Here is a 57,671-nt window from a genome sequence, read left to right as displayed (position 1 = left end):
TGAGAGATTAAAAGCGAGCGATATCACCTTAAATTACTTACAACAAAATCGAGATAGAATGCGAGCGCATTACGATAGAGTGGTAAGCAAAGCAGCACCAGATCTTTTTGCGTTAAGTTTGCAATTAACGAAAGAGCAAGAACGCGAGTTTTTGAGTAATGTACAAGAACATTATCAAGAGCGAAACGCAAAATATGCCGATAAGACAGAAGACGAAGTGCGTGAAATTATTCTGGATAACACTGAAGAGTGGATGGAAGAATGGCTAGGGAATCTATCAGGAAATCAGCGTCAATTAGCTCAAAGATTTTCTCAGCAAGTTATTTTAAACAGCCCTTTATGGAGAGATTATCGAGCCACGGTATATCAAGAGCTCGAATACTTGTTCGACAACAAATCTAATGTTGTGACTTATCAAGATATATTTATGCGACTCTTGTTCGAGCCAGAGAGTTATTATAGTGAGCAGCTTTCTCTGAATATTGATTCTAACTTTGCATTGGTTGATCAACTGACATTAGATGTTTCTCGTTCGATGACCGATAAGCAATGGCGTCATTTTCGTGAAAAGGTTAAAGAGTGGCGAGTACTGGCTGAGGAACTTTTAGATTAAATTCATACTTCAATGAGCGAAAGCAAAGCGCAAAAGCCTTTCTTATCAAAAAATGATTCAAAGCAAATTCTTATTGAGCTAAGAGCGTAACATAGCGTGAGGTTTGATGAGGCAACGTCAGCTTATCAATGCGTGATAATGCCTCATCGTACAAAACAATGAGAATAAATATGAAACATTTAGTTGAAAGATTTCTTCGATACGTCACGTTTGATACCCAATCCAATCCACATGTGACGCTTTGCCCAAGTTCACCTGGTCAGCTTGTGTTTGCTGAGTTACTTAAAAAAGAGATGATCGAGCTTGGTTTAAGTGACGTGACTTTGGATAAAAATGGCTACTTGATGGCTAAACTGCCAGCCAATGTTGATTGTGAGGTTCCTCCTATCGGCTTCATTGCCCATATGGATACCGCGCCGGATGCATTTGGCAAAAACGTAAAGCCGCAATTCATCGAAGATTACCAGGGTGGCGATATTGCATTAGGGTTGGGGGATGAAGTGTTATCTCCCGTGCAATACCCAGATTTACATCACCTACATGGCCACAATCTTATTACTACCGATGGCACTACATTACTTGGCGCGGATAACAAAGCCGGTATCGCAGAGATTCTTTCCGCGGTAGCTCTGCTACTGGAAAACCCAGACATTCCACACGGCGACATTTGTATCGGCTTTACTCCGGATGAAGAAATCGGTCGTGGTGCAGATTTGTTTGATGTTAAAAAATTTGGCGCGAAATGGGCATACACTATAGATGGTGGCCCGCAAGGTGAATTGGAATACGAAAACTTTAATGCAGCAAACGCTGATGTAATTTTTCATGGTGTTAGCGTTCATCCAGGTACTGCAAAAGGCAAAATGGTCAATGCGATGAACTTGGCTGCGAAATTTCAAGTTCAAATGCCCCAAGATCAAACTCCGGAAACAACCGAAGGTTACGAAGGGTTCTTCCATCTAAAATCGGCAGAAATGGGCGTTGCACGAAGCGAGCTAGGTTACATTATTAGAGACTTTGACCGTCAAAGACTTGAGGATCGAAAAGCCTTTATGCAGAAACTCGTCGATGAAATGAACACGGGTTTACGCCATGGTTCTGTAGAGCTAAAAATAAAAGACAGCTATTACAATATGAGAGAAATGGTTGAGCCTTACCCTCATATCATTGAGCTGGCAAAGCAAGCGATGGAAGCGTGTGATGTGGAACCGATTATAAAACCTATTCGTGGTGGTACAGATGGTGCTCGTTTATCTTTTATGGGTTTGCCGTGCCCGAATATCTTCACCGGTGGTTTTAACTTCCACGGAATTCATGAGTTTATTTCTGTTGAAATGATGGAAAAATCAGTACTCGTTATTGTCAAAATTGCTGAGCTCACAGCGAAAAAACACAGTTAAAAGACTACGTCGAGACCTCTTGCAGATTTAATAACAAAATAGCCCAGATCTTCCTGGGCTATTTAAATATTAAGATGGAATACTAGCGCACGTCTTTGTCTTCAATTTCAATGTCTTCTAGTGGTAACCAGTCGACTTTCACACCCGCTTGATCGAACATATCTTGACTGACTTGGATTTTATCTCCCCAGCGAGATAAAAAGTCTTCAGACTGCTCAGGGCAGTGTACGTGTGAGATCCCTGTTTGAATGATCTTTGCCGCGCAGTTAGGGCAAGGAAAATGCGTTACCCAAATATCGCATCCGTCTAAGTCACGTTTTGAGAACAAAATTGCGTTCTCTTCCGCGTGCAGTGTTTTAAGGTATTTCAACTCGCGCTCATCGGTGTCGACACTGTCAGAAACACCATGCGGATAGCCATTAAATCCAACAGATACAATGCGATTCTGTTTAGTAATAACGGCACCGACTTGTGTTGATGGGTCCTTACTCCAAGACGCCACTAGTTCTGCCATCTGGTAAAAGCGTTTCGCCCATTTAGAAATCATAGTCATCCTCTCTGTCGAAGGCGTTGAATTAATTGAATGATAACCCATTTATATTAAAAAAATAGTCAAAATCGGGGTCTTGAGTATGAAGGCGTCACTTTTTACCTTTTTAGCCACAAAACGTTCTTATCTTGAGCACTGAATCTCACTTTACGCCCGAATACAATACTCCCGTTAGTGTTTCCAAGCACACGCTAAAATTCGCGATCTCCTAAGGCGTATATTAAATAGTTATGATTGAGTTGTATGTATATTGCTCATTGAATACCACTGTTAACTAAATTACTTTATTTTCCTTTTGTTTCTCATGTTTACATTTAGAAACACCTTGGGCGCTTTTCAGTGAAGTTTTCAGTGGCAGCAAGGAGTAAGGTTGATAGGAATTCAACAATATCCTGTTCTATAAAGACGGTAAATACATGCAAAAGAAACCACTTGTCGCACTAATGGCGGCTACAGCAATCCTCGCTGGATGCGGGGAAGCTAATAATGCCCAAACGAAAGGTCAAGCGCCTCTCGTAGTGACTCAGGATGTCACGGTTATCGACTACCAACCGAGCAAGTCTTATATCGGTCGCATTGAAGCAGTAGAAGATACCAATATTACCGCGCAGATTTCTGGCTACTTAAAAGCTCGTCACTTTGAAGAGGGGCAAATGGTAGAAAAAGGGCAGCTCCTTTACTCTATCGAGCCATCTTCTTTTGAAGCCCAAGTCGCGAGTGCTAAAGCCGCACTTGCACAAGCTAAAGCGGCGCTAAAAAAAGCCGAATTAGATCATACTCGAGGTAAAAACTTGTTGCCTCGCGGTAGTATCTCTCAATCTGAGTTTGATGCTTTAACTGCGGCACTTCTTGGTGCGAGAGCAGAGCTAGAAGCGGCAAATGCTCAACTTAAACTTGCTGAAGTTAACCTTTCCTATACTCAAATCCGAGCACCTTTTAGCGGACGTATTAGTGATACCAAAGTTAGTACGGGTGATCTGGTTTCTCCGTCATCTGGCGTGCTGACAACTCTGGTGAGTTTAGATCCAGTTCATACCTCATTTAGTGTGAGTGAGCGTGAGCGTTTAGCTATGGGTATGGATCAAGTAAAAGGTGATGGCTCGGCTGAATCAAACCGCGTTGAAGTTCAGCTTGAACTGGAAAATGGACAGTTTTTTGAGCATCTTGGTAAGCTTGATTTCTTAGGTAATCGTATTGACACCAAAACGGGTACGATTGCTATGCGCGCGCTAGTGCCAAACCCAGAGCAGAAGTTACTTCCGGGTCAACACATCAAAGTGAACTTGAGAGATAAGAACACGAAAGACGTTATTGTTATCCCACGACGTGCCGTACAGACTGACTTAGAAGGTGACTTTGTGATGGTGATGGCTGAGGGAAGTGTGGCAGAGCGTCGTAACGTCGAACTTGGCCCTCAGGTTGAACAAGGCATTATCATTCGAGAAGGGCTCGATCAGGAAGATACGGTTATTACACAAGGCCTACAACGTGTGCGTAATGGTGTAGAAGTGCGCCTTCAAGCACCTGCTGAAGATAAGCAGTAGGGGGCACTATGTTAAGTCGTTTCTTTATTCAGAGACCTAAATTCGCGCTGGTTATTTCGATCATATTAACGCTAGCCGGCGCGATCTCACTGGCGATTTTGCCAGTGGCTGAGTATCCACAGATAAGCCCGCCATCAGTAAGCGTTTCGGCTTACTACACTGGCGCGAGTGCGGAAGTTGTCGAGCAGGCCATTGCGGACCCCATAGAGACCTCAGTCAACGGCGTTGAGGATATGATATACATGTCTTCAAAGAGCGCGAACGATGGCTCTTACAGCCTAAACGTCACGTTCGATGTTGGCACCGATCCAGATATGGCGCAAGTTAACGTGCAAAACCGCGTGTCACAGATTGAGTCAAAACTGCCTCAAGAAGTTCGCATGGTTGGTGTGACGGTGAAAAAGCGTTCACCTGACCTGCTGATGGTACTTAACTTCTATTCACCTGATGGCAAATACGATGATCAGTTCTTGATTAACTACATTAACTTGAATGTAAAAGATCAGTTGGCTCGTGCGAAAGGTATCAGTGAAGTTAACGTGATTGGTGGTGGCGAATACGCAATGCGTGTTTGGTTAGATCCTGAAAAAATGGCCAACCTTAAGCTAACCACGTCAGACGTATACGCCGCTTTGGCTGAACAGAACGTTCAAGTTGCGGCAGGGCGTGTAGGTGCAGCACCATACAACAACCCGCAAGAAGTTCAGTTTAACCTTGTGACCAAAGGTCGCTTGGAAAGCGTGAGTGAGTTTGAGAACGTAGTCCTTCGAGCTAATCCCAATGGCTCTACGGTTTATCTGAAAGATGTTGCTCGCGTTGAACTAGGCAAAAAGTTCTACGATGGTAACGGTAAGTTCCGTGGCCAGGACGCGTCAATCGTTGCGTTGTCTCTTCAATCGGATGCGAATGCGTTAGAAAGTGGTCAGGCCGTCATGGAGCTCCTTGAGGGCTTGAGCAAAAACTTCCCAGAGGGAATGGAATACGAGACCAGCTACGATACAACCGTGTTCGTATCTGAATCGATCAAAGGGGTAGTAAAAACACTGATTGAAGCGATTCTATTGGTGATTGCTGTAACTTACTTGTTCTTGGGTAGTGCGCGTGCAACGTTGATTCCTGTTGTCGCGATCCCCGTTTCTCTGATTGGTACGTTTGCCATCATGCAGGCAACGGGCTTCACCATTAATACGGTTACTTTGTTTGGCTTGATCCTTGCGATTGGTATCGTGGTGGATGATGCGATTCTGGTTATCGAAAACGTCGATACTACCATGGCGAAAGACCCAACTATTTCACCGCGTAAAGCGACGTTGCTAGCGATGAAAGAAGTAACGGGCCCAATCATCACGTCGACCTTGGTCCTACTTGCGGTATTCATACCTGTTGCCATGCTGCCAGGTATCACCGGTATCATGTATCGCCAGTTCGCTTTGACCATCTGTATTTCGGTTGTGATTTCATCCATCAATGCATTGACGCTGTCTCCAGCACTTTGTTCCCTGGTATTGAAGCAGGGTGGGGGCAATACCGCTAACTGGTTCCAGGCTTTCAACCGAGGCTTAGAGCGCATTACTACGCGTTATGGCCAGATCGCTGGTTTCTTGGTGAAGAAGTCTTTACTGCTCGTGACGTTCTTTATAGTTGCTATCGCAGCGGTCACTTTCTTTGCGAAAACCACCTCTACAGCGTTTGTTCCTCAAGAAGATAAAGGCATTTTGCTGGTTAACGTACAGCTACCAGATTCAGCCTCTTTATCACGTACTGAAGAAGTCACCAATGATTTAATGAAAATGATCGGTGAAGAACCTGGTGTGGATGGTGTGACGGTTGCGAACGGTTACTCGTTTATGACAGGCGCAGCAGCATCAAACGGTGCTTCTGTATTTATCAAATTGCATGACTGGGATACTCGTAACTCGCTGCAAGGAGAGCACTCTGCTAATGCTATCGCGGCACGTATTAACGGGCGAGCGGCGACAGAGTTACCTCAAGCGGTTGTTTTTGCGATGGGACCACCGGCGGTTCCAGGTATGGGCGCTGCGTCTGGTTTTGAGTTTGTGCTTGAAGACACGCTAGGGCGAAGTCGTACCGACTTGTCGATGGTCATGGGAGAAATGATCCAAGCGGCTAACCAAGCGCCTGAAATTGCCTACACGTTTAGCACGTTCCGCGCGAATGTTCCGCACTACTACGTTGATATCGATCGTGAGAAAGCGCAGCAATTAGGTATTTCGCTGTCGTCTATTTTCCAAACCTTGCAAGGCAACTTAGGTTCGCTTTATGTGAATGACTTCACCATGTTTGGTAAGAACTTCCGCGTAACCATGCAAGCTGATAGCCAGCACCGTAGCAGCATGGAAGATCTAGAGCGTTTCCATGTTCGTTCTTCGAACGGTGATATGGTCCCGTTAAGTACGCTAGTGAGCTACGAGCAAGTGTTTGAGCCTGATGTGGCGTGGCGTTACAACATGTACCGCAGTGCTATCATTCAAGGCCAACCAGCTCCGGGTTACTCTAGTGGTGATGCGATTGCAGCAATGGAACGCGTTGCTGCTGAAGTTCTTCCGCAAGGGTACACGTATGAATGGACAGGTATGGCTTATCAGGAAGTGCTCGCGGGTAACCAAGCCATTTATGCGTTTGCGCTGGCTTTGATCTTCATTTACTTGTTTATGGTGGCTCAGTATGAGAGTTGGAGTATTCCACTGGCTATTATTTTGGTGGTCCCAGTAGCAACGTTAGGTTCCTTCCTTGCGTTGAATCTAACTGGCACGCCGCTTAACTTGTATGCCCAAATTGGTCTTGTCTTGCTCATAGCCTTGGCGGCGAAAAACGCAATTTTGATTGTGGAGTTCGCCAAGCAAGAGCGAGAAGAAAAAGATGCTGATATCGATAGTGCAGCGGTTAAAGGAGGCACTTTACGTTTCCGCGCTGTGAATATGACATCTTGGTCATTTATTTTGGGTATCTTCCCGCTTATCTTTGCCGCTGGCGCGGGGCACGTGAGTCAAAACTCACTCGGCGTGTCGCTGATTGGTGGTCTATTGTGTGTGCTTCTAGCAGGTACATTCTTGATCCCAGGCTTCTACGCTCTGGTGCAAAGACAGCGTGAGAAAGTTCATGGTGGCAACACCAAGCTGGTTCCTCTTGATGATGAATAATCACATCCGAAGTGCGCAGTAAGCACGAAGTGACAATTGAAAAAAGCCCGAAGCAATGATTGCCTCGGGCTTTCTATTTTGAAAAAGGGTTATTTTAGCGCAGTTTTGAATTGTGCAACGGCTTCATCCATATCATGAGCTTGAGCAGAGACAGAGTTCACTTCATGCAAGCATTCCTGAGCGGATTGCATGTTATTCTCAGATATTGCGTTTAGCTCGGTGATTGAACCGCTAACTTGGTTCATAACGATACCTTGTTCTTCAATTGCTGAAGCTATGCGCTCCGAATTACCTTGAATTGAATGCATGTCAGTGATGATCTGCTGTAGGCTAGAATCCAGTTTTTCAGAAGCATTAAGTGTTTGTTGCCCTTGAGCGTTACATTGATCAATATCAGCAACAACTGTAGACATTTGAGTTTGAATATCTGCAACGACCCGCGTGATTTCCTCTGTGGATTGATGAGTTCGGCTAGCTAGGGCGCGTACTTCATCGGCAACAACTGCAAACCCGCGGCCTTGTTCGCCTGCTCGCGCGGCTTCAATTGCTGCGTTGAGAGCTAGTAGGTTGGTTTGCTCTGCAATTTCTTGGATGATGTTCACGGCACCACCAATTTTATCTACATGCTGATTCAGCGAGCCAATCGACTGCTGGCTGTTTGATAAAATCGTGGTTAGTTGACCGATGTTGGTTACCGTCGCCTCAACAACTCCTCGACCTTGTTCGGCATTATTCGCTGCCTGATGTACGCCTTCTACCGCAACTGATGTGCTTTCAGAGATTTCACCTATTGTGGCAACCATTTGCTGAACTGCCGTCGCCATTGATGCAGTGTGGTCAGTTTGAGTGTGGAATTGCTCCATAACGCCTTCTAACTCACGATGCATATTATCGGTACTTGCAGTGAGTTGCGCCGATTTTTCTTGGGTACTGCTAATTAGATGCTCAAGCTTATCCAATAGGTCATTGAGGTGATGACTGATATCAAATAGCTCGTCTTGACCTTTCAAATCAGATCGAAGTCCCATGTTGTTCGTTTCGCTGATACTTCGAATGGTGCCAAGTAAGCTATTCACTCGCGTATTGATTGAACGTGAAATTTGCCAAATCAATGCGAAAATAACGACTAAGATCAGAGCTGTAATGACCTGCTTGATGGTCGACATTTGTTCATCACGTTGTGCGGCAGCAGAGCTAAGGGCTGTGGAAAAGGTTTCAAATTGCTCTTCTACGGCATGAGATAATGCGCGAGTTTCACCGAGTAGGCCTTTGTCATAAGCAACCCCAACAACTTGCTTTTGGGCCGCCAATTGCTTACCTGTTTTGATAAGCTCCGGAGCATATTGCCCCTCAAGCAAGTCACTATTGAATAGTCCTGCTTTTACCGCAGAGTCAAAACGGACTAATGCCAATAACTGCTGGTGGTCTGAACGTTGTTTTGCTTCTAATAGTGCTTGTTCGTAACCAGCGAGAAGCCCACTCTTTGAATCAAGCCCGTATCGTTGGTAAGCGCTGACCAGATTCTGAAAGCCCCTTTGGTATGCGAGCAAGTCTTGCTTAAATTGTTGACTGGAAGGTAATTCATTACTCTTGAGTATGTTCGCAAGCTCTTTTTCTGTGTCTATAAACTTGTCAACATTGGCGTCAAACTTATTTAGATATTTGTCATTACTACGTAGTAGGAAATCTTTTTCATTTCTGCGTAAGTTTAGTAAGCGTATTTCTAGATCACCAACGAGTTTGATGGCGTGATTAAGGTCATTGCTCTTATTTTCAAAATGGGATGACGTACCCAAAAGGGCCACGATGCCTAAAATGGCGATAACTCCGAGGAAGTAGAGTTTTTGCCTAATAGTCATATTGTTGTTTCCTGAATAAGTAACTAAAAAGAGAAATCCAATGAGATTTCCAAGGGCTAGCAAACGTTGTTCAACTAACATGTCGAGAAAACGACATTCACTAATACAGCACTTTTTTACGTTGCTGTTTTTTCGCTCCGTGCTTGTTTTTTGTATCAAGTCGTCGGCGTTGAGAAGCGCGGGTTGGTTTCGTTTTAATACGCTTCTTCTCCTGTAAAGCGGCAGCTTTTATTAATGCTTGAAGCCGATTTAGGGCGTCTTCCTTATTTTGTTCTTGTGTCCGAAATTGTTGCGCTTTGATGATGATCACGCCATCTTTACTTATACGACTATCAGAAAGTGCAAGTAATCGCTCTTTGTAAAAGTCAGGTAAGCTTGAATGCCGGATATCAAAGCGCAGGTGTATAGCGGACGCTACCTTGTTAACGTTCTGGCCACCATTTCCTTGAGCTCTAATTGGGGATAATTGAATTTCCCACTCTTGAATTGTGACGGAGTTCGAAATTTTGAGCATGATAAGTAAATGCCGGTAAGGACGATTGAAAGAGCTGATAAATTAACATTACAGATGCACAAATAGAAGAAAAGACATGAGCACGATTGATTTTAGACCCTATGAGGGATTCATATTTGATATGGATGGTACTCTAATCGATACCATGCCAGCCCACTTGGCAGCTTGGCAAGCAACTGCTGAGCGTTTTGATTTTCCGTTTTGCCAGGAATGGTTTCACAGTTTGGGAGGGATGCCGAGCTTTAAAATTGTTGAGGAACTAAATCGTGTGCATGAGCTTTCGTTAGATCCTAAAACTGTCGCGACATTTAAAATGGAAACATTCGCTGCTATGGAGCTTCATGGTGACGTTATTCCTTGCACGAACATCGTGTTAGAGGAATATTTAGGCCATAAGAAAATTGCAGTCGGGACTGGCAGTCAACGAGAAAGTGCCATGCGCTTATTAAGTCATGCAGGTTTATTAGACAAGTTGGATGTTGTAGTAACCGCGAGTGATGTAGAGAACCATAAACCCTTTCCAGATACCTTTTTGGTGGCCGCGGAACAACTCGACTTGGAGGCGTCACAGTGTCTTGTGTTCGAGGATACTGAGTTGGGGAAGCGAGCGGCGCATGCAGCTGGTATGGATTGCGTTATGGTGCAAGATAATGAGTTGATCTTTTTCCCAAAACCATAGTGGCAATATCCCTTAATATGAGATCAAAATGGGGTGCAAATGCACCCCATTAATTTTTACCACATCATCGATCATGAATCATAGATGCTTATTCTGGTTGAACTAGCTCTTGGTATTCAAATGAAGGTACCACAACTTCTACGCGACGGTTTTTCTCACGACCTTCGCGAGTGCTGTTGTCAGCAACTGGGTTTTCTTCACCCATACCTTTAACTGTCAAACGATCTGAACCAATGCCAGCTGCGGTTAGGTAATCAGCAACAGATTGAGCACGACGCTCAGACAGTTTTTGGTTGTATGCCGCAGGGCCTGAGCTATCCGTGTAACCAGTAATCTCTACTTGAGCTTGAGGATATTCGTTCAAGAATGAAACAAAGTTGTCCAGACGTTCAGAAACGGACTCTGTTAACTTAGCACTATCGAATTCAAACGTACCTGTACCGTACTCTTCTTTGTGCACCTTGCTCATCATCACTGGTTCTGGATCTGGCTCGATCACTTCTTCCGTTACAACTGCTGCAACAACTGGAGCTGCTGCGAATTTGTAGTTAACACCGATACCAAAGAAGTTAGCATCCATGTCGTCCCACACGTCGTCAGACATGTCTTGGTAACGTTGGTATTCAGCGCGAACACTCCAGTTTCTATCGATCGAGTATTCAGCACCCAAAGAACCTGTTGGGACAAAGTCTGTTTCGTCATCAGACATCATGTAAGCACCACCGATCTTAGCAAACAGATTCCAAGAGTCGTTTAAGTGCCAGTTGAATTTAGGTGCAAGTGTTAAAGCCGTTAGATTGCCGTCAATCGTATTAATCGTATTAGCCCCTGACATCGAGTTAGCTTTGTAGTCGCCTAAGAAGTCTACGCCGTACTCTAGCCCGATGATATCGGTAAAGTCATAACCGATATGTAGTCCTGCACCGAACGCTTCATCATCACAAGGGCTATTTAGATAGCAAGCGTCGTCAAGTGTAGTCATGCCCACTTTGCCCCCGATGTACATTTCAGCTTGAGCAGAGTTTAAAAGCGCGCTACTACCAGCTACCACTGCTGCTACTGCAATTGCTACTTTGTTCATAATGTTTCCTTGTATTGATTGCATATTAACTTCTACTTCGTTTTATCAAAAAATTAGAAAAAACCAGCGTTTATAAGAAATTAGTTTAATATTCTAATCATTTCATATCAAGCAACAATATATTTGAACTTGATCAACATTTACTACCCAAAAATACCTCACAAACTTCTGATATTTCTTACATTGTAGTAAAGATTTTTTGGTGCATAAGAAAATTGATGATTATTTTGAACTTTTTTTCGTAAACTTTAATTTACATTGTGCGCGGTGGTTAACAGGTGGTTTTTATTTGCATTTATTTGCAAAAACTGATTGCAAGTCTACGCCTAAGCCGATAAGTTACTTAAACGCTAGACAGAAAATGACCACAGCCCTTGATGCTGCTCGCTTTGTGAACAATATTGCAATGAGTTCAGTTGGTAAAAATGGGGTCGGAAATAAAACCAGGAAGTAGAAGTAATGTTTCAAACTGATGATGTAAGAATAAATAGAGTAAAAGAGTTATTGCCACCTGTTGCAGTATTAGAGAAGTTCCCAGCGACTGAAACCGCTTCTTCGACCACTTTTGATTGCCGTAACGCCATTCACAATATTCTTGAAGGAAAAGACGATCGATTACTCGTGATCGTTGGCCCGTGTTCTATTCACGATCCGGCTGCCGCGGTTGAGTACGGCAAAAAGCTAAAAGTACTACGTGATGAACTGGGCGAGCAGCTTGAGGTTGTTATGCGAGTTTATTTTGAAAAGCCGCGTACGACCGTTGGTTGGAAAGGCCTTATCAATGACCCTTACTTAAATGACACCTATAAGCTAAATGATGGTCTACGTATCGGACGTAAACTTCTTCTTGATCTAACCGATATGGGCTTGCCAACGGCAAGTGAATTCTTAGATATGATCACACCTCAGTACGTGGCGGATTTGATCAGTTGGGGCGCTATCGGTGCTCGTACGACAGAATCTCAGGTTCACCGCGAGCTAGCTTCTGGTCTTTCTTGTCCTGTAGGTTTCAAAAACGGTACAGACGGGAATATTAAAATAGCGAGCGACGCGATTCGTTCTGCAAGCGCTTCCCATCACTTCCTTTCAGTAACAAAATACGGTCATTCCGCGATCGTAGAAACCGCTGGTAATCCAGACTGCCATATTATTCTACGTGGCGGTAAAGAACCAAACTACAGTGCAGCACATGTAGCTCAAATTAAAGATGAGCTGGACACCGCAGGTCTGCCGAAAAAAGTGATGATTGATTTTAGCCATGCTAACAGCTCGAAGCAGTTCAAGCGTCAAATGCTGGTGTCTGATGATGTATCCGAACAAATCTCTGCTGGCGAAGAAGCCATTTTTGGTGTGATGATCGAGTCTCATTTAGTTGAAGGTCGCCAAGACTTAGTGGATGGCAAAGCAGCCACTTATGGTCAGTCGATTACTGATGCATGTATTGGTTGGGAAGATACGGAAACGGTACTTCGTCAGCTTTCTGATGCAGTAAAAGCGCGCCGCAACAAGTAAGCTCAACAGAAAAACTTTTTAAAAGCGAAAAGTGAATAGTGAAGAGCCAGAGGTACTATGCCTCTGGCTCTTTTTGTTGAGAATTACTCTCATATCTTTCTATTGTTTCTGCTTTCCTATATGTTATCTGTATACGCTGTAACCAAAAGGAATTTGGAATTGAATCGTAATGTATGGCTTCTATCCCTCTGCCAAGCCTTATTAATGACAGGGAATATTTTACTCATATCTGTTATTGCCCTTATTGGCAAAACACTTGCGCCGTCATCAAGTTTTATCACATTACCAGTTGCACTGCAGTTTTTGGGACTGATGGCCGCGACAATTCCTGCGTCGCTAATTATGGGCAAGTTAGGGCGTCGCCTTGGTTTTAGCCTTGGTAATGTCATTGGCATTTTGGGTGCTAGTCTAGCGACGTATGCATTAAGTCAACAAAACTTCTATCTGTTCTGCATGTCTACGTTTTTGCTTGGTGTTGGTATAGGTTTCGGTACTCTATACAGGTTTGCTGCCATTGAAGTGTGTGAAGAGTCGGCAAGGCATAGGGCGATTTCGATATCTATGGCGGGTGGGGTGTTAGCGGCGATCCTTGGGCCTAATCTGGCCGTGTACTCGCAGCAGTGGTCAGATGATGGCTTATACATTAGTGCATTTGCTGTGCTTGTCGTGCTTTATATAACCGCGTTGGTTGTGCTACAAACCATTCGTTTTCCACCTGCACACACGCAGGCGCTACACGCTAAGGCGGATAAGCTGAGACTGATTATTCGTCGACCTAATTTCATGCTGGCAGTTATCGCGGCAATGGTTGCGTACGCGGTGATGAACATTTTAATGACAGCAACTCCTTTAGCGATGATTGGTTGTGGCTTTGATTTTGATAAAGCGGCGGGAGTGATCGAATGGCACGTGTTGGGTATGTTTGCACTTGCGTTTGTCACGGGCCGTCTGATAGAGCGGTTTGGCGCTAAGAATATGATTTTGGCGGGTGGGTTGCTATTTGTTGCTTGTATTGGAATTAATATACATGGAGTGTCTATATGGCATTTTAGTCTTGCTTTAATCCTGTTAGGAATAGGGTGGAACTTTATGTTTATCGCAGCAACCGGGCTGTTTAGTCAAAGCTATGAAGCGAAAAACAGAAGCAAGGCTCAAGCGTTTAATGAATTCTTCGTGTTCAGTTGTGTCACCATCACCGCATTACTATCTGGTTGGCTTGAGTCTACCGTAGGTTGGCAGAATCTTAATCTGTATGTTCTTCCATTTGTGTTACTCGTTATCGCGATGTTTGCGTTAAAAACGAATAAAAAGCCAGAATCACAAACCGCTTAATTAAGTCTTAATATATAACCCGGCCTATCGTGTCGGGTTTGTTTATTAGCTCAAATCAACAATCTCCTCTTTATGTTTTTATCGATAATGTGAATTCCCACAATAAAAATGTCGATTTGATAAGACTTTTTATCTAACTTTTTGTAATAAAAATAAAAATCCTGTATATATCTTGCCGAAAATCAATAAAAACTAAAGAAGTTTCGTCTATGTCAGCCAATATTTCTCATAAAGCTCAAGAAACTCTCGTGAGGGAGTCTGAGGAACTCGTCTCAACAACGAACTTACAAGGTGTTATTACATATTGTAATGAAGCCTTTTGCCGCGTTGCTGAATACACTCACGAAGAACTTGTCGGTCAGAACCATAATATAGTTCGTCATAAAGATATGCCTAAAGCCGCTTTCGGTGATATGTGGGCACGCCTTAAACAAGGTAAAGCCTGGCGTGGAATGGTTAAGAATGCCACTAAGTCTGGCGGTTACTATTGGGTTGATGCTTATGTCACCCCTATCTACGAAGACAACCATGTTGTTGGGTATCAATCAGTGCGCGTGAAACCAAAGCGAGAGTGGGTTGATATTGCGACAAAAGCCTACAAAAGCATGCGTGCTGCAGAGAAGTCTGGCCGAACTTGGTCGTTGAAAATCAATGAAACCATTCGCTATGCGATTCTACTTGGTGCACTAACCGCACCTGCAACCGCATATGCGTTGTCTGTTGAAGGGCCGTTGGCTTGGCTTGCAAGTGCGTTACCTGCAAGTGTTCTGGCTCTGTTATTCCGCCAAGAGTTAATTGATACACCTCAGCAACTTAAAAAGTTACAAAAGCAATATGACAGCGTAAGTCGCTTGATCTATTCCGGTAACACGGCATTTTCGATTGCCGATTTCCATATCAAAATGCTATCCGCAAGAATTCGAACCGTGTTAGGAAGAATGACTGACTCCGCATTGCCTTTGCAGCATTGCGCCGAAGAGCTCAGTCAAACAACGGCAGAAGTCTCGGCTGCATTAAATCAGCAAAATACCGATATTCATCGTGTGCGAGATGCTACCCAAGAGGTGGAGTCGTCGGCAAATTCGGTTTCTTCGAGTACCAATGATGCCCATATGTTGATTGATGATACATTGAAGTCATGCTTGATGGCGAAGGAGACCATTGATCAAACGCACACCAATCTAGCGCAATTAAGCCTTCAAGCTGAAAAAGCGACGGAAACGACGTATCAACTGAGTGATCAGGCGCAGAAGGTGAACCATTTGATGGAAGAGATTGGTGGGATCGCAGAGCAAACCAATTTACTGGCACTTAACGCGGCGATTGAAGCAGCAAGGGCAGGGGAGCAAGGTCGTGGTTTTGCTGTTGTAGCTGATGAGGTCCGCGCGCTTTCTGGGCGTACATCCAATGCAACTGAACAAATCCAAGCCTCTATCTCCACTATGTTGGCAACGATTCAAAGTTGGCAGAAAGATATTCTGGCAAACAAAGAGCAAACCGATGCCTGTTCTCAAGTAGCAGAACAAAGTGCGTTGCGTTTGTCTGAAGTTGAACAGATGATGCAAACCATGAGTGGGCTGATGGTTGATGTAGCAGAAGCGGCGAATAACCAGTTAAAGCTATCTAGTGATGTAAACCAGCACATTCATTCTATCGCTTCGACCGCAGAACAAAACTTGGCAGCAACACATTCAGTTGAACAAAACAGCCGACAGTTGAAAGACCAAGTACAAGATTTCTATCAGCTCGCACTTCGATTTGAAGACAAATAGTCCTAACGAAAGTTGTGATGTTTATGTCCTGGCTGCGTTTATACGAATAGGAGCCAGATAAAAGAAAGCCCCGCCATTGCTGGTGGGGCTTTTCAGTTTTCACATTCGCAATAGAGAAAACTGACTATCTTTTTACTGCAATTACGCGAGTAGCTCTTTTGCTGTGTTCACTACGTTTTCAGTCGTGAAACCAAACATTTTGAATAGTTCGCCAGCTGGTGCAGATTCACCGAATGAAGTCATACCGATGATGCGACCGTCGAAGCCTACGTACTTGTACCAGAAGTCAGCAATACCTGCTTCAATTGCGATACGTGCTGTTACGTCTGATGGCAGTACAGCTTCACGGTAAGCGGCGTCTTGTTTGTCAAATGCATCTGTTGATGGCATTGAAACAACGCGTACTTTCTTACCTTCAGCAGTTAGCTGTGCTGCTGCTTCTACTGCTAGTTCAACTTCAGAACCTGTTGCGATAAGGATTAGCTCTGGCTTGCCTTCGCAATCTTTCAGAATGTAAGCACCTTTCGCGATGTCTGCTACTTGTTCTGCTGTGCGCTCTTGTTGCGCAAGGTTTTGACGAGAGAAGATAAGTGCTGTCGGTGCATCTTTACGTTCAATCGCTAGTTTCCAAGCTACAGCGGACTCAACTTGGTCACATGGACGCCATGTGCTCATGTTTGGTGTTAGGCGTAGCGATGCCATTTGCTCAACTGGTTGGTGAGTTGGACCATCTTCGCCAAGACCGATAGAGTCATGCGTGTACACTTGGATGTTCTGAATTTTCATCAGCGCAGCCATACGCATTGCGTTACGTGCGTACTCCATGAACATTAGGAATGTTGCGCCGTAAGGAACGAAACCACCGTGTAGCGCGATACCGTTCATGATCGCTGTCATACCGAATTCACGTACGCCGTAGTGGATGTAGTTACCAGAGAAGTCGCTTGCCTCTAGAGACTTAGAACCAGACCACATGGTTAGGTTAGAAGGTGCTAGGTCAGCAGAGCCACCCATGAACTCTGGTAGTAAAGCACCAAATGCTTCTAGAGCATTTTGAGACGCTTTACGTGATGCAATGTTTGCTGGGTTAGCTTGAAGATCAGCAATGATTTGGCTTGCTTTCTCTTCCCACTGTGCAGGAAGCTCACCGTTTACGCGGCGTTTAAATTCAGCTGCCAGCTCAGGGTACGCTGCTTCATAAGCTGCAAATTTCTCGTTCCACGCTGCTTCCTTAGCTGCGCCTGTTTCTTTCGCTGACCATTCTGCGTAGACTTCTTGCGGAATTTCAAAAGGACCGTGCTCCCAACCTAGTTCTTTGCGTGTTGCTGCGATTTCTTCTGCACCTAGTGGCGCACCGTGACAATCGTGTGAACCAGATTTGTTTGGTGAACCAAAACCGATGATAGTCTTAGTACAGATAAGTGTAGGACGTGGATCCGCTTTCGCCGCTTCAATTGCTGCGTTGATTGCGTCAGCATCGTGACCATCGACTGCAGGGATTACGTGCCAACCGTAAGCTTCGAAACGCTTAGGTGTGTCGTCAGAGAACCAACCTTCAACGTGACCGTCGATAGAGATGCCGTTGTCATCCCAGAACGCGATCAGCTTGCCTAGACCTAGAGTACCTGCAAGAGAACATGCCTCGTGCGAAATACCTTCCATCAGACAGCCGTCGCCCATGAACACGTAAGTGAAGTGGTCAACGATGTCGTGGCCTTCTTTGTTGAACTGTGCTGCTAGCGCTTTTTCAGCTAGAGCCATACCAACCGCGTTAGTGATGCCTTGACCTAGCGGACCCGTTGTGGTCTCGATTCCTGGCGCGTAACCGTACTCTGGGTGACCAGGAGTTTTAGAGTGAAGCTGACGGAAGTTTTTCAGATCGTCGATAGACAACTCGTAACCTGCAAGGTGCAGTAGAGAGTAAATCAGCATTGAGCCGTGGCCGTTAGACAGTACGAAACGGTCGCGGTCTGCCCACTCAGGGTTTGATGGGTTGTGGTTTAGATGAGAGCGCCAAAGAACTTCAGCGATGTCAGCCATACCCATAGGTGCACCTGGGTGACCAGAGTTAGCTTGTTGAACACCATCCATGCTTAGCGCACGGATTGCATTTGCTAGATGTTTACGATCCATAGTGATTACTTCTCGATATTTGATTTAAATAGAGGGAACTCGCCGAAACAAGTTCAAATAGAATTTTTTGAAAATAGTGCTGATGGTAAAAGCGAGTAGACGGGCTACTCGCTTTTGGTAAGCAATTAAAGCTTAGCTTCGATCATCGCTTCTAGTTTGCCTTGGTCAACGGCGAAGTTGCGGATACCTTCAGCCAGCTTCTCAACAGCCATTGGGTCTTGGTTATGTTCCCATAGGAACTCAGCGTGAGTCATTGGTGCTGGACGCTCAGCTGCGCCTTTAGAATCAACTAGTTTCTCAACTACTTCACCTTCAGCTGCTTCTAGTTCTGCAAGTAGAGCAGGAGCGATAGTTAGACGGTCACAACCAGCTAGTTCTAAGATCTCACCGATGTTACGGAAGCTTGCGCCCATAACTACAGTTTTGTAGCCGTATTCTTTGTAGTAGTTGTAGATCTTAGTTACAGATAGTACGCCTGGATCTTCTTGAGCTTCGAAGTCACGGCCTTCTTTCGCTTTGTACCAGTCCATGATACGACCAACGAATGGCGAGATTAGGAATACACCCGCTTCTGCACAAGCACGTGCTTGAGCGAACGAGAATAGAAGCGTTAGGTTACAGTTGATGCCTTCTTTTTCTAGGATCTCAGCTGCGCGAATGCCTTCCCAAGTTGAAGCCAGTTTGATAAGGATACGGTCGTTAGTGATGCCAGCATCGTTGTACATTTTCACTAGTTGACGAGCTTTCGCTACGCTGCCTTCCATATCGTAAGATAGACGAGCGTCTACTTCTGTAGAGATACGACCTGGGATAGTTTTTAGGATTTCTTTACCGATGTTTACTGCAAGCATGTCACAAGTATCTTGAACTTGTTGAGCTTTGTCGTTGCTCTGTGCTTTAGCGTATTCGATTGAAGCATCGATTAGAGGTGCGTACTCTGCGATTTGAGCGGCTTTAAGGATAAGAGAAGGGTTAGTTGTTGCGTCTTCTGGCTGATACTTTTTAATTGCATCAATTTCGCCAGTGTCTGCTACTACAGTCGTTAGTTTACGAAGTTGCTCTAACTTGTTGCTCATAATCGATCATCCTATTTAAATGGGCTTAAGCGTGATTTTTGTTATCACAGCTTGTGCATTTGCAAGCGAGTTAGCTAACCGTCTCATCGCATTTAATGAGACATCTGCTCAGCCAACTACGGAAAATTTCGTTACCGAACAAATGCTATGAACATTTGATCGATAGCTGAGTAAATGATGTGTCCATATTTATCCTATCTATGCTGAAAGTCAATCGCTGAAATGGACTTATAGTGAACTTCATCAACGTTTTTTTACTGTGTGTTTAGTGGTTAACCCAAATAAACGATTGCCCTTATTGTTCAAAGCTTGAGCGTTGTCCAAGAGGGTAAAAAATTGTAGTGAGAAAATGTTATTGCGATGAGCAAATGTAGCGTTTAAATTGATAAAGAACATATGCTAAGTCAATGAGCATATGTTCACTTATTGCATACAATATCGATCCTCTTAAAGGGCGAGAGAAACCATGAGCAGTTCTAATCAAGATATTTCCATTGAAAACACGGATTTGTTGACAGAGATTTCCGTCGCGTATTATCAAGACGGTGCGACTCAGGAAGAGATATCGAGAAAATTTGCCATATCACGCGCAAAGGTCGGGCGAATGCTCAAGCAGGCGCGTGATGAAGGCATTGTTGAAATTACCGTTAAATACCATCCGGTGTTCAGCGCCAAGATTGAACAACGTTTGATCGAGCGATTCGGCGTTAAGCGCGCGCTTGTTGCTCTTGATCAACCGAATGAAGAAGCGCAACGACTACAGGTATCGGGATTGGTGTCCAATTATCTCACTAGCACGCTCAAAAACGGCATGGTGGTGACGGTCGGACAAGGGCGCAACGTGTCGTCTGTCGCTCACCATATTGGTGTTATTACGCCGCGTGACTGTAAATTTGTGTGTGGCATTGGTGGTATTCACCCGCGTGGCGGTATGTATAACGCCGACCATATTTGTCGTCAGTTGGCGAAGAAATATGGGGGAACCTCTGAAACCCTTTATGCGCCGGCATACGCAGAAAATAGAGAACAGAAGTTGGCCTTCATGCAAAATGCAACCGTGAAACAAACGCTCGACCTAGCACGTAAAGCCGATGTTGCTTTGGTTGGTATTGGTGACATGAGCGAAAACAGTTACATGGTCGACTTAGGTTGGTTTACGCCTGATGAAGTGGTTCAGTCGAGACTTCAACAAGGTGTGGTAGGGGATTTTGCAGGTTATGACTTCTTTGATATTCACGGTAATGTAGCGAACACGGTAATGAGTGACCGAGTAATTGGACTTGGTATTGAAGAGTTTCGGCCGATCTCGGAAGTCATTGCGATCGCAGCTGAGAACAGCAAGCCACTCGCTCTACTCGGAGCATTAAGAACTGGAGCGATAGACGTGATCGCCACGAGCGTTAGTAACGCATTAACCGTGCTCAACTTAGATGAGCAAATGCACGGTAACGCGACATCTGAACGCTAACGGAAATAGTCGGCTTTTGATGTAGTCAGGCTATGAGGAGGGACAAATCACTCATAGCCAGTTTCTATTTCGAAATGACAAGTTTGGTTTAGAAGCTGCGTTTAGTTTATTGGAACACATCATCTTTAGATAAACGTAAGATACTTTGTTAAACAGACACTTGTCTTAACGCTCGATAGGTAGAGAGTGGTCAGCACCCCATTCGGTCCAAGAACCGTCGTACACCGACAGATTGTCTAGACCAATTTGATACGCCGCGAGTAATAAAATGCATGCGGTTACACCGGAACCGCAACTAAAAATAATCGAATTGTCACTATCTATCGTTAGTGCGCTAAATATCTGTTGCAACTCTGAGTTTGGTTTAATGTGACCGTTGGTCAAGAGTTCTTGAAACGGTAAGCAAACCGAATTTGGAATGTGCCCACTACGTAGACCTTCTCGTGGCTCAGGCACTTCACCAAGGAATCGTGCTTTGGCTCTGGCATCGATGATGTTGGCACTTTTATTGGTTGAATGAGCAAGAACATCTTGTGCACTCAAAAAGGCATTTTGGTTGAGCTTACCTGCAAAGTTACCTTCTTCGCTTGGTTGCGATAGGGTACTTTCAACAGGGAATCCGGCTTCAATCCAAGCGGGAAGGCCGCCGTTTAAGACTCGAACATTATCATGTCCCATAGCTTTGAACATCCACCAAGCTCTTGGCGCGGCTAAAGTGCCTGAGTTGTCATAAACCACAATCAAATCTTCGTTGTTCAAACCGAGTTGTTGCGCACTTTGGTTGAAGCCTTCTTCTGTTGGCATCATATGCGGCAGGGAAGAACCGGGTAAGCAAAAGTCATTGTCGTAATCGAAGCGTAAAGTATTTGGAATCCACTTATCTTGAATCTTTTTGCCTTCAGAAGGGATTTGAAACGCAATACTAGCGTCGAGGAGCTTGACGTTAGGTTGGCCGAGAAGGCTATTGAGTTCATCAGTACTAATCAGTGCTTGCATTGTCTTTAGTTTGCTAGGTGGATAATCTTACTGTTTTACAACAAAAAAATCGCATGTTCAAAAGAACGATGCGATTTTTAAGCTTGAGATTGAAGATTTATGATGAAAGGTCGCTTTCGCCATGCCTTCAATCTATCTAGTTACATGGTCCAAGTGTTGTCTCCAGAAGTAATCACTTTCTGAATTGGGTCACTGCCGTCATAGAACCAAATTTCAACAAGTAGGCTACCTTGGCTATCAGAAACATTAAAGTCGACGTTTGCTGTACCGTTGTTGAGTGGAACCGATGCGACTTTGCTTGGATATTTTGCATCGTAGTTACCTGAACTGTTCTCGACAAACTCTTTGTACACACTTAGGTGTGCACGTTGTGAAGAGAAACCACTGATGTCTACATTGAGCGTACCCTCCGTCACTGAGTTGTAGCTAAAGCCATCCGGTACTACTAGGTCCTGCATGGTTGCATTTTCTACAGTTACGGTAGTCTCTTCTACGGTTGTTTCTTCCTGTTGGGTTGTGTCTTCCTCTGCAACGGTGGTTTGGGTTGGTGAAGGTGGTGTACTGTTACCACCTTCGCCGCCACCGCCACAAGCCGTTAGTGCTAATCCCATGATGATTGTGATAAGTGCTTTCATAATGTTATCTCCCTATGGAATGTAGCATTTGTTAGGTGTTGGAGCGGTGTGCCAATCTGTGCTTCGTTCGCCACCAGACTCAGCCCAAGTTTGGAATTGAGGGTATGCATCGACCATGTCTACACGCTCTAGCGGCCAATCCCAATCTTCTACTATCAACAGTGCCCAAGGTAAGTTGTTTGCTGTTTTGAAGTACACACCTTGCGCAGGGGCACTTGCATCGACGCCGACACCGAAGAGGTTTTGGTCATCAAACTGTTCTGTTGGTGCTTGGTCTGCTAAGTGAACTTCCCATTTACGACCTGGTTGGAAGGTAATCCCGTCGCCATGGTAAGTCCCCGGCGTTGCGAAGATGAACGGGTCGTATGGCATGGCTTGAATGGCTGAACGGTCAGAGCCTTCGGTGAAGTACACATTCAAGGTAAAGGTGAGTGAAACGTTATCATCACAGCCAGACTCGGTACGGAAGTAGCTACAGCTGCTAGCCGCGTGTGTGCTTAAGTCTTCACTGATGATGAAAATTGCTTCATCAGAAATACTTTCCAAACCATTAGATGCTTGTTCTACACCATTGAAGGATAGCGTTGTTAATCCGTTTTCAATCGAGCTTCTCAATACACCCGGTAGTCGGATTGCGAAGCCATTTTTGTAACTTGCGCCGTAGGCCGCTAGGTCACCTGTAATCTGGATATTCTCAACATGACCAGCAAGACTGGTTTCAGTGATGCGGAATTTCACGACCACATCGTTCATGTCGTAGTCTGCGGTGTATGGCCAGTTATCTTCGTAAGCCACGGTGGCGTAATCTTCTGCACTCGGGAAATACTCCACTGAGTAACCATTACCAGTGATGGTAATTGGGTAATCTTCCACCTCACCAGACGTCGAACCACCATCGTAGTTTAATCCGGTTTGTTGGCTAAAGCGGAATCGGCTCCAGCTAGACCCTTCCGTTGCAGCGGTTGAAACTACAAACGGTAGGGGATTATTACCTGCAGACAGTAATTGGTCGGTAAAGACTTGCTCACCTTCATCATCAAAGTCACCATCGCGGTTCCAGTCAAACCATGCTGATAGGTAGCCAGAAGTAGAAGCTGTCACATTCACAATTGAGCTTAAGCCTGGATCAAGTGCGGATACAAAACCAACACCATCTTCATCGGCTGTGCCCACAGAGTTATCGTTTGCCTGTCCGTCGGCATCACCATCTGGAGCAACAGAGCCAAGCCAAGTTGCACCGTCCACTTCGTGGCGAGGACCGTTTGACGCAAGCGTGGTGTGGTAGCTGTCTGGAGCATCACCAAAATCAATTGGCTCGTCTTCGTTAATCACCGGAGCATTTGCACAACGTGCACCGTCATTTTGGCTTGAGCTTGGACCGTTGGATACAAACTCAACCGCAGGAACGATACCTGCTGCGATATTGGCTGCGTTACCTTCCGAAAGGTCAACGCGATAGATTTTGCCATCTTGGTTACGTGACACGTAGTAGTTGCCGTTTACATCGAAGTAGCCAGCACCAAATGTGCCTTTCTCACCTGTGTCACCTATCTCAGTTGCGCTACCATTTGATGGGTTGAACTGATATAGCACACCAGAGTTGTTGTCGATGCCGTAAAGGGAGCCATCACCTGGATGGAATGCAAAGTCGGTTAGGTTCACAGTCGCTGTTGAGCTGATTTTCACGATGCTCAATGTCGCATTTGGATCAGAATCGAGCGGAGAAAGGTCAATGGAGAAAAGTCCTTTGCCTTTGCGGTACAAGTAGTAGACGTGGTTGTAAACGTCACCTACGTAAAACGTGTGGTCGGTAGGAAGACCCGAAACATCAAGTGTCTCTGCTTGGAAGTCTTGACCAAGACGAACAATCTTTTTGTTTGTGGTGTCGTAGCCGTAGATATAACGGTCAGTGAAGTTAAAGCCTACACCGTTGATGCCCGAAGCCAAACCTGTGTCGTCCTCTAAAAGAGTCGTAGAGCCTGTAACCAAATTGACGCCATAGATTTGAACCGGGGTTGATTGGAACAGGTATGCTTGGCTTGGGCACGTATCAAATGGCGCCGCTTGTGCGTAAGCGCTCGCTATTAGAGACCCAAGTAGTAGTGATGTCCTTTTCATAATTCGCCCTCTCATTGGTTCGTGATATATGCAATGAAAGGAATGTGCCAACTTTTAAGTTGTTGAATTTTATTGATTTAATATTTGTAAGAAGAGGGGTTTTAAATCTGATTGTCAAAATGAGAAAAAAGCCCAACATCGAGTTGGGCTTTTTGGGAATGATTAGAGGTTTAGAACTAACTACAAACCGGACAGGTTGGCATTTTCATCAGATTCATTTCTCGCCAAGACATGCTGAGCGCGTCCAAAATCAGAATTTTGCCTTTCTTTGGTTGGCCGTAATCAGCAATCACTTTGATCGCTTCCATCGCTTGTACTGCGCCAACAATACCCACAACAGGCGCCATGACTCCGGCTTCGACACAACTTAACGCACCGCTGCCGAAGAGGGCACTTAAGCACTGGTAACATGGTTGTGCTGGATCATCGTAAGTAAACACACTCACTTGGCCCTCCATACGAATGGCCGCGCCTGAAATTAGCGGTGTTTTGGTCGCAAAACATAGGCGGTTAAGTTGATTGCGCGTATCGACGTTATCTGATGCATCGACAACAATTGTGTGCTTTTCGATCAAGCTTTTTAGCTCTGTATCATCAAGACGTTTTTCGATGGTATCTACGATAATGTACGGGTTAAGTTCGCGTAGTGCATCAGCAGCCGATTCGACCTTCTTACGACCAATATCCGCATCGTGGTGCAGAACTTGGCGCTGAAGATTAGACAACTCGACGATATCATCATCAATCAGCGTAACTTTACCGACACCAGCAGTGGCCAAATATTGGCTTGATGCACAGCCTAAACCGCCAGCACCAAGCATCAATACTGATGCTTGTTTGAGTGCTTCTTGTCCTTCAAAGTCAAACTGACGAAGAATGATTTGGCGGTTGTAACGCAGCATTTCCTGATCGGAAAGAATATCCACAACGACTTCCTAGTAAAGGGTTGAGTTGAATAGTTGAATCTGAACCGTTTCGCCCACTTCAACTCGGCCGCGTTCACGTTCCAATACAACAAAGCAGTTCGCTAGGCTCATTGAGCGGAACGCACCAGAGCTTTGGTTGCCCGTTGTTTCAACCACAAACTTGCCATCTTCCAATGTGTAGATACCACGTTGGTAATCGGTACGACCTGGCGCTTTCTTAAAGGCGGTTTTAGTTGCTGCTGGAATAGATTCGGGTGCTTTCCATTCTGTATGGCCTGCAAGTTTTGCCAGCATTGGTTGAACAAGCACATACATAGTCAGAACTGCAGAAACCGGGTTACCCGGCAGGCCACAGAACCAAGCAGTGCTTAGCTTACCAAACGCGAAAGGTTTACCCGGCTTGATTGCTAGCTTCCAGAAACCGATTTCACCAAGTTCTTCAAGAATGTCTTTGGTGTAATCCGCTTCGCCCACACTGACACCGCCTGAGGTCACGACCACATCTGCCAATGTTTGCGCTTGTTCAAAGGTTGCTTTTAGAGTCTCTGGGCAATCTGGAATGATGCCCAGATCAACGGCTTCACAACCGAAGTTCTCGATAAGCGGTTTAATACCGTAACGGTTGCTGTCGTAGATCTGACCTTCGTCTAGCGGTTCGCCCAGTGGTTTAAGCTCGTCACCAGTAGAGAAGAACGCAACTTTTGGCTTACGTACTACAGTCACATGGCTGACACCAAGAGACGCAATCATCGGAATATCGCGAGGTGTCAAACGTGCACCTTTTGCCAGTACGATATCGCCTTGTTTGATGTCGTCACCCGTTGGGCGGATGTTGTTTTGCGGCTTCACGTCAGTTTGGTTGAACTGAATGCCAGCATCCGTCACTTCTGTGTTTTCTTGCATGATAACGGCATTACAACCCTGTGGGATTTTTGCGCCAGTCATGATGCGAACACAGGTACCTTGAGGCCATTCACCTTCAAAAGGTTGTCCTGCAAATGATTTACCTGCCAGAGGCAATACAGAAGATGACTCAAGATCTTGAATGCGAATAGCGTAGCCATCCATTGCTGAGTTGTCGAATGGCGGTACGTGGATAGGAGACAAGATATCTTCTGCCAGTACAAAACCGAGTGCTTCAGCAAGTGGAAGAGAAAGCGTTGTTTGGATAGGTTTGATTCGCGATAACATTTTGTCCATCGCTTCTTCAATTGGCATCAAGCCAGGTGCGTCGCAGCAGCCCATTGAGAAAATCCTGTGTTCTTTTGTTTTGTGGCAACTTTACCATAAAAGGGGGCTGAGTAAGAATGTCCACCTATAAAATATGGGTGTAATTATTCAAAAATCCGAGTATCCTTGTCAGCCATCCAAAAGGGGTAAAAAACCTGCGGAGCTCAAGAAAATCAGCTCAGTACCTTCATCTGATGTGACTTGGTGTAAAGACACGAACTGAGCAACTCAAAGCGAAAAGTATGAATGCAATTTTGATTGGGTTTGTACGAAGGCTGAAGTAAAACAAAAGAGGAAGTGGAATGTCAGGTCTTAGCGAGTCAGCGAAGTTAGTAAAAGAAGCGCTAGAGCAACGCGGTTTGGAAACGCCAATGCGTCCAAACAACGTAAGTCGTGAAGAGAAGAAAGAGAAGATCGAGCACCACATGCGTGAGATCTTAGGTCTACTTCAACTTGACCTCACTGACGATAGCCTAGAAGAAACCCCTCACCGCATTGCTAAGATGTACGTTGACGAAATCTTCTCTGGTCTGGATTACTCCAACTTTCCTAAAATCACGGTGATTGAGAACAAGATGAACGTGAGCGAGATGGTTCGCGTGAAGGACATCACAGTGACCAGTACTTGTGAACACCACCTTGTGACCATCGATGGCAAGGCTGCTGTGGCTTACATTCCACGTGGCAAGATCATTGGCCTGTCAAAGATCAACCGTATCGTTCGCTTCTTTGCCCAGCGTCCACAAGTTCAAGAGCGTATGACTCAGCAAATTCTTGTTGCACTTCAAACGCTGCTTGAGTCCGATGATGTGGCAGTTACGATTGACGCAACACACTACTGCGTGAAATCTCGCGGTGTGATGGATGCAACTAGCGAAACGACAACAACTGCATTGGGTGGCATCTTCAAGAGCAACCCAGCAACGCGTGCCGAATTTCTGCACGGTTTACGCTAGGTAACTAAGCAAGTTTCTAAGAGGATGGCAAACGCCATCCTTTTTTTATACTTGTTTAGAAAATGACTTCATGATTTCTGGCCAATACATTTTGACGTAACCTGCCGATACCCAAACAACCAATACAGTCGCGATACTGAGCTCTAGAAAACCAAAGTCGTGTAGCCAGTGCCAGTGAGGGTGCGATTCGGCAAAAAAAGAGGTTAAGCGATGCATTGCGATAGCGCTGATCACGGAAGGAAAGGTTACTGCCGCGATAGAAGGTTGAAACTTCAAGCGAAGTAAGCGGAAGTAACATAAGTAGATCAATAAAGTCATAGTGATGGCGATCCCTGCCAATGCGCCTGTTAGTATCGGATCAGGTAAGGGAAAGTTCACCAAGTATGCTGCTAATGACAAGTTTACCGGCGCGGCCATAATCGCGAGGGTCGGTCTTGCTCGCCTTGGTAGAGAGCCGAAAAACACTAAACGATACAACACGAGTGGCAGCATGAAGAAATAAATGCCGATGCACATCATCGCTAATGTTTCGGAGAATAAGTTGTGACCTAGTTGAGAACCGGCTAGTGAACTACTGATTAGCCCCACCGGATAAAGAAACCAACTCGGTACGATATTGGACATTTTGAAGTTCATTAGCTGAAAGCTAAAAAACAGCACCATCATAGTAAAATGCAGCAAAAGCGCCATAAACCAAAGTGGATAAGCGATGATAGGTGCTACAGCGGCAAGATAATCTGCAAGGATCAGTAACGCCATACTCATTGGTGCCATTAAACTACCACTCAGCGGGTGACGAATGTCGACCATGAATAATCGTGGATTCGCGGCATATTTTATGAGTACAGGGGCGAGTAAAAGTGCGCCGAGTGACGCCAAAAATGGGCGTATCGGTTCACCAATCTCAGGAACATAGAGTGCCCAAGCTTGCCCTAAACCTATCATACCTAGTGCCAACGCGGCTTGAGACGGCGGGACACTATAAAACTGCACAAGTCTTCTCCAGTTCAAATCTACTCCATTTGATTTTTGCCTGAATGAAACGAAACATGACGATTTGGATGAAATGCTCTATTTAAGTAGCAAATACTAACAAGTATGGAGAGGGGTTTCTCATGAAAGGTGGTGAGCAAATATCAGAGAATGATAATTTTGTGAGTTTGGTATCGAATATTTGGGAAAAGATGTAAAAACGCAGAGTTTATCGCTCCAAACCCTTCGATAGTCTGGAGCGAAGTGATAACAAAGAGAATGTTATGTTGATTGATTCTCCGGTAGATCCTGTTGGCGTAACTTTTCGTTTTTGATTGTGCGATGCAGCAACTGGCTGTAAATAGGTTGTCCACCCAACAATTGAGCAATAATCACAGCGCCCAAACAAGTAATGATCAATGGCAGGATTAAGTAGTAGTTATTCGTCATTTCAATCACTAACAGAATACCAGTAATCGGTGCACGTACCGTTGCAGCAAACAGGGCACCCATGCCCGCAATCGCAAATACACCAGGCTCGATATCAAGCGCAGGGAGCAAGACATCAGCACTTGCTCCGAACGCGTAGCCAAATAAGGTTCCCAGAGCAAGCATAGGTGCAAAGATGCCTCCCGGCGCACCAGAACCAAAACAGAGCAGGGTTGTAATTACACGACCAAAGAAAAGCAAAACTAAAATAGATACCGAGTAGTTACCGTTAGTAATGTCAGGAATAAGGCCGATACCACCACCAGTTAGTTGGGGTACGTACAAAAGAAGCAAGCCAAACACGCCTCCCAGTAACGAACCTACAATCAAGTAGCGCTTACGATCGTTTTTGTGAATTGCGACAAAACTGTCTTGTGCCACGGTAATCAGTTTATTGAAGATCACGCCAAACACGCCAAACAATGCGCCAAGCAATAAAAACAGCCATAGGGTTTGAAGCTCTGGCGACTGGTATTGCGGCATAGTGATAACGGCGTCTTGCCCGTTGATGGCGCGAAACACTATGTTCGCCATAATGGCAGAAATGATCACTGCGCGAATTGAGATCAAAGAGTAGCGAAACTGAGGTCGCATTTCCTCCACAACGAACATAATGCCTGCGAGTGGGGCATTAAAGGCCGCAGCCAAACCGCCAGCAGCACCAGAAGCGAGCAGGGAGTGGCGGGTATCGTCATCCTTTACCCGGAATATATCGGTCACCATTCGACCTACAGCACCACCCATTTGAACGGTTGGGCCTTCACGACCAAGCACCATACCAGAGCCAAGTGCGCCCATGCCGCCGAAGAATTTTACTGGTAGCACGCGCCACCAGCGCACTGGACGAATATTATCCATTGCCCCTTCGATTTCAGGAATACCAGAGCCTGCCGCTTCTGGCGCAAAGCGGTGCACAAGAAAATAGCCAATAAAAGCTAAAAGTGCGCTAATGAGAACCGCTGCCAGCCACAATGGTAGAACATTACCAATTTCGCTTCTTAACCATTCTGTTCGTGTTTCAGAAACGAAATGAACGGCAAGCTCGAAATACGTACCGACAAAACCAGCCAACGTACCTACAATGGCCGCCATAATGAGAACAGAAAATGGTGTTGACCCTCGAGAGACAAACTGGTTAATCGCATCTTTCGGTACGTGCGCTAACACAGATTTCACAATTCTCTCGCGTTTGGTCATTAACAAGCTCTCCTGTTGCTGGGGGAAGGGACGAAAGAAAGTATACGCTTCGCAGAGTCTAGACCTAATCAATAAAGATGCAATTTAGCTTTTCACTATTGAGTGTTTGAAGTGTCGCGATATTATTCATTCACTCAGATTGTGCTATTGCTCTCATAATTTAGGGTAAAAAACTTGTTTTTTGAGAAAAATGAACCATGCTTTAAATGTAAAGCAACATGACTGCTTCAGAAGGAGGGATGTGAGGTTTTACACACAATTTGGATGGATTCAAACCCTACGGTAAGTCCTCGTTTTATGTTCGGGATGCATCAATAGACATCGCCGATTCGCACACTCACGATTGAGTAACGAGGTAGAGGCGCACGCACATGTGCGCCTTCTTAATTTCTGCGTCATAACTTTCATCACCACCTACAACTATTTTTCTCTTGAACATTTTCTTGCAGTTAGTAATGTCTTAGTTCGATGTCAACCAACTAGAGCAGTGCATGCGCTTTTATCTTCGACTCTTACTTTCTTTATGTTGTTGTTCGGTAACGTTTCCGGCACTTTCAACGCCGAGCTGGTGGCAAGACACGTTGTCAGCAATGCCATATTCCAATCTAAAAGAACGTATAGAAAAAAGTGGAAGCTGGTATGGTTGCGAAGTGCAGTTGCGAGACAACTCAACGTTTATCAGCGCATTTTGTTTGGATGATTTTTCGTACTACCAGCAGCACTTGTATGGTGAAGTGGTTTTGAGAAGAGAAAGTGCTCAGTTCTCGTTTCTCACTGAATACGAGTGGCAGCGTCTGAATGACTTACTTCTCAACTTAAGAAAGGATGGGTTAGTTTTACGCAGAGTTACTATCGGACAAGAACACTATGATGTCGTTGAAGCTCTGGAAAAGAAATCTTCCGAGCTTGTCGATAAAGAAGTTATTTTGTTGATGAACCGCTATCCACAAGAAACGATTCGAAGTTTGCTTTGGGTAAAACCGGACGAGTTTCTGACGCCATCACCGTCCTTAAATGTGCAATTGCGCAGTGATGGCGAAATTATCGAGGTCAAAGTGACTCGTTTTTAGATTCTTTATGGAGAGATAGGAAGGTCGCCATTGCTGATTCATCCAAAAAACCATCCGATTTTTTGTGAGCGCGCAGGTATTGATAGCCTGCGATTAGCTTGCGGTGTAGCTCTTCTGCATCGTCTGACAACGGCTGATTCATAACGTGTTGAAAGGCAAGTTTGTACGCATCCATATCCACGACTTCAGCACGGCGATATAAATAACCACATCCCGTTGCTAACCATTCGAGAGAGCAATTGGCGCGCATTGCAATTTGATTTGCTTTGGTTAGGCTAGGTTCACTGCCTTTAAGGTATTTGCGTATTAAAGCTTCAGACACATCGACGCGTCGAGCGAACCCGCTGATGCTTTCTTCTCCGATCAGGGTGGCTAGGCGTTGGGCAAAAGACATATTTCGTACTCCAGTTCGAATTGCGAAAGTTTACCCGTTGAGCCGGTACGAAAACAAGACTACGATGAATGCAGATCAATTGAAGGAGAAAACCCATGGTTGCAAAAGTAGTAACTGCACCAAAAGGCCCAGAGTTCTCAGAGCTGGTTCAAGGATATTGGCGTGCAGTTGAGTGGGGAATGACGGCTCAAGAGCGTTTGTCATTTCTTAAGCAACACATTGAGTTAGGCATTACGACAGTCGATCACGCCGACATCTACGGTAATTACGAGTGTGAGGCGTTGTTTGGTGAAGCGTTAGCTTTAGACAAGAGTGTTCGTGAGCAAATTCAGATCGTGACGAAATGCGACATCAATTTGTGTGGCGATAAAACGCCAGAGCGTAAGATCAATCACTACGACACGAGCTCAGCACATATCTACCAATCGGTGAATAACTCGTTAGAACGTTTGAATGTGGATGAAATCGACGTACTTTTAATTCATCGTCCTGACGTATTAATGGATGCAGACGAGGTTGCAGAAGCATTTTCTGAGCTTCATAAAGTCGGCAAAGTGAAGCACTTTGGCGTGTCTAACTTCACTCCACGCCAGTTTGAACTGCTGCAATCTCGCTTAGGTAAGCCGTTGGCTACTAACCAAGTGGAAATCAACCCACTTAACTTTGAGGTTGCTCACGATGGAACGCTTGATCAAATGCAAATGTTGCGCACGCGACCAATGGCTTGGTCTTGCCTCGGTGGTGGTTCAATTTTTAGTGGTGACAGTGAGCAAGCTGTTCGTGTCCGTAACGAATTAGAAGCAATTCGTGAAGAAGTGGGCGCAGCGAGTATTGATCAAGTAATTTATGCCTGGGTACGTCGTTTGCCATCTAACCCTATTCCAATCATTGGCTCTGGTAAAATCGAGCGTGTGCAAACTGCAGTTAATGCATTGAACATCGAACTTACTCGAGAGCAATGGTATCGCGTATGGGTGGCTTCTAAAGACCATGGTGTGCCATAGAATTGATATCTTATCGATGAAATTATTATTAAAGGCATCCTCTAGCAGGGTGCCTTTTTAGTTTTAGCGCGTTACTGTTTACCGATTATGGAAATGGAAAGAATGAAATTCGAGCAAAAATGGGCTTTGGATGTTAGCTGCAACTTTTTGCTTACTTTTGGTGGAGGAGTTTTACCCATGTTTGTTTTATGTCACTAAACAGCGAATGTGATGCTTGCTTTTTAGTCATTTTGTTCACTCATTCATTCATATTGCGTATGCTTATTGAATAATAAAGAAATAAAAAACTCGTCAGTTTTCTCGTATTACATGCTGTAACAATCTGTTAGACTCCGGCGCAGATTGTGGAATATAAAAAGGTGATTGAATGTCTTTTCCCGTACTCATCTGTGATGATTCAGCGTTAGCACGCAAACAGATGGCGAGATCACTACCAGCCACATTGAATGCCGATATTACGTTTGCTATCCACGGAAAAAACGCGCTAGAAGAACTCGAAAAAAACGAGTTTAAATTGATGTTTCTTGATTTGACCATGCCAGAAATGGATGGCTTTGAAACACTAGAGCACATGCAACGGTTGGGGGATAAAACTCCGGTGGTTGTGGTGTCGGGGGATATCCAACCTAAAGCGAAAGAGCGCGTGTTCGCACTGGGTGCAAAAGCGTTTATTCAAAAACCGATCGCCAAAGATGAACTCAAGAAGGCGCTTAAAGAGTTGGTCGAGCCAGAACCTCGTCCTCAAATTATCACGCCTGTCTCTATTGAGTTACCGATTTTACGTCGTCGCGATATTTACATGGAAGTGGCTAACGTTTCAATTGGTCGAGCAGCCGATGCGTTGGCGCGTCACTTTGACGTGTTTGTGCAACTACCTCTGCCGAACGTCAATATCTTTGAAGTGAGCGAACTTCACATGGCGCTACGCGACTTGGCGTCGCATGACAACGTATCGGGCGTTTGTCAGGGATTTTGTGGCGAAGGTATTGCTGGCGAAGCGCTAGTGATCTTGAGTGACTCAAGCGTATCTGATCTCAAAAAGTTGATGAAAGTACCAGCAGACAGCGAAGAGCTAGAAGAGCTTGAGCTGCTAATGGATATTTCTAATATTTTGGTGGGGTCGTTCTTAAATGGTTTAGGCGAGCAGTCTGAAGTCCGATTCTTCCAAAGTCCACCAGTACTCCTTGGTCAGCATATCTCAATTGACTCGATCATTGAATCTACAACTGGAGCATTCAGCCGCACGATGACATTCGAAGTGAGCTACAACATTGAAGGAACGTCGATTCGTTGTGACTTGTTGTTTATGTTTGTGGATGAATCCTTGCCGCTGCTTGATAACAAACTGTCTTATCTAATGGAGGAGTTCTAATGTTGAATATGCCAGCAGAGTTTGAACAATTCCATTGGATGGTGGATATGGTACAAAACGTTGACATGGGCTTAGTGGTCATTGATCGAGATTACAATGTACAGGTCTGGAATGGCTTTATGACTCATCACAGTGGTTTGCAGTCTCATGATGCGATAGGTCGTTCTATATTTGATATCTTCCCTGAAATCCCACAGGAGTGGTTTAAATTAAAAACAAAACCAGTGTATGACCTAGGCTGTCGCAGCTTCATCACATGGCGACAACGACCTTACTTATTCTGCTGTCGCAATGTTCGACCAGTTACGCAGCAAGCGGAGTTTATGTACCAGAATGTTACGTTGAACCCAATGCGCACACCGACTGGAAAAATCAACTCGTTGTTTTTGTCTATACAAGACGCGACGGCTGAAGCTCTGATGTCTCAGAATCAATAGCGATAAAAAACTTTCTCAAAAGCCAAGGTCCGCCTTGGCTTTTTTGTATACTTATAATTGTGTTTCCCAATGCGTAGAACGTGAACATGGACTTTAATCTCGCCCTAAAACTCTACACCGCAGAGCAAGTAAAAAACGGTGAAACGCTGGCTGCGCAAATGGCTGGTGTTTCTATGTATAGCTTAATGCAACGCGCTGGTATGGCCGTGTATGAGCGCTTTTTACATCTGTATCCTAAATCAAAAAATATCTTAGTGATTTGCGGTAAAGGGAATAACGGTGGCGATGGTTACGTATTTGCATCTCTTGCGAAACAAGCTCAACTCAATGTACATGTTTTCCAAATTGGTGATGTATCTGCGCTAAAAGGTGATGCTTTGCGCGCATACCAAGATTGGCAGTCAATCGACGGTGTTAACAATGATTGGGATGAATGGAATACCGCATTGTTAGAGGCAGATGTGATCATTGATGCCATGTTAGGTACTGGTTTAAGCGGTGAGGTTCGTTCGGAGTATCGTCGCTATATTGACCAAATTAATCAAATTCATACCCCTGTGATTGCAGTCGACGTTCCTTCTGGTCTGTGTGCTAATACAGGTGCAGTTTTAGGTGATGCTATTCGTGCCGAGCATACAGTAACCTTCATTGGGGTTAAGCAAGGCTTATGCACTGGACAAGCGAGAGATCGCGTTGGCGAGCTCTACTTTTGTGGTTTAGGCGTCAATACTAAGTTTGATACTATCGAAGTAGAAAGTGCATTAGGTATTGATCATCAGGTTGTTTCAAGATTAATGCCCAAGCCAAATCCAACGGTCCATAAAGGTGACAACGGGAAGTTGCTTTGTGTTGGTGGCAACCAAGGGATGTCTGGGGCGATTCGTTTATGTTCCTCCGCAGCGATTAGAACCGGAGCGGGTTTAACTGCCGCAATTACTCACACGAGTAGCCTTATTCCAATGCAGGTTGGTTGCCCAGAAGTAATGAGCCAGAGCATCACCACTGACTTGCTCAGGGATACTGAGAACGACTTAACTAAACGCATACGCTGGGCTGACGTATTAGTGTTTGGTCCTGGCTTTGGAGATGATGAGTGGGCTTATCAAGCCTATCAATATCTGGCTCAAGAGCAGAAACCTAAAGTTGTTGATGCTGATGGCCTCAATATTCTAGCGATGCTGAGCCAGCGATGCGATGGCACTCTAGTGTGCGACAACCATCGAGTGATCACGCCGCATCCTGGAGAGGCAGCTCGACTACTAAATGTAACCATTCAACAAATAGAAAGTGACCGATACTCTGCTGCAAGACAACTGCAAGAGCGTTATGGCGGTGTAGTGGTTTTAAAAGGCGCGGGGACGCTTATTTACGATGGAACGAGAATGTACGTCTGTCTAGCGGGTAACGCCGGAATGGCGACGGGGGGAATGGGAGATGTGTTATCTGGAGTCATTGGTGCATTACTAGCCAAAGGTTTACCAATTTCTGTTGCCGCACGTTTAGGTGTGGTACTTCACAGTCATGCTGCTGATATAAACGTGAGTCAGAATGGTCAAATTGGTCTTTTGGCAAGTGATGTCGTTAGCACTCTTCGTACCGCTATCACCCAAGAGCTCTATCGAAATTAATTAGATTTCATGCATTGCTGAGAAAATTGGTCGATTTTTTTGAGTACTTTTTTACGAATTAGCAGGGCATCTTAGTATTAGGTGATTGAGTTTTAGGCAGATTTGAGAGGTGATGCGTTTTAATTTTTAAGATATGACGCAAAGGTTTGCGCAATGGGTTAACTTAAGTGCTTTCTCAAGTTGTTGATAGTTATAAATAATAAGAGGTTTTGGTGACTTGGGGAGCGTTTTTGATATGCGATTTTCAAGATGGTATCACAAAAAAAATTCAAATATCAGACTTGTAGGAAATAAATCACAGCCTATAATGCTGAAAACCGGAGCGTCTGCCAACGCTCCGGTTTTTTTGTGTCCGAAGAACAGTGAACTCGTCTGCCAACGAAGTCACTACGCACTCTGAAATGACACATATACATATGAATCAAGGAATTACACAATGCGTATCGAACAAGAACTTAAGTTAGGTTTTAAAGATGTACTGTTTCGCCCGAAACGTTCTACCCTTAAGAGCCGTTCTCAAGTAAATTTAACCCGCGATTTTACATTCAAGCATAGTGGTCGTCAATGGTCTGGTGTGCCAGTAATCGCAGCAAACATGGATTCGGTTGGTAGCTTTGCAATGGCTAAAGCGCTGGCTGAGCATGGTGTAATGACCGCTGTTCACAAACATTACACGGTAGAAGATTGGGCTGAGTTTGCTAAATCAGCAGATAAAGTAACCATGAATAACGTTATGGTGTCTACGGGAACATCTGATGCAGACTTCCAAAAAACCAAAGACATCATGGCGCTTTCAGATGAATTTATTTTCATTTGTATCGACATTGCAAATGGTTACTCAGAGCATTTGGTCGAGTATGTTGAACGCGTGCGAGCAGAGTTCCCAGACAAGGTCATTTCTGCAGGCAACGTGGTTACTGGTGATATGTGTGAAGAGCTAATCCTAGCTGGTGCAGACATCGTTAAAGTGGGTATCGGCCCAGGCTCTGTATGTACAACTCGTGTAAAAACGGGTGTTGGTTACCCGCAGCTTTCTGCAATCATCGAGTGTGGTGATGCAGCGCACGGCCTTGGTGGCATGATCGTCGGTGACGGTGGCTGTTCTTGTGCGGGTGACGTAGCGAAAGCATTCGGTGGTGGCGCGGATTTCGTAATGCTAGGTGGGATGCTAGCGGGTCACGAAGAGTCAGGCGGCGAAGTGATCGAGAAAGACGGCGAGAAGTTCATGAAATTCTATGGCATGTCGTCGAAGAGCGCGATGGACAAGCACTCAGGTGGTGTCGCTGGCTACCGTGCGGCCGAAGGTAAAACCGTATTATTGCCATACCGTGGTAGCGTTCACGGCACTATTCAAGACATCCTTGGCGGCGTTCGCTCAACTTGTACATACGTGGGTGCAGCAAAGCTTAAAGAGCTAACCAAGCGTACTACATTCATCCGTGTTCAAGAACAAGAGAACAACGTGTTCGGTAAAGAGTAAATCGACTGAATGTAACAAGTGTAAAAGCAACCATGTATTGATATTTGGTGCAACCATAATTTGATATTGCCTCTTCATAAGTCTATTGCTTTTTAAGTTTATGACATTTTTGAAGGGGCTATTTTATATCTGCTTTAGGATGAAATACCTAGCTAAGTGAGTTTGTTTAACACTTCTATCATGGCGTAGGTTTTTCCAACTTGAGCATTGTAATTTCTCAAACTTAACTAAGCGGCAATGAAAATACATGCTTAACCATAGGAGCCATCATAATCGCTAAGTCATTAAATAGGCGAGGTCTTCTAGGTTGGTTCCCTTGCTTGATTTGCTTCCATAGCTGAACAGTCTCTTAATTAAAAATGTCCGTTAACAGCGGGTGATTAAAGCTTGGTTGTTGTGTTTCCAATTGGTTGTTCTGTAGCGAGGCTGGCTATTAGCCTAAGTATATGAGTGAACCTAGCTGCTCAGCTCATGGGTTGAAGATTTAGTTGCCTGATTTAGGAAACAAAGCTAGTACCCGGCACTAATTTGAATTTTAAGGTAATAAATCACGAATATAACAGTAGAAGTGAAAGACATGCGCTTAATCTGATTAAGCGCATTTTCTGTGTTTTAAGTTTAGTATTTCACTTCGTAGTTCAAGTGGAAGCGACGACCCGGTGCGTTGTAGTAACGTGAGTTGTTACGCTCTGATTGCGCGTACGCCGTCATGTACTCTTCGTTGAATAGGTTTTCAACAGCGAAGCTTAACGTACCGAACGGAAGATCGTAGTCCACACCAGCGTTTGCAACGAAGTAGCTGTCTACTGCGTATTTCGCGCCAGAAGTGATTTCATCTTCTTTATCACGGTTGCCTGAGTAAACCAGCGTCATGTTGTAGCGACCGAATTCGTAAGCGTCGTAACTAATAACAGACGTTACTTTCAATGGTGCGATACGCGTGCCGTCTAGTGGTTCCCAGCCGCTGTCTTCGTTAAGTTTACGCTCACCTTCTTGCCAAGAGATTGTGCTGTCTGTACGAAGGTTAGCAAGAATGCTGTAACCAAGCGTTGCTTCCGCACCCCAAACTTTTTCTGGTGCACGAGTACTTTCTAGCGCATCGCCGGCTTCGTTTACGTTCAGTGTCGAACCTAGGTCAGATTCGCTGTAGAACGCTGCAAGAGAGTAGTCCGCTCCACCAAGGAAACCGCGCACACCCACTTCGTAGTTGTCAGTAGTAATTGGCTTGATAGCACCTTCAACTGTTGAGCTGTTGCCAGAACGAATGTCACGTAGTGCTTCGTTCGTTGACATACCTTGCGCGAAAGATGCAAACAGCTGGTGGTTGTCGGTCAGATCGTGTGTCACACCAATGTTGAATAGGAACTTGTCAAAGTACGGATCACCGCCTTGAACTTGATCACCTGCATTGTTGTGCGTGTTACCTACCGTGAAATCATCCACGCTTAGGCGAACGTACTCGTAACGGATACCGTAAGAAAGAACCGTGTTATCGCTTACATCAGTAATGAACTGTGCGAATGGTGCGATAGCAAATTGCTCTACATCCGGTGTGTTGTTGTAGAAACCGACGCTGTTTGGCTGTTTGAACGACTGTTGTTCAACGTCCATACCCCAAGTCACGAATGCCCAATCAATTTGGCTAGAGATGTTGGCTTTCACGCCGAAACGATCAAAATCTGTCTCGTTGTGGCCGTATAGCGTTTGACCAAAGGTTGGAGAATTTGGGTTCTTATCTTTCATCGCAAGCGTGAACGTCTCAGTATCTTGAGCCATCCAGTATCCCGTTACATCGAGCATACCTAAGCTAAAACCCAGATCTTGGTAACGCGCTTGGTAGTTAGCGAACGTACGTGTCACATCGTTTGGTTTCGCGCCATCTTTGCCTGCAACGCCGTTGTTGTAACCTGGACCACAGTGAACCGCTTCTGCAGGTTTGCCGTTAGCTGCATCGCCATTCGCTGCACACCAGCCTTCGTTATCAGTAATGTTACGAACGCCAACAGTCAAAGTCAGTGAACGATCTTCGTCGATGTTACGGTTCCAAACGCCGTTTACGTTTAGGTTGTCCATGTCATCTTCGTTGTTTACCGAAGGTAGGCGGTCACCGTTAGCATCGTAGCTGCCGCCACGTTGCTCGTAACCCAGACCTAAACGCCATTGGTCTTTCTCATCACCGCCTGTCGCTTCTTGGTACACGTTCCAAGTGAACGCATCGCTGCCAAACTCTTGGAAGCTTGTGCCAACTTTAGTGCGGTATTCTACTGCGCCTTCTTTTGGCATTTTTGTGATCACGTTGATGATACCGCCCTGCGCACCAAGGCCGTAAACCGCAGAACCACCACGGATAACTTCGATACGTTCAACATTTTGTGGATCTATCGCCGACAACTCTTGGCCAAAATCTAGGAAGCTGTTGTTTTGTGCAACACCGTCAATCAATAGCAAAACGCGACGACCACGGATTTGGTTTTGACCTTTGCTGCTCAGGTTACCGTGAACAGAAGTCCCCATACCTGGAACCAAGGTTGAAAGCACATCGTTGATGCTGCGGCTTTGGTTCAATTGAGATTGAAGTTGTGCTTGGTCGATAACGGTCACAGAGCGAGGAACGTCGTTAAGCAGCTGTTGAGAACGGCTTGCGGTAACAACCATTGTTTCCATTGCTTGGACTTGGTCGTTACTTTCCGCTGAAACGCCGAAAGGTGAAAGAGTAATTGCACTTACCACTGCAATATTTAGCTTAGATAGTTTGAGTTTCATAACTTCCTGCAACTAAAAGTTGTCTTTTATAAACTTGTTAATAAATTGATTTAGCTAGCGATTATTGAGCACTTTGTAATTACGTGGTAGTCTAGCACGCAAAGAAGTAATGTAAATATCAATAATTATCATTTGTAATTTAATGGGCAGTTTTACAGCAGTCGTTATCATTTCAATAATTAGCCAAATGCTGTCTATTCAGCTTGCTTATGCAAGTGGATTAAACGCATCAGTTGTCGATGATCTAGACCATACTATTTCGACGTCGAATGTGACCCATTTCCCGCGTGTTGCAAGCGTGTCTACTTTTGGTGCAGAGCTAGTAATAGCAATGGGTGAGAAGCCTGTTGGTGTATCCGATTATCCTGGTGGATTTCCTCCTTATCTTTCTGCTTTAAATGACGTGCCAAGTCTTGGTAATCGTTCAAGAACCAGCTTTGAAGCTTTGTACGATGCGAAGCCAGATTTGGTTGTTGGTTTGGGGCGAATGTTAGAGCCTTACTATCAGCGCTTCGTCGAAATCGCACCGCCTCTCGGTTTTGATTTGATTACTTTAGAAGACAGTTTTTCTGCGGTAGAGCGTGCAAGCATGGCAATGGGGCGAGAAGAGCAAGGGAAATCACTAAATATGTGTTTTCAGACTTTTCTTGATGAAATGCAATCAAAGCTCGGTAATAGACAGTTTTCTGGTTTATTTCTGACAAGTGCTGGCGTCACTCCGCGAGCATACTACTCACACTTTATGTCCGTTGCTCTTATGGAAAAATTGAATATCCGAAGTGCGAATGGTGACTCGCCGTACGCGACGAAAACGCCTTTTTCTGGGCAAGTGGGTCTTGAGTGGTTGGTAAAACTCGATCCCGATGTGATTTTTATGTACCAGAACGCCGAGCCACAATTTACCGAATCGAAAATTTGGCAAAGCCTAAAAGCGGTGAAGAACAATCGAGTTTACTTGGTTGATATGACATGGCGAGAGCCAGAAGGGCCACTTTCACGAATTTGGGTCGCGATGGATATCGCCCACAAAGTGTATCCCGATCTTTTCCCTGCGCCTTCTGTTGAACGAGTTTATGAGGTGATCAATGGCTCATGTTCTTAGGATAACCAAACCAAGTGCGGTGATGGTTCGCAGTTTGGCGACGGCTTTGTTACTAGCTGTGGTTTATGTGTCTTTGTCGAGTGGCATTTACCATTTTGATGCCCAGCAGATCATGGCGTTTTTGATTTCTGATTCAAGCAACCAAGCATCCTTAGTGTTTTGGGAACTACGTTTACCTCGCACCTTAATCGCACTCTTTGGTGGGGCGGCGTTGGCGGTATCCGGCTCGCTCATGCAAGACATCGTTCGCAACCCGTTAGCGTCTCCAAACCTGACCGGTGTGATGTCTGGCGCTGCGCTTAGCGTGTTAACGGCGACCATGTTCTTGCTGCCATTGCCAACTTTGTTTTGGGGGATTGTAGGTGGTTTGCTTGGCGGTGCCATTACCTTATCCATTAGTTGGAAACAGGGCGTCACACCAGCGCGTTTGGCGTTAGCTGGCATTTCCGTGAGTGCGTTTTGCCAAGCAGCGGTGACCTACATTCTTCTGTCGGATCGCGTAGACAGTGAGTCACTGTTTTTCTGGTTAACGGGCAGTAACGCAGGCGCGAATTGGTCGGTGTTTACGCCGCTTGTTTATACCGTCATTCCTGCGTTTATATCGCTTGCGGTGACACATCGACAGCGTGGTTACTTACTGCTGGATGACACGGTTGCTCGTGGTTTAGGTATCGCGATCAACCGTTATAGATTGGCGTTTGGTTTTGTCTCTGTCGTGCTTACTGCGGTTGCGGTTGGTGCATTTGGTCCTGTCGGTTTTGTTGGCCTTGTTGCCCCTCATCTCGCTCGCATGATGGGGTTGGGACTTGGCGGTGCAGCTTTGATTGGTGCGGCACTCGTTACCGCAGCAGATCTCCTTTCTCGAACCCTGCTTATGCCGTTGGAAATTCCGATTGGCGTCATTACCGCGACTTTAGGTGCGCCTTGGTTTCTTATGTTGATTGTTCGTAAGCTGAGAGGGAAATAATGAAAACGCGTTTCTTGTTCCCTTGCTTGGCTTTGCTGGTGTTCGCTCCTGCACTGTTTATCGCTTCTAACCCAGAGCTTAGACAAGCAGGCGAACTGTTTATTACTCGCGGTACTTACCACCCATTTTGGTCGCTAACGTTACCAAGATTTTTGCTGGCGATTATGGCGGGTATGATGCTGGCAGTATCAGGCTTATTGCTGCAAACCACCCTCAAAAACCCGTTGGCAGACAGCGGTATTTTAGGGGTGAACGCTGGTGCTTCTCTTGGTGCTGTTTGTGCGATTTTGTTGCCCGCTTGGTTTAATTGGAATATCACCGCAGAAAGCGCGTTGCTGCTGTTTTCAATGGCGGGTGGTTTGCTCAGTGCGATTCCTGTTTTGATCGTTAGCCGAATCGGAAATACCAGTCTCACTCTACTCACAGGTGTAGCGATCACGGCGATTCTTGGCGCGTTGAGTTCGGCGCTGATCTTCACTATTGGTCAGGGTAAAACCGACATCGCATTGCAATGGATGGCGGGTGGTATGTATGGACGAGGTTGGGAGCAAGTAAGTTATCTTCTGCCTTGGTTCTTGGCCTGTTTAGCGTTCATTGTTTTGGTGTATTTGCCATTGAAATGGGTACGCTACGATGATGCGATTTTGCGTGGTATTGGTATTAACGGTGCTTTGCTGCGTTTGGGGATTCTGTTAGGTACGGTATTTATTACTGCGCCTGCCGTCTCAGCAGTTGGCCCGATTGGATTTGTGGGGTTGGTGATTCCGCACATTGCACGTTTGCTCAGTGCAAATGATCCTTTGCGAACCATGTTCACGACGTTGACTTTCGGCGCTGGTTTCCTCGCACTTTCAGATGCTTTAGCCAAACACTTACTGTTCCCAACCGAAATTCCAGCGGGCGTGATTACCGCACTGCTTGGTGTGCCATTTTTCCTCTTCTTGTTAAGGAAACACTCTTAATGACCCTATCTTCAAAAGGGCTTGAAGGGCAATCGCTCACTTCAGGCTACAACGATACGATGATCTTGAACGATGTGAACATCCGTCTTCAAGAAGGTAAGGTAACGGCGTTCATTGGCCCAAACGGGTGCGGTAAAAGTACGTTGATGAAGACCTTAACCGGTGCGATAAAAGCGAAAAAAGGCGACGTGACCTTTAAAGGTAAAGCGCTTAACCAATGGAAGCTTAAAGATCTCGCTAAACACATTGCGATTCTGCCTCAACATCCTACGGCACCAGAAGGTGTCTTGGTTGAGCAGCTTGTTGCGCTTGGTCGTGTTGCTCATCGCAAGTGGTATCAGGGCAACAGTGAGCGTGACCAAGAAGTGATTACTGAGTCGCTTGCTTCTGTCGGGTTGGCTGGTTACGAAAAGCGTGTAGTGAGTACGTTGTCGGGCGGTGAGCGTCAGCGCGTTTGGCTGGCGATGTGTTTGGCGCAAGAAGCTCAGTGGTTATTGCTGGATGAACCAACCAGTTATCTTGATTTAGGTCACCAACTCGAGTTACTTGAAGTGCTCGATAAGTTGAACAAGGAACGCAACTTAACCATCGTTTATGTTCTCCATGAACTCAGCCAAGCTGCGCAGTTCTGCGATGAACTGGTACTAATGAAAAAAGGTCAGATCTTAAAACAGGGGGCGCCTTTGGACGTGCTTACTCAATCGACCCTTGAATCGGTGTTTAAAGTGGAAGGAAAAATGGAAGTCATTGATGGCTACGTTTACTGTTTACCAAAAGCTTATGTTCGTGAGGAAGTGCGTTAATGGAAAACCTGTTTAATCAGTTTCGTACTTTGGTGGCTTTGCCTGAGAATGTTAAAGCGCTGAGTATCACCGAGCAGCAAGCCATCTTGAATCGACACGAACCTTTCTTCCGCTTACGTTTTGTTGAACAGCCGAAAGGCATTAAAGCCAGTGAATGGTTTGAGCGTGATTTTCCTGCTGTTGTGCAAGATTACGCAAGCTCTATTGAGGCAAAGCTGCCTTTTGCCGTGCCTATCTGGCAGAAAGTGTTCAACGCGATTTTGCTTACGTCGCTGGTCGGTCACCGTTTGGTGTTTGATCGCGTGTTGCAGTTAACACTCGATGATCTGTATCTGACCATTGGTGAAGACCATCGTATCGCAAGCATTGAAGTGTTGAGTGCAACGCCTTTCTTTGCTCTTGAGGCTGGTAACGAAAACGCGATGCAAGTGGAGTCAGAACTGGCTTTAGATGAGAAACTTGCGCAAGTCATTACGACGCTCTCTGAGCCATTGGTGCCGCTGTACAAAAAGCAGAAAGTTAGCCCGAAAGTGTTTTGGGGGAATGCCTTGTACGCGTGTGATTTGGCGTTTTCTAAACTTGCGCATCAACCATTAGCCAATGACAGGTTAGATCTAGACGTGCAAGCGGCATCAAAGTGGCAGCAAAGCCTATTTAACGCGGTAACACCAAAAGGCGGTGAGTTAAACACGGTAAAAAAGGTGACCTTTAATGGCTTTCAAAAGCTCTACGTGAGACGAGAAACGTGCTGTCTGAAATACAAAATTGAAGGCAAAGAGAAGTGCTCAACCTGTAACTTGCACGATTCAGAAATCCAAGAAAACATCATGCGTATGAACATGCTTGGGTTATTTCAGTAAAATCGATAAATTATCATTTTTTATTGACCACATGTAATTTCAGTAAAAGTCGCTTATTTGAAAAGGTTTTATGTGATTTAGAGCAAAGTTATGGTCTACTGTAGTTGCGGATAAATGACAGTAGGAAGAATACACGAATCGAAGTGGCTGTTGTTACCTATTTGACTGCTCATACCGTTGCCATTCCGCTGTTAACTCTGCTTTTTCTTTTCTCGCTGCAATCAGCATTTCTATATTTACGTCAGTGTTTGGGTGCCTTTGAATGTATCGCTCGTAATCAACCGGAACACCATTGATGTGCAGTTCAAGATGTAAATGCGGCCCTGTTGTTCTTCCTGTGTTACCCGTTTTCCCTATCACTTGTCCTCGGCTAATCTTCTCACCAACATGGACGTTGCGCTGAGATAAGTGTAGGTAGCGTGATACAGAGCCATTTGTGTGGCGGATATTAATGTAGTTGCCTGCAAAACGGTTGTAGCGGGACTTTAAAACGATGCCATCAGCAATACTACGAATCGGTGTACCTACAGGTGTGGCATAATCAGTGCCTAAGTGCGGAGTCGTTATATTGGTCACTGGATGTGTTCGCTTTAAGTCATAGTCAGAGCTCACTCTGTAGTTTTTATCAAAGGGTGAAGAAAACATGAACTGATTATTTATCGACACACCATGCTCATCAAATACGTTACCGTGACCATCATTGATAATAAATAAATCAGTTTTACTGCCTAAATAGTAAAAAGAACTAATGTAAGTTTCATTTTTACTATTTAATTTAGTTCTTAAGATAAAGTTATCACCTCTTTTAATCGAGTCAATAATATTAAACTTGCTTTTGATAAGTGCTAATAGCAAGTTGATCTCTTTTTGACTCACTCCTGATTTTAATAATGAAGCGACAAAAGAGTATTCAACAACACCGATAGTGATTTTTTGCCTACGAGTCTTCTTTTTAATTGATGGCTGCACATTCTCACTTTCGAATTCTAAAGGCTTGATGGTAGGTAGCCTATCCACAGGAGTGAGGAAGTAGTGAGAAAGCGATACGCTAATCAATATGATTAACGCAGTAGTGATAAGGGCTACGGTAGGAGCTTGCACACTCCTTTTTATTATTAAAATAGTCATTAGTTTTGTTGGTTTATCAATACTGACAGTTGTGCGTAGAGTATAATATTTTAAATAAAAACTAGCATTAAAGCATGAGTAATTCCTCTGTTTTAACTAAGTTAATGATTATAGGATGTAAAAATAATTTTAATAATTCAGTCAAAGTGACGGTTGGCTTGGTGTTTATGCCTATTTTGTTGGTGTTAATGTCACGTTGAGAAAATATTTTTCAATAATATAATCTCGGGAAAATATATTTTGCCAAATTACTATGTTCGCTAAAAATACGCTGAAATTAACATTAGGTCTTACGCTTACATCTCTTTTATTGAGTGCATGTGGTGGTGGTGATGGAGGAGACAACACACCTCCAGCTAGAAGCAAAGGAAGCATTTCCGGTATGGTGTTTGACGCCCCAGTCAATGGCGCCAAGATTGAGGTTTTCGAGTTCAAAAATGGAAACTTAGGTCGGAAGTTGGCTAACACGACGTCTGATGCCTTCGGAAACTATCTGCTAGAGTTTGAATCGTCGTCAATGCCTCTTTTTGTTGTTGCAAAAGAGGGGAGTTATACCGATCCGTTTACAAATGAAACGGTATCTGTGAGTAATGCGAAGACACTTAAATTTGAAGGTGTTGTGAACTTTAAAGAGGGGAGTGAGCAAAAGTTAATGCTTACTCCTCTGTCGAACTTGGCAGCAGGCTTGGCAAAGTACAAAATTTCTCAGGGGGCCACAGATGAGAGTGCCTTTTCAACCGCTTTGGATAGTATCAATAGCATGTATGGTTTTGACGTAAATGAGACCAAACCTATTGATATTACCAAAGGTGGGCAAAGCAGTTTTGCTAGTACTGGGCATCAATACGGTGCTTTATTAACAGCATACTCGTCTTACTCTTACGATCTTATAAAAAAATACGGCAACAGCGATAACGTCTACACTTCGATGCACTTCGCTGACATCCAATATCGGGATGTTATTGCAGATGGTGTTCTTGATGGTCTTGAAGTGAGCAAGACTTCAGGAGCAGTGACTCCCCTCAGCTTTGGACAGAAAAAGATAAACAGCGACGTTTACACACGTGACTTATCTCAGCACGTTTTGATCGTGGTAAACGACCCAAGTATCAATATTTCAGGTACTGATGCTGCCGACTATGTCGACTTTAGTAAGAAGCTTAATGACTTAGGTACATATGGCAGTACAGATGGCGTCATTCTACCGCGAGATGGGACGGAGATTGATACCACAGCGCCTATCGTGACACGCATTGACCGTGATGTACTTGCAGGCACCGATAAAGTTGACCTAAAAATTGTTGATGATATCGGTGTAGAAGACGTATCCGCCTTTATTCAGTATCAGATTAATGGCTCTTGGTCTGGTGAATTTCAATGTAACGACATACAAGATTTTGGAAGCACATTCTGTTCGGTTGAATTTGATGATTTTGAAGTTGGCCTTCGAGAGACCAACGTTAAAGTTAACATTAATACCAAAGAGATCGATAGTGTAGATATAAACCCTGCCACTGGGCTCTCAAACGTAACAGCAGCACGGTTAGTCTTATATACAGCGGATGTACTGGGTAATGAGTTAATTCCAGGCAGCCATTCGGGTCTTCATATCAACTTTGAGTGGGATAACGATGCGCCTGTTATCGATATTACATCGGCGAGTGCAATTAATAACCAACTTAAAGAATACGTTCTGAAAGGGGTTGTAAAAGAAAGCTCGCAAGAGATTAGTTCGGTCAGTATTTCATTTAAAGATGGCTTACATGAGGGCGTCACATGTTCTCCTGTCACTGTAGAGTCTGGAAATGCTTGTGAGTTTAGTAAGGCTTACCCAACTGATGAATTCCTATCTACGACGGTCTTTGAGGTTCGAGCGAGGGATAGCAAAGGCAATACGGGCTCTGCGCAGCATGCAGTAAGTCGTGACGATCAAGCGCCAGCACAGACGATAACCTATCCTGAAGGTACGTCAATGACGTACGTAAATGTGGGGTTAGATGGTGAACGAACCACTTACGATGGTATCTACTCTCAAGATACGTACACCCCAGGCAATGTTCAAGCAAGCCGCGATTTCCTGAAGATTGACTATGCGTATGCAAGTTTAGGGATTCAGAGCTCATTAAAAGGGATAGATTTTAGTAACTTCAACGCTAATTTATTGAAAGAGAATAAAATCCCTTATGTTCGTGTGAAAGTATCAGACGTAAATACCGATACGGTTTTAGGCTCCAACGCTAATAAGCTTAAGCTCGTCGTCAAGTACTACGTAAGCCAAAACAACGATAACAACTACTCACTTCAGCAAGTTATTGATACAACGGCATCAGATGACGATTACATCGCAAAAATTCCGCACGAAACGCTGTTAGATAGCAATGGGCGAGTTGAGGATGTCATTTATTACATTCCATTTGTAAGAGATATTTTGGGTGACAGCTTTAAATCGGTATCAGAAAACAGTAGTCAAAAGTTAGTCATTCAAACCATCGATGAGTCTGATAACGAAAGCACTCCAAGAGAAGTATATTTTAGAAGTAGCTTTGACCTACCAACCATAAAAGTGGTGACACCATTTATTGGTGCGCGAGCTCAACTTGAAGGGTTGAGCCCAAGTGGTGAATTCACTTCACTTGCAAGTTGTACCACTATCCAGCAACTGGAAAGTGACCAGTCCATGGCTCTTGACGTAGCGAGCTGTGAAACCACAACTGACGTAGTGAATTATGATTTCATGCGTGTTCGTTTAATTGGTATCGAAGGCAGTGAGCCATACTATTACCAATGGAAAAGAGATCCAGGGACCAAGAAAGTAACGGTTGACTTAAACAAGGCCAATATTGGTGTGTATTTTAAGCTCAAAGGTTCTCAAACTTACTATATTACTGAACTATCGACATATCAGACTGGTTTGTTTGATTTCCAGTGGGATCAAGTGACAGCGGGAGAGAAAACTTCAGAACGTGCGATTCAAATTCTTGATGAGGTGCGCTACGCGTTATCAGGTACGAATAACAACTCATTCTTTGGGTTTGACCCAACGGTTGTGTCTTATGCAACCAATGAAATGCTTGCGACTAAAGCGATTCCAGACAAGCCATCAAATGACTATCTACACCGATTCCTTGTTGAAGCAATTGATAGTATTGCCGAGAGAATGCCAAGAAATAACTCATTAGATTTTGCATCTGCTATTTACGATGATTTTAGCTACGATGGAAAAGCAAATGGTGTAGGGGCAGGAGGAAGTCAAGTTACGCTCGATTCTTACACGTTTGGCGCTGAAACTTACCGAAAAGATCTGGCGCAATCCTATTATGAAATCATGGCGAGCAAATACGGTATTGAGACCAATATCGCGCAGCTCTATGCTGATGATATTTCGATGGCTAATCCTGACTTAAATGGTAAGAACATTTTTGATACAGAGGGTAGCAGTATCGATACCTTGCCTCCGCAGCCAAAATTAACCATTGAAAGCGGTAGAGAGACGATGGTTGGTAATAGGCTTTATATCGCTGGCGAGGTTGTTTCTAAAATTGTCCTAGACGATCCTTCTGGTATTGTAGGAACCGACGCTTACGGTCCGAAGTTTAGCACGATGTGGTATCAAGCCAATGAGCCAAATATTGAAATACCACTGGACATCAACATCGTAGAAAACTCAGGCAGCAGCAATGCTTATCGAAAAGAGTACTTCTTCACCCTTAACTCCCAGTCTAGTGAACTAAAAGACATTATAGAGTTTGCCGTGGAGACCAGTGCTATGGACCCACATGGCAATGCGTATGGTTATAATGGTAAATCTCCGTTTATAGAATCGGTGTTTATTGATAACGATTTCCCTAAGGCCAGTTACCTTCCACCCAATGATGTCGATGGTAAACCTGTAGAAAACGGTATTTATTTAAATGCGAACAATACTCATGAATTAACCTTCAAGGTTGAGGATATTGTTGGTGATAAGCTTGCCTCGAGGGGCCTTGTTTTCTACCAGCAAACCGGTGAAAAAGTAACATACACACCAGAAAACTTTGCAAGTAACTCGAAAGACGCGTTTAAAGTCAAACTATGTACGGGAGAGATTTGTTCAAATCAAGGCTCTACGATTTATCCTGGTGATGGAGATTGGTTAGTTGTTGCCGCAGCAGAGGACAACTTAGGTAACTCCGTTTCAGAGTTAACTAGCACCGCTCCGAGATTCAATATTCGTATCGACTCTGAAGCTCCTATTGTAAAAAGTGAGCAGGTTCAAAGCCGTTTAGGTGGTAATAACCAATGGACACCTGTCATTGATTGGGGGACGTTAAGCTCTGGCAATAACGTAAAAATAGATTTGCGCCGCGGATCTGGTCAGGCTCTGACATTAGAAAGCTGTGACCCTCTAACAGAGGAGTGTGACGTACCATACCTAGTTGGTGAACAGCCTGACGTCAAAGTCCAACTGGTTTCAAAAGCATTTGATTACGATGAATGGAATGAGTTTTACGTCACTGCGACGGACAACGCTTACCCTGCCAATGTTAGTACAACAGGGAAATTTACCTTCCAAGTCGATAACAAAGGCCCTGAAATCATCCTAAACACGCCTTGGGTTGAAGACACATTGTCTAAAGAGAACTATGTCATAGGGCGTGAGTTCAATGTGCGATTTAAATCCGTAATAGACGATTCAGACCTTGAGCAAGTCTCGCTGTATCAAAGTGGTAAAGATTCGCCAATTAAGACAATTGTGCCAACGGATTCATCTAAAGAGTTTGTCATGTCTCTTATCAAGAGTGATACAGATAAAATAGACATTTCTGAAGATGAAAAAACAACGTCATTGTATGTAAAAGCAACCGATATATATGGTTTTGAGTCTAGTTCTAACACGCACAAGGTTATTCTTGATCGTGATGGGCCAACATTAGGATTAAGTGGTTTCAATGCGAATGACTACTACTTAGGTAACTATGTCTTTGACCTAACGGCGCTAGACCTAAATGCTAACGGTGATGTTTCAATTAATGGCGTAAATAGAGAAAGCCTAGAGTATTGGACGTTTAGCGATCTGGAACCATTACCTGGCTCTCCTGGTACAAAAATCAATGAGGATCTCAAAGTGAGCCTTGGTGATTTAGGTACGGGTACACACAAGATTCGTTTAAAAGGGTCTGATGTTCGTGGCAACACAACCTTAACCAGTGATGAGCAAGATTTTACCGTCAAAGTGTACAACTCAATCCCGCAGGTGACGCTGGCGATGAGTTACACGGATGGAACGCCAATTACAAACAACACCATCTATCAAGATGGGAATATCGTACTTACGCTTGATATTGTTGATGATAGTGGCGTTGATCGAATTGACTCAACGTATAGATTCTCTGGAGAGCAAAACGGGACTAACTTTACGTTCTCAGAAACCGCAGATGGCACTTGGACTGCAACGTTGCTTTCTACACAAATTGCCAAAGATGGTAATTATGAACTTGATATCAAAGTTTATAACAAAGTTCGTTACCTTGATGAAAAAGACCGAAAGGTTGGAAAAGTAAACCAAACCTTTAGCGTACAGCGTGAAGGCGTGGTTCTAACGGTTGAAAGCCCGCTGGACTTCCAAAATTACTTATCTGATGGTGTTCTTGATGTCACCTTTACTACATTGAGTGCGGTCAAAGCCAAAACGTTAGAGTGTTGGGTTCGTGAAGAATACAACTCTCTAGATGCGCCACCAACTAATGAGCAACCAACTTCTGGTGTTATCAACGTATCGCAAGAACCTTACAGTTGTAGTGTAAATGTTGGGCAAAACATGACCAAAGCACCTGTTACTTTGATCACTAAAACCTTGGGTACAAATGGGCGTGAAACGATCAACAAGTTCAATTTCTCGATGGTGGATATTGATGCACCGACAGTCGTAGATGGTAACTCATACAGTTTTAAAGGAAGTGATGTTTGGTTTGATGAAGCTTTGAAGAAGAAGATGCTCACATTTGAGCTCTCTTTTAATGATGCTTTATCAGGCGTGAATACCGAAAGTTCAGATGAATATCCAAAGTTGGTTCGTAATCTTGGCAACAAAGCTTATACACCAACGACTTGTGCCAAAGGTGTTGGAAATATCAAGTGTACGTATTCTGAATCCTATGCCGATATTATTGATGGCCTGAGTACAACTCAAGAATACAAAATCAAGAACTTATCTGATTTAGCAGGAAACTTGACGCCAGAGCACGATCTATTGCTTGAATTACCTAAAGGTTCGGTAGTCGTTGAAATTACTGATCCGGTTGGAAACACAACCATTAATGGTCAGCAGCTTGTCGCCAAGTTCAGAATTAAGCTGTATGAAAACTCTAGGCTAGACAATGTGATGACCAGGTTTGGAACGGAATCCTACAACTATAAAGATAATCCGGAGAAGTTTGCACAATTAGAGGTGTGTGCAGATGATCCAACCTACAAGTGTTCAACATTTACAAGTGAACTTCCTAGCGATGCGGATGGAAAAACGATCAGGACGACGATTACAACAACGGATGTTTGGTCGAGAGTCGGTGAAGCGACCGTTGATATTAAAGTTGACAATACATCTCCAAGTGTTGGCGATGAGATTATCGTAACTGAATCGCCAACAAATCCAGATAATGTTCGTTTTCGTTTCGACATAACAGACACTGGTAGCAGCCTGGCAAAAGTAAACTATTCAATTTTAAACCCAAGCTATCAAGAAGAAAGAGTAGAGGATGGGAACGGTTCATCTACGTACTTTGAACTACCGAAATCTCAGTTAGAGGGGCGTGGTTCAATCACGGTTGATATCAAAGCGACAGATAGTGTTGGGCTATATTCAGACATCAGAAAAGTCATTGATATTAGTGTTCCTAAAGTCACGGTTGATTTCGATGGAATTACGAGTTTGCAGGGGGGCAAACTGTTTTTTACCAAGGCGAGCCAGCCGTTTACGGTATCTACTGTGGAAGGAGAAAGAGTGAAAGCTTCACAATATTCTGTGGAGCTTATTCCAAGCCTCGGTGATTCCTTGCGTTACTCAGGTGATGTTATCTCATCTAGTGGTAATGGAATGATGAACTTTGCCGTCGATAACCAAGGGTCATACACCCTTAAGGTGACGGTGACGGACTCAGTTGGAAGAGAGAATACAAGCTTTGAATTACTGGGCAAAAGTTATGATGGAAAGGTTATCGAATCTATTGTTGATTATGACGCTCCAAGTATTTCGGGCTTAAGTGCTAATCAAATTTCTAAGGTACCGACAAACGATAAGTATCAGCTAGAAATTAGCGCATACATTACAGATAAAAATTTAAATCTCGTCACGTCAAAAGCGGTGAGTGGTGGCAGCACTGTGGCTCCTCAAGCGATTACTGAGCCGACAACCGAAGCGGGGCCTTATGTCATAAGCTATTTGTTACCTAAAGGCGATCACACGATCACGGTGGCAGCAACAGACAAGGTGGATAACAAGAGTGAAAGTTCTATTGACGCGCATGTGGAAGCGGCAACCGTTCCCGGGCTAAGTATATCTACTGCTTCAAGCGCCCCTCTTTTTGGAGGTGAAGAGATTACACTTACGTTTAACTTTACAGAAGAAGTTACTAACTTTGATATCTCAGATGTCCACCTTGTCGCTAGTGATAACGGCGCAACAGGAACGTTAAAGCAAGATACGTGGTCCACGTCAGACAACGTTACGTGGACGGTTAATTACATCAGTCCAGAAAAGCAAGATAAAAACATAACAATACAGGTAGAGGATGATAGCTACCAAAGTACCAACACCATTCCTGGAAAAGGAAGCAGTTTAAATATCGCGGTTGAAGGAACCTTACCAAAACTGACCAATGTGACATTTAACCCTGAGCATCAGAGCGTGGGGCAAAGCGTGAGTGTCTCGCTTCAGTTTGATAAAGAGCTCCAAGAGGCGACCGCTACGCTTGGCGGAAATCGCATTAGTTCTCTGTCAGCAACGGCAGATAAAAAGGTCTGGGTTGGTGATGTACAAGTTCCGAGCACCGCGCTGTTAAGTGTCGACTTGGTTGTTAGTCAATTTAAAGATTTGACTGGCAACATAGGTGAGGATAACACCGCTCACGAATTACCGATCACGCCAACCTTAGCTATTGCGCCAGTGGGCAGTGTGGATGAAACGCATGCCGCCACGCTACAATTCGAAGGCACGTCGACACGTTTTGACGGTCAGTCCCTGCGTCTTGAAGTAAAAGCCCAAGGCAGCGCGACGGTATTGAAAAGCAGCAGTGCGACGGTACAAGCCGGTGGCAATTGGACCAGTGACGCGATTGATATGAGTCACCAAACCAACGGCACTTATACCGTGATTGTGACAGGGACGAACTCAGCCGGCATTGAAGTGAGTGAAAGCCAGAGCTTTACACTGGCGCAGTCTCTGCCAACGCTGACTAACGTGACGTTTACGCCTGAGCACCAAGCCATCGGCCAAAGCGTGACGGTGACGCTGGAATTCGATAAAGATCTGCAATCCGCCGCAGCGGAGTTAGGTGGCACGACGATCACCTCGTTAGTGGCAACCGCGGACCCAAGTGTTTGGACTGGTGATGTGGTGGTACCAAGTACGTCGGAGCTCAATGTGGCGTTGCTTGTTCGTGACTACCAAGACTTATCAGGGAATACCGGAAGTCAGAGCACGGCTTACTCCATGCCGATCACACCAACCTTAGCTATTACGCCAGTGGGTAATGTGGATGAAGCGCATGCCGCCACGCTACAATTTGAAGGTACGTCGACACGTTTTGACGGTCAGTCCCTGCGTCTTGAAGTGAAAGCCCAAGGCAGCGCGACGGTACTAAAAAGCGGCAGCGCGACAGTACAAGTCGGTGGCACTTGGAGCAGTGACGCAATGGACATGAGTCACCAAACCAATGGCACTTATACCGTTATGGTGACGGGGACGAACTCAGCGGGCATTGAAGTGAGTGAAAGCCAGAGCTTTACACTCGCGCAGTCTCTGCCAACGCTGACTAACGCGACGTTTACGCCTGAGCACCAAGCCATCGGCCAAAGCGTGACGGTGACGCTGGAATTCGATAAAGATCTGCAATCCGCCGCAGCAGAGTTAGGTGGTACGACGATCACTTCATTAGTGGCAACCGCGGACCCAAGTGTTTGGACTGGTGATGTGGTGGTACCAAGCACGTCGGAGATCAATGTGGCGTTGCTTGTTCGTGACTACCAAGACTTATCAGGGAATATCGGTAGCCAGAACACGGCTTACTCCATGCCGATCACGCCGACCTTAGCCATCACGCCAGTGGGCAATGTGGATGAAACGCATGCCGCCACGCTACAATTCGAAGGCACGTCGACACGCTTTGACGGTCAGTCCCTGCGTCTTGAAGTGAAAGCACAAGGCAGCGTGACGGTACTAAAAAGCGGCAGTGCAACAGTACAAGCCGGTGGCACTTGGATCAGTGACGCGATTGATATGAGTCATCAAACCAATGGCACTTACATCGTGATGGTGACGGGGACGAACTCAGCGGGCATTGAAGTAAGTGAAAGCCAGAGCTTTACACTGGCTCAGTCTCTGCCAACGCTGACTAACGTGACGTTTACGCCTGAGCACCAAGCCATCGGCCAAAGCGTGACGGTAACGCTGGAATTCGATAAAGATCTGCAGTCCGCCGCGGCGGAGTTAGGTGGCACGACGATCACCTCATTAGTGGCAACCGCGGACCCAAGTGTTTGGACTGGTGATGTGGTGGTACCAAGCACGTCAGAGCTGAATGTGGCGTTGCTTGTTCGTGACTACCAAGACTTCTCAGGGAATACCGGTAGCCAGAACACGGCTTACTCCATGCCGATCACACCAACCTTAGCTATTACGCCAGTGGGTAATGTGGATGAAGCGCATGCCGCCACGCTACAATTTGAAGGTACGTCGACACGTTTTGATGGTCAGTCCCTGCGTCTTGAAGTGAAAGCCCAAGGCGGCGCGACGGTATTGAAAAGCAGCAGCGCAACGGTACAAGCCGGTGGCACTTGGACCAGTGACGCAATGGACATGAGTCACCAAACCAATGGCACTTACATCGTGATGGTGACGGGGACGAACTCAGCGGGCATTGAAGTGAGTGAAAGCCAGAGCTTTACACTCGCGCAGTCTCTGCCAATGCTGACTAACGTGACGTTTACGCCTGAGCACCAAGCCATCGGCCAAAGCGTGACGGTAACGCTAGAATTCGATAAAGATCTGCAGTCCGCAGCGGCGGAGTTAGGTGGTACAACGATCACTTCATTAATGGCAACCGCGGACCCAAGTGTTTGGACTGGTGATGTAGTGGTACCAGACTCGTCAGAGCTGAATGTGGCGTTACTAGTTCGTGACTACCAAGACTTCTCAGGGAATACCGGTAGCCAGAACACGGCTTACTCCATGCCGATCACACCAACCTTAGCTATTACGCCAGTGGGTAATGTGGATGAAGCGCATGCCGCCACGCTACAATTCGAAGGCACGTCGACACGTTTTGACGGTCAGTCCCTGCGTCTTGAAGTAAAAGCTCAAGGCAGCGTGACGGTACTAAAAAGCAGCAGTGCGACGGTACAAGCCGGTGGCAATTGGACCAGTGACGCGATTGATATGAGTCACCAAACCAATGGCACTTATACTGTGATGGTGACGGGGACGAACTCAGCGGGCATTGAAGTAAGTGAAAGCCAGAGTTTTACATTGGCGCAGTCTTTGCCAACGCTGACTAACGTGACGTTTACGCCTGAGCACCAAGCCATCGGCCAAAGCGTGACGGTAACGCTAGAATTCGATAAAGATCTGCAGTCCGCAGCGGCGGAGTTAGGTGGTACAACGATCACTTCATTAATGGCAACCGCGGACCCAAGTGTTTGGACTGGTGATGTGGTGGTACCAAGCACGTCAGAGCTCAATGTGGGGTTGCTTGTTCGTGACTACCAAGACTTATCAGGGAATACCGGTAGTCAGAACACGACTTACTCCATGCCAATTACACCGACAATACACCTAGACGTTATCAAAGATGTTACTGGAGTGGAAAGCGTGACAGTAAGTGGTAGCAGTGAACGATTTGAAGATGGTGAGTTCATAGATATTAAAGCAGTCGACGCTGATGGTACAGAAGCCACAGGCATGGCTATCGTGCTTTCAGACTCATGGACAACTGATTTAGATCTTTCAGGACTGAAGGAGGGGGTAGTGACGATTTATGTAAATGGTACCAACAAGCTTTCCGCCTCTGCCGAAGAGGCTCAAGCAACATTTAACTATGATCGTTTCGCAAGTACAGCCTCCTTAGGTGCTGTTTACAACCGATATTTTAGTGATAACAAAACTTTAAAAAATGCGGCATAAATAAAGCGAGCGTTTAGCTCGCTTTATTTCTTTGGGATGTGCCGTCCTAAATAAGGTTGACACTTTCCACCCCCAAAATTGGAGAGTGTTATGAAATCAACAACTAAAAGAACT

At 44.9% G+C, this 57,671-nt stretch carries 38 protein-coding genes (1 of these 38 running past the window's edge); 22 read left to right on the top strand and 16 right to left on the bottom strand.

Features of this window, described 5'->3' with window-relative positions; genetic code table 11:
* Together R7093_RS07585 and pepT are read left to right on the top strand one after the other, a co-directional pair.
* Positions 1–613, top strand: partial view of a DUF6279 family lipoprotein gene (locus R7093_RS07585; protein ID WP_047101217.1) — the 3' portion only. It extends 251 nt beyond the left edge of the window; only the last 613 of its 864 coding nucleotides appear in the window; the start codon falls outside the window, past its left edge; it ends in the stop codon at positions 611–613.
* Between the two features lie 170 nt (positions 614–783).
* Positions 784–2,013, top strand: a complete 1,230-nt coding sequence (gene pepT, locus R7093_RS07580; RefSeq protein WP_047101219.1) for a peptidase T — start codon at positions 784–786, stop codon at positions 2,011–2,013.
* A gap of 82 nt (positions 2,014–2,095) precedes the next feature.
* Here pepT and R7093_RS07575 read toward each other — a convergent pair whose 3' ends face one another.
* Positions 2,096–2,560, bottom strand: a complete 465-nt coding sequence (locus R7093_RS07575; protein ID WP_005373515.1) for a dCMP deaminase family protein — start codon at positions 2,558–2,560, stop codon at positions 2,096–2,098.
* Between the two features lie 419 nt (positions 2,561–2,979).
* On the opposite strand from R7093_RS07575, the gene vmeY reads away from it, so the two are divergent.
* The gene (gene vmeY / locus R7093_RS07570; RefSeq protein WP_017635193.1) at positions 2,980–4,107 is read left to right on the top strand and encodes a multidrug efflux RND transporter periplasmic adaptor subunit VmeY; all 1,128 of its coding nucleotides are present in this window, start codon (positions 2,980–2,982) and stop codon (positions 4,105–4,107) included.
* Positions 4,108–4,115: 8 nt separating this feature from the next.
* Positions 4,116–7,268 (top strand): multidrug efflux RND transporter permease subunit VmeZ, encoded by a 3,153-nt coding sequence (gene vmeZ, locus R7093_RS07565; RefSeq protein ID WP_017635194.1) that lies wholly within the window; start codon positions 4,116–4,118, stop codon positions 7,266–7,268.
* 89 nt (positions 7,269–7,357) lie between these two features.
* On the opposite strand, the gene R7093_RS07560 is transcribed toward vmeZ, so the two are convergent.
* Together R7093_RS07560 and arfB are read right to left on the bottom strand one after the other, a co-directional pair.
* Entirely contained in the window at positions 7,358–9,127 is a 1,770-nt protein-coding gene (locus tag R7093_RS07560) for a methyl-accepting chemotaxis protein (RefSeq protein ID WP_047101221.1), read from the bottom strand.
* A gap of 100 nt (positions 9,128–9,227) precedes the next feature.
* Positions 9,228–9,641: an alternative ribosome rescue aminoacyl-tRNA hydrolase ArfB gene (gene arfB / locus R7093_RS07555; RefSeq protein WP_017635196.1), complete on the bottom strand. Its 414-nt coding sequence runs from the start codon at positions 9,639–9,641 to the stop codon at positions 9,228–9,230.
* 76 nt (positions 9,642–9,717) lie between these two features.
* On the opposite strand from arfB, the gene R7093_RS07550 reads away from it, so the two are divergent.
* Complete coding sequence (locus R7093_RS07550) at positions 9,718–10,320, top strand: beta-phosphoglucomutase family hydrolase (protein ID WP_017819896.1); 603 nt, start codon at positions 9,718–9,720, stop codon at positions 10,318–10,320.
* 88 nt (positions 10,321–10,408) lie between these two features.
* On the opposite strand, the gene R7093_RS07545 is transcribed toward R7093_RS07550, so the two are convergent.
* Positions 10,409–11,401, bottom strand: a complete 993-nt coding sequence (locus tag R7093_RS07545; protein WP_047101223.1) for an OmpA family protein — start codon at positions 11,399–11,401, stop codon at positions 10,409–10,411.
* Positions 11,402–11,860: 459 nt separating this feature from the next.
* Here R7093_RS07545 and aroG point away from each other — a divergent pair, with 459 nt between their 5' ends.
* The 3 genes from aroG (at position 11,861) to R7093_RS07530 (ending at position 16,017) form a co-directional block, all read left to right on the top strand.
* Complete coding sequence (gene aroG, locus R7093_RS07540; protein WP_017635200.1) at positions 11,861–12,913, top strand: 3-deoxy-7-phosphoheptulonate synthase AroG; 1,053 nt, start codon at positions 11,861–11,863, stop codon at positions 12,911–12,913.
* 159 nt (positions 12,914–13,072) lie between these two features.
* Positions 13,073–14,245 carry an MFS transporter gene (locus tag R7093_RS07535; protein ID WP_411913249.1) on the top strand — a complete coding sequence of 391 codons (1,173 nt, stop codon included), beginning with the start codon at positions 13,073–13,075 and terminating at the stop codon, positions 14,243–14,245.
* A 209-nt stretch (positions 14,246–14,454) separates the two neighbouring features.
* Positions 14,455–16,017, top strand: a complete 1,563-nt coding sequence (locus R7093_RS07530) for a methyl-accepting chemotaxis protein (RefSeq protein WP_176311460.1) — start codon at positions 14,455–14,457, stop codon at positions 16,015–16,017.
* Between the two features lie 141 nt (positions 16,018–16,158).
* Here the strand turns inward: R7093_RS07530 and tkt are convergent, their stop codons facing one another.
* Both tkt and tal read right to left on the bottom strand, forming a co-directional pair.
* The gene (gene tkt / locus R7093_RS07525) at positions 16,159–18,150 is read right to left on the bottom strand and encodes a transketolase (protein ID WP_042522667.1); all 1,992 of its coding nucleotides are present in this window, start codon (positions 18,148–18,150) and stop codon (positions 16,159–16,161) included.
* A gap of 125 nt (positions 18,151–18,275) precedes the next feature.
* A complete protein-coding gene (gene tal / locus R7093_RS07520; RefSeq protein WP_005373488.1) occupies positions 18,276–19,226 on the bottom strand; it encodes a transaldolase in 951 nt (316 codons plus the stop codon).
* A gap of 466 nt (positions 19,227–19,692) precedes the next feature.
* Between tal and R7093_RS07515 the strand changes: the two genes are divergently transcribed.
* Positions 19,693–20,694 carry a sugar-binding transcriptional regulator gene (locus R7093_RS07515; RefSeq protein ID WP_005387670.1) on the top strand — a complete coding sequence of 334 codons (1,002 nt, stop codon included), beginning with the start codon at positions 19,693–19,695 and terminating at the stop codon, positions 20,692–20,694.
* 165 nt (positions 20,695–20,859) lie between these two features.
* On the opposite strand, the gene R7093_RS07510 is transcribed toward R7093_RS07515, so the two are convergent.
* From R7093_RS07510 to moeA, 5 genes are all read right to left on the bottom strand, one after another.
* Positions 20,860–21,690: a sulfurtransferase gene (locus R7093_RS07510; protein WP_047101230.1), complete on the bottom strand. Its 831-nt coding sequence runs from the start codon at positions 21,688–21,690 to the stop codon at positions 20,860–20,862.
* A gap of 140 nt (positions 21,691–21,830) precedes the next feature.
* On the bottom strand, positions 21,831–22,325 hold the full coding sequence (locus tag R7093_RS07505; protein WP_047101232.1) for a hypothetical protein: 495 nt from the start codon (positions 22,323–22,325) through the stop codon (positions 21,831–21,833).
* A 12-nt stretch (positions 22,326–22,337) separates the two neighbouring features.
* Positions 22,338–24,443 (bottom strand): LruC domain-containing protein, encoded by a 2,106-nt coding sequence (locus R7093_RS07500; RefSeq protein ID WP_047101234.1) that lies wholly within the window; start codon positions 24,441–24,443, stop codon positions 22,338–22,340.
* Between the two features lie 176 nt (positions 24,444–24,619).
* Positions 24,620–25,369 carry a molybdopterin-synthase adenylyltransferase MoeB gene (moeB, locus tag R7093_RS07495; RefSeq protein ID WP_047101236.1) on the bottom strand — a complete coding sequence of 250 codons (750 nt, stop codon included), beginning with the start codon at positions 25,367–25,369 and terminating at the stop codon, positions 24,620–24,622.
* Positions 25,370–25,378: 9 nt separating this feature from the next.
* The gene (moeA, locus tag R7093_RS07490; RefSeq protein ID WP_047101238.1) at positions 25,379–26,614 is read right to left on the bottom strand and encodes a molybdopterin molybdotransferase MoeA; all 1,236 of its coding nucleotides are present in this window, start codon (positions 26,612–26,614) and stop codon (positions 25,379–25,381) included.
* Positions 26,615–26,901: 287 nt separating this feature from the next.
* Here moeA and folE point away from each other — a divergent pair, with 287 nt between their 5' ends.
* Positions 26,902–27,555: a GTP cyclohydrolase I FolE gene (gene folE, locus R7093_RS07485; RefSeq protein WP_005373478.1), complete on the top strand. Its 654-nt coding sequence runs from the start codon at positions 26,902–26,904 to the stop codon at positions 27,553–27,555.
* A gap of 45 nt (positions 27,556–27,600) precedes the next feature.
* Here the strand turns inward: folE and R7093_RS07480 are convergent, their stop codons facing one another.
* Both R7093_RS07480 and clcA read right to left on the bottom strand, forming a co-directional pair.
* Positions 27,601–28,548 (bottom strand): TDT family transporter, encoded by a 948-nt coding sequence (locus R7093_RS07480; RefSeq protein WP_017819907.1) that lies wholly within the window; start codon positions 28,546–28,548, stop codon positions 27,601–27,603.
* Positions 28,549–28,809: 261 nt separating this feature from the next.
* Positions 28,810–30,213, bottom strand: coding sequence for a H(+)/Cl(-) exchange transporter ClcA (gene clcA, locus R7093_RS07475; RefSeq protein ID WP_005373473.1), 1,404 nt, complete (start codon positions 30,211–30,213; stop codon positions 28,810–28,812).
* A gap of 491 nt (positions 30,214–30,704) precedes the next feature.
* Between clcA and R7093_RS07470 the strand changes: the two genes are divergently transcribed.
* Positions 30,705–31,283: a hypothetical protein gene (locus R7093_RS07470; protein WP_017819909.1), complete on the top strand. Its 579-nt coding sequence runs from the start codon at positions 30,705–30,707 to the stop codon at positions 31,281–31,283.
* Here R7093_RS07470 and R7093_RS07465 read toward each other — a convergent pair.
* A complete protein-coding gene (locus tag R7093_RS07465; protein WP_005387686.1) occupies positions 31,264–31,677 on the bottom strand; it encodes a helix-turn-helix domain-containing protein in 414 nt (137 codons plus the stop codon). The two genes, R7093_RS07470 and R7093_RS07465, sit on opposite strands and share 20 nt — an antisense overlap.
* Positions 31,678–31,772: 95 nt before the next feature.
* Here R7093_RS07465 and R7093_RS07460 point away from each other — a divergent pair, with 95 nt between their 5' ends.
* From R7093_RS07460 to R7093_RS07440, 5 genes are all read left to right on the top strand, one after another.
* Entirely contained in the window at positions 31,773–32,681 is a 909-nt protein-coding gene (locus R7093_RS07460) for an aldo/keto reductase family oxidoreductase (RefSeq protein ID WP_042522659.1), read from the top strand.
* A 367-nt stretch (positions 32,682–33,048) separates the two neighbouring features.
* The gene (locus R7093_RS07455; protein ID WP_005373466.1) at positions 33,049–34,053 is read left to right on the top strand and encodes a response regulator; all 1,005 of its coding nucleotides are present in this window, start codon (positions 33,049–33,051) and stop codon (positions 34,051–34,053) included.
* Positions 34,053–34,490: a PAS domain-containing protein gene (locus tag R7093_RS07450; RefSeq protein ID WP_005373463.1), complete on the top strand. Its 438-nt coding sequence runs from the start codon at positions 34,053–34,055 to the stop codon at positions 34,488–34,490. The genes R7093_RS07455 and R7093_RS07450 overlap by 1 nt, the downstream gene beginning before the upstream one ends.
* A gap of 86 nt (positions 34,491–34,576) precedes the next feature.
* Positions 34,577–36,118, top strand: coding sequence for an NAD(P)H-hydrate dehydratase (locus R7093_RS07445; RefSeq protein ID WP_318146585.1), 1,542 nt, complete (start codon positions 34,577–34,579; stop codon positions 36,116–36,118).
* Between the two features lie 436 nt (positions 36,119–36,554).
* Positions 36,555–37,598: a GMP reductase gene (locus R7093_RS07440; RefSeq protein ID WP_005373458.1), complete on the top strand. Its 1,044-nt coding sequence runs from the start codon at positions 36,555–36,557 to the stop codon at positions 37,596–37,598.
* 618 nt (positions 37,599–38,216) lie between these two features.
* On the opposite strand, the gene R7093_RS07435 is transcribed toward R7093_RS07440, so the two are convergent.
* Positions 38,217–40,361, bottom strand: coding sequence for a TonB-dependent receptor (locus tag R7093_RS07435; protein WP_047101246.1), 2,145 nt, complete (start codon positions 40,359–40,361; stop codon positions 38,217–38,219).
* A gap of 142 nt (positions 40,362–40,503) precedes the next feature.
* On the opposite strand from R7093_RS07435, the gene R7093_RS07430 reads away from it, so the two are divergent.
* From R7093_RS07430 to R7093_RS07410, 5 genes are read left to right on the top strand one after another with little or no spacing between them, the layout of a single operon-like run.
* On the top strand, positions 40,504–41,463 hold the full coding sequence (locus R7093_RS07430; protein WP_047101249.1) for an ABC transporter substrate-binding protein: 960 nt from the start codon (positions 40,504–40,506) through the stop codon (positions 41,461–41,463).
* Entirely contained in the window at positions 41,447–42,430 is a 984-nt protein-coding gene (locus R7093_RS07425; RefSeq protein WP_047101251.1) for a FecCD family ABC transporter permease, read from the top strand. Before R7093_RS07430 ends, R7093_RS07425 begins: the two co-directional genes overlap by 17 nt.
* Positions 42,430–43,392: a FecCD family ABC transporter permease gene (locus R7093_RS07420; protein ID WP_047101253.1), complete on the top strand. Its 963-nt coding sequence runs from the start codon at positions 42,430–42,432 to the stop codon at positions 43,390–43,392. The genes R7093_RS07425 and R7093_RS07420 overlap by 1 nt, the downstream gene beginning before the upstream one ends.
* Positions 43,392–44,195 (top strand): ABC transporter ATP-binding protein, encoded by an 804-nt coding sequence (locus tag R7093_RS07415; RefSeq protein ID WP_047101255.1) that lies wholly within the window; start codon positions 43,392–43,394, stop codon positions 44,193–44,195. The genes R7093_RS07420 and R7093_RS07415 overlap by 1 nt, the downstream gene beginning before the upstream one ends.
* Positions 44,195–45,055, top strand: coding sequence for a (2Fe-2S)-binding protein (locus tag R7093_RS07410; protein ID WP_047101257.1), 861 nt, complete (start codon positions 44,195–44,197; stop codon positions 45,053–45,055). The genes R7093_RS07415 and R7093_RS07410 overlap by 1 nt, the downstream gene beginning before the upstream one ends.
* A 153-nt stretch (positions 45,056–45,208) precedes the next feature.
* On the opposite strand, the gene R7093_RS07405 is transcribed toward R7093_RS07410, so the two are convergent.
* Positions 45,209–46,183, bottom strand: a complete 975-nt coding sequence (locus R7093_RS07405) for a peptidoglycan DD-metalloendopeptidase family protein (RefSeq protein ID WP_025998710.1) — start codon at positions 46,181–46,183, stop codon at positions 45,209–45,211.
* A gap of 253 nt (positions 46,184–46,436) precedes the next feature.
* On the opposite strand from R7093_RS07405, the gene R7093_RS07400 reads away from it, so the two are divergent.
* Positions 46,437–57,557 (top strand): tandem large repeat, encoded by an 11,121-nt coding sequence (locus tag R7093_RS07400; protein WP_318146584.1) that lies wholly within the window; start codon positions 46,437–46,439, stop codon positions 57,555–57,557.
* The last annotated feature ends 114 nt before the right edge of the window (positions 57,558–57,671 follow it).

This window comes from Vibrio sp. 1580 (genome assembly GCF_033340055.1).
This window is presented reverse-complemented; position numbering and strand designations above follow the sequence as displayed.

What these genes read in the sequence shown, in the direction of transcription:
- pepT (WP_047101219.1), top strand. Translation starts at nt 784, where the DNA reads ATGAAACATTTAGTTGAAAGATTTCTTCGATACGTCACGTTTGATACC.
- R7093_RS07575 (WP_005373515.1), bottom strand. Translation starts at nt 2,560, where the DNA reads ATGATTTCTAAATGGGCGAAACGCTTTTACCAGATGGCAGAACTAGTG.
- vmeY (WP_017635193.1), top strand. Translation starts at nt 2,980, where the DNA reads ATGCAAAAGAAACCACTTGTCGCACTAATGGCGGCTACAGCAATCCTC.
- vmeZ (WP_017635194.1), top strand. Translation starts at nt 4,116, where the DNA reads ATGTTAAGTCGTTTCTTTATTCAGAGACCTAAATTCGCGCTGGTTATT.
- R7093_RS07560 (WP_047101221.1), bottom strand. Translation starts at nt 9,127, where the DNA reads ATGACTATTAGGCAAAAACTCTACTTCCTCGGAGTTATCGCCATTTTA.
- arfB (WP_017635196.1), bottom strand. Translation starts at nt 9,641, where the DNA reads ATGCTCAAAATTTCGAACTCCGTCACAATTCAAGAGTGGGAAATTCAA.
- R7093_RS07550 (WP_017819896.1), top strand. Translation starts at nt 9,718, where the DNA reads ATGAGCACGATTGATTTTAGACCCTATGAGGGATTCATATTTGATATG.
- R7093_RS07545 (WP_047101223.1), bottom strand. Translation starts at nt 11,401, where the DNA reads ATGAACAAAGTAGCAATTGCAGTAGCAGCAGTGGTAGCTGGTAGTAGC.
- aroG (WP_017635200.1), top strand. Translation starts at nt 11,861, where the DNA reads ATGTTTCAAACTGATGATGTAAGAATAAATAGAGTAAAAGAGTTATTG.
- R7093_RS07530 (WP_176311460.1), top strand. Translation starts at nt 14,455, where the DNA reads ATGTCAGCCAATATTTCTCATAAAGCTCAAGAAACTCTCGTGAGGGAG.
- tkt (WP_042522667.1), bottom strand. Translation starts at nt 18,150, where the DNA reads ATGGATCGTAAACATCTAGCAAATGCAATCCGTGCGCTAAGCATGGAT.
- tal (WP_005373488.1), bottom strand. Translation starts at nt 19,226, where the DNA reads ATGAGCAACAAGTTAGAGCAACTTCGTAAACTAACGACTGTAGTAGCA.
- R7093_RS07515 (WP_005387670.1), top strand. Translation starts at nt 19,693, where the DNA reads ATGAGCAGTTCTAATCAAGATATTTCCATTGAAAACACGGATTTGTTG.
- R7093_RS07510 (WP_047101230.1), bottom strand. Translation starts at nt 21,690, where the DNA reads ATGCAAGCACTGATTAGTACTGATGAACTCAATAGCCTTCTCGGCCAA.
- R7093_RS07505 (WP_047101232.1), bottom strand. Translation starts at nt 22,325, where the DNA reads ATGAAAGCACTTATCACAATCATCATGGGATTAGCACTAACGGCTTGT.
- R7093_RS07500 (WP_047101234.1), bottom strand. Translation starts at nt 24,443, where the DNA reads ATGAAAAGGACATCACTACTACTTGGGTCTCTAATAGCGAGCGCTTAC.
- moeA (WP_047101238.1), bottom strand. Translation starts at nt 26,614, where the DNA reads ATGGGCTGCTGCGACGCACCTGGCTTGATGCCAATTGAAGAAGCGATG.
- folE (WP_005373478.1), top strand. Translation starts at nt 26,902, where the DNA reads ATGTCAGGTCTTAGCGAGTCAGCGAAGTTAGTAAAAGAAGCGCTAGAG.
- clcA (WP_005373473.1), bottom strand. Translation starts at nt 30,213, where the DNA reads ATGACCAAACGCGAGAGAATTGTGAAATCTGTGTTAGCGCACGTACCG.
- R7093_RS07470 (WP_017819909.1), top strand. Translation starts at nt 30,705, where the DNA reads ATGCGCTTTTATCTTCGACTCTTACTTTCTTTATGTTGTTGTTCGGTA.
- R7093_RS07465 (WP_005387686.1), bottom strand. Translation starts at nt 31,677, where the DNA reads ATGTCTTTTGCCCAACGCCTAGCCACCCTGATCGGAGAAGAAAGCATC.
- R7093_RS07460 (WP_042522659.1), top strand. Translation starts at nt 31,773, where the DNA reads ATGGTTGCAAAAGTAGTAACTGCACCAAAAGGCCCAGAGTTCTCAGAG.
- R7093_RS07455 (WP_005373466.1), top strand. Translation starts at nt 33,049, where the DNA reads ATGTCTTTTCCCGTACTCATCTGTGATGATTCAGCGTTAGCACGCAAA.
- R7093_RS07450 (WP_005373463.1), top strand. Translation starts at nt 34,053, where the DNA reads ATGTTGAATATGCCAGCAGAGTTTGAACAATTCCATTGGATGGTGGAT.
- R7093_RS07445 (WP_318146585.1), top strand. Translation starts at nt 34,577, where the DNA reads ATGGACTTTAATCTCGCCCTAAAACTCTACACCGCAGAGCAAGTAAAA.
- R7093_RS07440 (WP_005373458.1), top strand. Translation starts at nt 36,555, where the DNA reads ATGCGTATCGAACAAGAACTTAAGTTAGGTTTTAAAGATGTACTGTTT.
- R7093_RS07435 (WP_047101246.1), bottom strand. Translation starts at nt 40,361, where the DNA reads ATGAAACTCAAACTATCTAAGCTAAATATTGCAGTGGTAAGTGCAATT.
- R7093_RS07430 (WP_047101249.1), top strand. Translation starts at nt 40,504, where the DNA reads ATGGGCAGTTTTACAGCAGTCGTTATCATTTCAATAATTAGCCAAATG.
- R7093_RS07425 (WP_047101251.1), top strand. Translation starts at nt 41,447, where the DNA reads ATGGCTCATGTTCTTAGGATAACCAAACCAAGTGCGGTGATGGTTCGC.
- R7093_RS07420 (WP_047101253.1), top strand. Translation starts at nt 42,430, where the DNA reads ATGAAAACGCGTTTCTTGTTCCCTTGCTTGGCTTTGCTGGTGTTCGCT.
- R7093_RS07415 (WP_047101255.1), top strand. Translation starts at nt 43,392, where the DNA reads ATGACCCTATCTTCAAAAGGGCTTGAAGGGCAATCGCTCACTTCAGGC.
- R7093_RS07410 (WP_047101257.1), top strand. Translation starts at nt 44,195, where the DNA reads ATGGAAAACCTGTTTAATCAGTTTCGTACTTTGGTGGCTTTGCCTGAG.
- R7093_RS07405 (WP_025998710.1), bottom strand. Translation starts at nt 46,183, where the DNA reads ATGACTATTTTAATAATAAAAAGGAGTGTGCAAGCTCCTACCGTAGCC.
- R7093_RS07400 (WP_318146584.1), top strand. Translation starts at nt 46,437, where the DNA reads ATGTTCGCTAAAAATACGCTGAAATTAACATTAGGTCTTACGCTTACA.